Below are 57,671 nucleotides of genomic sequence, written 5' to 3'. Positions count from 1 at the left end.
GGCGTTGGGCAAAACCCTCAGTCTGCCCAAGGACCACCCGCAACAGACCACGCCTTACTGGCAGCAGTCGATTTATACCGCCGCTGTCATTGAGGGCCTGACCCGTGCGATGCCTCGCGCGCAACGCCCGGAAGCGGGCCTGACGTACCTGGCGGGTCTGCTGCATAACTTCGGTTATTTACTGCTGGCCCACGTGTTCCCGCCGCATTTCTCGCTGATCTGCCGCCAGCTCGAAGTTAACCCGCACTTGCATCACAGCTTTGTGGAGCAACATTTGCTGGGGATCAGCCGTGAGCAGATGGGCTCTTGGTTGATGCGCTACTGGGACATGCCGGATGAGTTATGCACAGCCCTGCGCTTCCAGCACGACCCAACTTATGACGGAGAGCACAGCGCCTACGCCAACCTGGTTTATCTTTCGGTACGTCTGCTACGCCAGAACGGCATCGGTTCGGGTCCCAAGGAAGATATCCCCGACGAGCTGTTCGCCCGCTTGAGCCTGAGCCGCGAAAAAGCAGAAGAGTCAGTGCGCAAGGTGCTTGAAGCCGAAGTGCTGCTACGGGAACTGGCTTCGCAGTTTTCTAGCTGATTCCTGTAGGAGCGCGCTTGCCTGCGACCGACCCGGACAGTCAGCTGACATCTTCGTCGACTGACCTGACGCTATCGCGGGCAAGCGCGCTCCTACAGTTAATATTCACCTTACACGCTCAATATTGAGTATTGCTCCAACAGGTTCTTGTCAAACTGTCTCCTCCGCCTCCCCAGGCAACTGCTCATCCAGGTGCAGCCACGGCAGGCGATTGTCCGTCCAGATATGGCGGTCCGCAGGTGCCAGCTCGGGTTGATCGAAGGTGGCGACGGTGACGTCTATCTCTTCCGGGCTGTTGCGCGAGAGCAGAGCCAGTTGCGCCCCGCAGTTATTGCAGAAGTAGCGCACACAGGTCGGGCCGGAGTCGTAGGTCGCGGGGCTGCCCTCGGTCCATTCGAACGAACTGACCGGCACTGAAATCCAGGTCATGACAATGCCGCCCGACGTGCGACGGCATATGGAACAGTGACAGTGAGCGATGTCTTGCAGTGGCGCATCGAACTGATAACGCAGGTTGCCGCAATGGCATCCGCCGGTAGTGATCTGGCCCATATCCCTTTTCCCTTGTGCTAGACGTGCTGATGGAGTTCTGACCGTTCAGGCTCGCATTCGTCATTAAAAACTAACGCTCAAAGGTTTCAGCGGCGAAAGCTGAATGAAAGCTTGGCCGATTAGGATCAGCTCACCGCCGGCAACAGACCGGTCAGCCACATGTGCGTTTCACAACGTACTAAGGCCCAGTTAACAACAACAAATGGTGACCCTGATGTGCTCTAGTGCCTTGCTGCATTCCCCGCTTTCGCCCCCACTCCCTGCGCCGCTCTTTTTGAGCTGATTAGCCTTTCGCCTTAGCCAATCGCGTACCGCCTGGAGTATTTACTATGTTGACCTTCCTCGGCTTTGCCATGGTCATTGCTTTCATGTACCTGATCATGAGCAAGCGCCTTTCCGCGCTGATTGCCCTGATTCTGGTGCCGATCCTGTTCGCCATCTTCGGCGGTTTCGCTACCGAAATCGGCCCGATGATGCTGGCTGGTATCACCAAGCTTGCGCCAACCGGCGTCATGCTGATGTTCGCCATTCTGTACTTCGCCTTGATGATCGACTCGGGTCTGTTCGACCCGGCCGTGCGTCAGATTCTGAGGTGGGTCAAAGGCGACCCGATGAAAGTATCGGTGGGCACTGCGGTGCTGGCACTGGTGGTTTCTCTGGACGGTGACGGCGCAACGACCTACATGATCTGCGTCGCAGCCATGCTGCCGCTCTACAGCCGTATCGGCATGAGCCCGCGGATCATGGCCGGCCTGATCATTCTGGCAGGCGGCATCATGAACATGACCCCATGGGGTGGGCCGACCGCCCGCGCAGCCAGTGCGCTGCATGTGGAAGCATCCGATATTTTCGTACCGATGATTCCTGCCATGTTCGCCGGTGTGGTTGCACTTCTGTTGATCGCCTACTTCTATGGCAAGCGTGAGCGCGCTCGCTTGGGCGAGCTCCATCTGCAGGGCGATGAAGCCGATCACAGCGAAATCAGTGTTTCGCAGTTTCCGGATGCCCGTCGTCCGAAGATGATCTGGTTCAACGGTGCGCTGACTCTGTTGCTGATGATCTCTCTGATCATGAGCGTGTTGCCGCTGCCAGTCCTGTTCATGATTGCGTTCAGTATCGCGATGATCATCAACTACCCGAACATGCAGGATCAGAAAGATCGTGTGGCAGCTCACGCTGGTAGCGTGCTGTCAGTGGTCGGCCTGATTTTCGCCGCAGGTATCTTTACCGGCATTCTGACCGGCACCGGCATGGTTGATGCCATGTCCAAGAGCCTGTTGGCAGTGATTCCGGACGCAATGGGCCCGTACCTTGCGGTCATTACTGCTCTGGTCAGCATGCCGTTCACCTTCTTCATGTCCAACGACGCGTTCTACTTTGGCGTGTTGCCGGTACTGACTGAAGCGGCTGCTCACTACGGTATTTCGCCGGTGGAAATGGCCCGTGCCTCCATCGTCGGTCAGCCGGTTCACTTGCTCAGCCCGCTGGTTCCTTCGACTTACCTGCTGGTAGCTCTGGCCGGTATCGAATTTGGTGATCACCAGCGCTTCACCTTGAAGTGGGCAGTTCTGGTTTGCCTGTGCATAATGGTCGCCGCTTTGCTGATGGGGATCTTTCCTTTCTACAGCAGTCTATAAAGTCGGCTCACTTGTTTTGCGGCCCATGCCCCGGTCTTCATCGTCGGGTCTGGGCCGCAAAAGTTTAAACGCTCAAAGGATTACAAAATGGAATGGCTGACCAATCCTGAAATATGGATTGCTTTCTTTACCCTGACTGCCCTGGAAATCGTCCTGGGCATCGACAACATCATCATGATCTCGATTCTGGTCAGCCGCATGCCCAAGCATATGCAGGCGCGCACCCGGATTTTCGGTCTGGCGCTGGCCATGGTCACGCGCATACTGTTGCTGCTGTCGATCACATGGGTCATGCGTCTTACCGCTGACCTGTTCGTCGTCATGGGCCAGGGGATTTCGGGTCGCGACCTGATCCTGTTCTTCGGTGGTCTGTTCCTGCTGTGGAAAAGCTCGCAAGAGATCTACCACGGTCTGGAAGGCGAAGAAGAGTCGACAGACGAGCCGGGTGGCAAAGGTGGCAAGTTCATCTACACCATCATCCAGATTGCGATCATCGACATCGTGTTCTCGCTGGACTCAGTGATCACTGCTGTCGGCATGGTGTCCCACGTGCCGGTCATGGTTGCGGCCATCGTGGTTGCCGTTCTGGTGATGATGTTGTGCGCAGGCACCATCAGCGACTTCATCGAGAAGCACCCATCGTTGAAGATGCTGGCGCTGTCGTTCCTGATCGTTGTCGGTACCGTATTGATCGCCGAAGCGTTCGACGTGCATGTGCCTAAAGGCTACGTGTACTTCGCTATGGCGTTCTCGCTTGCTGTTGAAGCGATCAACATCAAAATGCGCGTTGCGCATGCGAAGAAGAAGGCGCAAAGCGACCCTGTAAAACTGCGTAAGGACGTTCCGGGCCAGTAAGCCGGTGTGTCACTGAAAAAAGGGGCGCACTGATGCGCCCCTTTTTTTGCCTGCAATCGCAGTTCGTGCAGTGTAAATGCGGTTCTGGTGGGAGCGAATTCATTCGCGAAGGGGCGATTACAGATGATAAATATCCATCGGATGTACCGGCCTATCGCGAATGAATTCGCTCCCACAGGGATCGTGTTCTTTTTTTGCCTGCAATCGCAGTTCGTGCAGTGTAAATGCGGTTCTGGTGGAGCGAATTCATTCGCGAAGGGGCAATTACAGATGATAAATATCCATCGGATATACCGGCCTATCGCGAATGAATTCGCTCCCACAGGGATCGCGTTCTTTTTTTGCCTGCAATCGCAGTTCGTGCATTGTAAATGCGGTTCTGGTGGGAGCGAATTCATTCGCGAAGGGGCGATTACAGATGATAAATATCCATCGGATATATCGGCCTATCGCGAATGAATTCGCTCCCACAGGGATCGCGTTCTTTTTTTGCCTGCAATCGCAGTTCGTGCAGGGTAAATGCGGTTCTGGTGGGAGCGAATTCATTCGCGAAGGGGCGATTACAGATGATAAATATCCATCGGATATACCGGCCTATCGCGAATGAATTCGCTCCCACAGGGATCGTGTTTCCTTGCACGCAAATGTAGATGGCTGATTTATTACATATTTGTTTCAATGGCTGGATGCCAATCATTGTTGGCATTTAAGTCAAAGGCCGACTAAAGGTTAGTAAGGCCTGGCAAGCGCGACATTCGCTGCACCTTCAATTCATTGCCCGTATGGGCACACTTCAGGGGGCTTTCCGTATGCTGACCCTGCTCGATTTGCTTTCGGCCGTGGCCTTGCTGATCTGGGGCACTCACATTGTTCGTACCGGCATTTTGCGCGTGTACGGCGCGCAGTTGCGTCAGGTCATCAGTCAGAACATGTCCAAGCGTCCGCTGGCGTTTATCGCCGGCATTCTGGTGACCGCGGTTGTGCAGAGCAGCAACGCCACCGCCATGCTGGTGACTTCATTTGTCGGTCAGGGCCTCATGGCGCTGACGCCTGCCCTGGCAATCATGCTGGGCGCGGATGTCGGCACGGCCTTGATGTCGCGCATCCTGACGTTCGATTTATCCTGGCTGTCGCCGCTGCTGATTTTCCTGGGCGTAGTGTTCTTTCTGTCTCGCAAGCAGACCCGTCTAGGTCAGATGGGGCGCGTTGCCATTGGCCTTGGGCTGATTGTGCTGGCGCTGCAACTGATCGTCGCCGCCGCCGCCCCGATTACTCAAAACGCTGGCGTGAAAGTACTGTTTGCTTCGCTCACCGGCGATTTGTTGCTGGATGCGCTGGTGGGCGCGCTGTTCGCGATGATTTCCTACTCCAGTCTGGCCGCCGTGCTGCTGACCGCAACGCTGGCAGGCGCTGAAATCATCAGCTTGCCGGTGGCTATCGGCCTTGTGATCGGCGCCAACATCGGCAGTGGCATGCTGGCCTTCCTGAGCACCAGCATGCAGAACGTTGCCGGTCGCCAAGTGGCCTTGGGCAGCTTGCTGTACAAATTGTTTGGCCTGCTGCTGGTCATTCCGGTGCTCGACCCACTCGTACGCTGGATCGACAGCCTGGGCTTCAGCCCGCAAGACATGGTCATTGGCTTCCACCTGGTCTACAACACCGCCCGCTGTCTGATCATGCTGCCCACCGTCGGCCCGATGGCGCGGCTGTGTTCGGTCATCTTGCCGGAGCGTCCCGAGGTCAACGGGCTGGCCAAGCCGCGCCATCTGGACCTGACAGCCCTGTCTACGCCTAGCCTTGCGTTGGCGAATGCCGTGCGGGAAACCCTGCGCATGGGTGACCTGATTGAAGGCATGCTCGGCTCGATGCTGGAAGTCCTGCGCGGTACGCAAACGTCCATGACTCAGGAAATGCGTCGCCTCAACGATGACGTCGAAGCGCTGTACAGCGCGATCAAGCTTTATCTGGCGCAGATGCCCCGGGAGGACCTCGGTGAGCAGGACAATCGGCGCTGGGCGGAAATCATCGAGCTGACCATCAACCTGGAACTGGCTGCCGGATTGATCGAACGCATGCTGCGCAAAATCCAGCAGCAGAAAACCTCCCAGCGTCGCTCCTTCTCCGAGGTCGGCCTGGAAGAGCTGGCGGGCCTGCAATCGCAGTTGCTGGCCAACCTGCGTCTGGGTTTGTCGGTGTTCCTCAGCGGTGATCCGGAAAGCGCTCGCCAGTTGCTACGTGAAAAGCGCCGCTTCCGCGCTCAGGAGCGTCGCCTGGCCCATGCCCACGTCAGTCGCCTGCAACGCAAAGTGGTGCAGAGCCTTGAAACCAGTTCGCTGCACCTTGAACTGATTGCCGACATGAAACGCCTCAACTCCCTGTTTTGCAGCAGCGCCTACGCCGTGCTGGAAACCGCCGACACCGGCGCATTGTCCAGCGAAAGCGAGCCAGAGCAGCCCGCGTAAAAGTGGTGATGTGAACGTACCGGGCACATCGAAGTCTGTTAGACATACCGATCCGCAAGGAAGCAATGTTTTATGCGTTGCCTGCTGTTCGCTTGTCTGTTTCTGATCGCACTGCCTTCCTCCGCTCTCGACCGTTTTCAGGTCGAGGGCTATATGCTGCCCAACGGTTTGCAACTGCTGCTCAAGCCGGGCTATGAAAAAGGCCACGTGGCCATTCGATTGGTGGTCGGCATTGGTTTCGATGACTTCCCGTGTGAAGACAAAGAGCTGCCGCATTTGCTGGAGCATTTGCTGTTCAGCGGTATCGACGATGCGGGTGAAGGAGGGCTGGAAGAGCGCATGCAGGCGCTGGGTGGCGACTGGAATGCGTTCACCAGCAACACCGACACCACATTCGTGATCGAGGCTCCGGCGCAGAATCAGCGCAAGGTGCTGGACCTGCTGCTGGACGTGCTGACCAAGACCCACTTCGATCAGCCCGATCTGGATACCGTCAAACGTATCGTCGAGCGCGAAGATGGCGGCCATTACTCGCACCTGCAACGCTGGCTGGATCGCAAGGATCTGGGTCACAACGCCAGCAGCCAGTTGGCGGTGGAGATGGGCCTCAAGTGCGCCGAGCGCCCTCAGGTCGATCACATCACACTGGATCAGGTTCAAGAGGTGTTCAGCTCCTGGTATGCGCCGAACAACATGACGCTGATCGTGGTCGGCGATCTGGACCGGCTGTTGCCGAGCTATCTGGAGCGTACGTTCGGTGAGCTCGATGCGCTTGATCCCATCGACCATCCTCCGTTGGCCGAGCCCAATGACGCGGCTGAAAAAGACCGTACCTTGATTCGTGGAACGCTGGGCGACGCTGCGCGGCTGCATCTGATATTCAACGAGCCGCTGCTGGACGATCAGCATGATGAAACGCTGGAGCTCGTCAGCGACTACCTTGAATGGGCGCTCTACAGCGACCTGCGCCTCAAGCACGGTTTGTCTTACGGTCCGTGGGTCGACCGGGAGGTCTTCGGCGGCACGGGCTTCATGAGTCTGAATGCCGACCTTGAGCGTGACGACGTTGATCAAGCCAAGGAATACGTCCGCGCAATGCTCGACCGTCTGCAAGTGGACGGCCTGGATCCGGCGGCATTCGCCCGGATCAAACAAGCCACCATCGCCAAACAGGCCTGGGCCGTGCAGGGCAATAGCGCCCTGGCGGACTATTACTGGGGCGCGCTCAACGATTACGAGAAAGGCCGGTTTGCTGATCCGGTCAAGCGTTACAAAGCCGTCAGCCTCGACAGCGCCAATCGCGCGCTGCGCGAATTGCTCAAGCAGAAGAGTTATTGGCGCACCGAGCAGTCGTTGCTGAGTTACGACAGTGCGTTCTGGCTGACGACGGCAGTGGTGGGCTTACTGGTGTTGCTGGTGGGATGGCGCGTTAACAGCTATCGCCGTAAACGCCGATGATCATATTTGTAGGAGCTGCCGAAGGCTGCGAATGCGTTTTCCCAGAAGACCGCTTTCGCAGCCTTCGGCAGCTCCTACAGAGGGCGGCGTTTAACTCTCAATCATTCAATGAATTCACTGGCAGCGCTGTTATCCTGCTGACCCTTTTTCCACACCATCAAGTGAATCGCTGAAATGCCTCAATGGAAATCCCTGATCGTCCGCATCGTTGAACTGATGAAGCGTTATCCGGGGCTTATTGCGGCGGGTGGTTTCGTTTCGGGTATCGCCAGCTTCATTCTGGTGGACCGTCAGGAAGGCCTGGCAACCTGGATCGCCGTGGTAATGCTGCTCAGCTGGCTGTGGCTGATGGTCGAAGGCAGCGCCATGGTGCTGTTCACCAAGGTTTTCAAACGCAGAATTCCCGAAGGAATACTGCGTTACGGCACGCAGATGATTCACCAGGAAAGCCTGTTCTTCGTTCTGCCGTTCTTCTTCATTACCACTACATGGAACAGCGCCCAGGCGATTTTTACCGGGATGCTGGGTGCGGCCGGTCTTATCTCCATCATTGATCCGCTGTACTACAAATGGCTTGCCCCTCGGCGCTGGCTGTTCATGGCCTTGCACACCCTGACCCTGTTCGCTGCCTTGCTGACCGCCCTGCCGATCATCCTGCACCTGACCACCGCCGAGAGTTACAAGCTGTCGCTGGGCATCGCGATGCTGCTGTCATTCCCCAGCCTGATATCGAGTTTCCCGGTCACCAGTTGGCGGCGCGGCGTGGGCGTGGTGGTCATGATCCTGGCAATCGGCGGTGCAGGCTGGCTGCTGCGTTCATGGGTGCCGCCCGCGACGCTGTGGCTGACCGAAGTAGCGGTCAGCATCGACTTTGATAACAAGAACCGTACGCCGGGGGACAGCGTCACCCAGGTCAGCGCTAATCAGGTACGGAACAGTGGTTTGTATGCGTACACCTCGATCAATGCGCCGCGTGGTCTGGATGAGCGGATTTACCACGTGTGGCGACACAACGGCAAAGAAGTCGACCGGATTGCGCTGGATATCCATGGTGGCCGTAAAGAAGGCTACCGAGCGTGGACCCACAAGCGCAATTTCCCACAGGACGCGGTGGGCAAATGGCAGGTGAGGGTGCTGACTGAAGACGGACAGATGATCGGCGTGCTGCGTTTTGAAGTGACCGAGGCTGATCAGGCGCCTGTCACTCGACCTTCTGGCCGGATAATCCGTCTCAAGCCGGGTGGCGATGACAGCAACAGCGGGGCTGATGAGCCTGCGCCGCAGGGGTCAGAGCCCGAGGCAAAAGAGCCTGAAAAGGCTCAGCCTGAGGCGGCTGAGCCTGACGTCAAACCTGAAGCTGCCGAGCCCGCCGCTCAGTAACCCTGAGACTTACTGCGCGGTTGCGCCGAAGAACCAGTAAGTGACCATGATTGCCGCGATCACGCCGGCGAGCTCGGCCAGCAGCGCGCAGCCCACGGCGTGGCGTGCGCGCTGGATGCCAACGGCACCGAAGTACACCGCCAGCACGTAGAACGTGGTTTCGGTACTGCCCTGAATCGTCGCGGCAGCCAGCGCTGCAAAGCTGTCTACGCCTTGAGTCTGCATGGTTTCGATCAGCAGCGCCCGAGCGGCACTGCCCGAGAACGGCTTGACCATGGCAGTCGGCAACGCATCGACAAAGCGTGTGTCCACCCCCAGCCACTGAACCAGATGACGAATACCTTCCAGGCCCATATCCAGCGCGCCGGAAGCACGCAGCACGCCGACCGCACAGAGCATCGCTACCAGATAGGGCAACAGGCCTTTGGCGACGTCAAAACCTTCCTTCGCGCCTTCGACAAACGCCTCATAGACCTGCACCTTGCGTAACGCACCGATCACCAGAAACATAATGATCAGGCCGAACAGCGTCAGGTTGCCGAGGATAGAAGAGAGGCCGGCCAATGCCGCTGCTGACATGGTTGCCAGTAACGCCATAAAACCGCCGAGAAGCAGTGCGCCGGGGATCAGGTAGGCCAGCACGACCGGGTCCCACAGCCGCAGGCGCTGCATGAACGCCACCGACAACAGGCCGACGATCGTCGAGGCGCTGGTCGCCAGAAGAATTGGCAAGAACACCAGCGTCGGGTCGAGGGCGCCTTGCTGTGCGCGGTACATGAAAATCGAAACAGGCAGCAACGTCAGCGAAGACGCGTTGAGTACCAGAAACAGAATCTGCGCGTTACTGGCCGTGGTCTGGCTGGGGTTGAGCTCTTGCAGCGAGCGCATGGCCTTGAGGCCGATAGGCGTTGCCGCGTTATCCAGGCCCAATGCGTTGGCAGCGAAGTTGAGGGTGATCAGGCCAAGGGCAGGGTGGCCCGCAGGGACTTCCGGCATCAGGCGCAGAAACAGTGGGCCCAAGACTTTTGCCAGCCAGTCGACAATCCCGGCTTTCTCCGCAATCCGCAGAAAACCCAGCCACAGCGTCAGCGTGCCGAACAGCAGCACCATGACTTCAACCGACAGCTTGGCCATGGCAAAGATGCTTTCGACCATGGCCGCAAAAATGCCGGCGTTACCGCCAATCAGCCACTGGCCAAATGCGGAGATTGCCGCAATCAGAAAAAAACCGAGCCATAGAGCGTTAAGCATTCACAAGTCCCCCGCAAGATGCCGCGATGATAGCGGTGCGAGGGCAAACAACAAACCCTGGAGAGGTCAGGATAAATCTGAAAGAGCCCCACATATGTCCCTGAACCAGGCTTTCGTGCAATAAACGTGTAACCCTGTGGGAGCGAATTCATTCGCGAAAGCGGTGTGTCAGCCCCGGATATTTTTCAGGACTGCCGCCTTCGCGAATGAATTCGCTCCCACGGGAAATACCATTTCAATTCGGGTGGCGAAGAGCCGCCCCTTTTTACTCAGCGCAAAATCTTCGGCGCTTCATCCCGTGGCAGGTTGTTTTGCTGCACCGGCTGGCCGGTGTATTCCACTTCACCACGCAATTGCTCGCGCAGTTGACGGGCCACATCGACACCGATTGACCGAGACACGTCGCGCACAACGCGGGGGCGATTCAGAGAGACTTTAACGTCGCGGCTGTTGAACAGTTTGGTGTCCTGCCCTTCGCCCATGGCCGTAAACGCCGAGCTGATCTCGTAGGTACGGGTATTGATCAAACTGAAATCAGCCACCAGCGTCAGGCCAAGAATCGCCGAATAACTGTTGGTGTTCGCCAGTTCGCCGATGTCCTGCTGGAAATCGATATCCGACACGGTTCCGAACAGCACGTAATCCGCGCCCTTGAAGCTGCCGCTCTTGATACGCTTGATGACGTCATAAACGTCTTCTTTGGATTGGGCGGTGTACGGCGTGCCTTGCACCAGCTGGAACATGCCGGACTTGATGATCTCGCCCTTGATATCGCCGCTGAATTTGCGCAGCTCGCCCTGTTCGATGTAGCTGTAACGCGCTTCATATTCGTCGTAGCTGGAAGAGCCACTGGCGCTGTAGCGGTTGGCTTGCAGGTTGCTCTTGGCTGAGACGGTGTGGATATAAGCTTCCACGCGTTCCTGAAAAGCCAGGTCAGCCACAGCGATTTTCGGTGCGGCCTGAACGCCAAAGGCGCACATCAGGCCGAAGATGCCAATCCATGCACGCATTGGTTAACGCTCCGTGGTTTTGCGGATTTCTTTTTCGTCCATCCATTCAGCCAGACCGCTTTCGACGTCGATCAGTTGCAGGCTGAATTTATAGAAGACGTCCTTGTAGTCAGCGCTGCGCTTGACGATGGAGCTGATCGAGCCTTCGAGGCGGTACTTGGCAGCAACCATGTTGCCGGTTTTGCTGACCGTCGACTTCTTGTACAGACCGCTCTGGTTTTGCAGTTTGAGCTGATCAACCTGGCTCTGCATTTCAGTGTTGTCGCTGGCAAAGCGGGCGGTGCCGGACTTCATCAACTGGGTCTTGATCGACGTGGTGATTTCACGCGTATCGATGTACTCGCTGGTCTTGTTCTTTACGTCGTAAACCTGAACCACCGGACGACCCTGCAAGATCCCGGATTGAGCCAGGGAGCGGGTCATGGACTCGGCGATCATTTGCAGATCGGTGGAGCCAAATTCGTTGGTGATGGTTTCTACAGCTTTGGTATCGCCGTAACTGATGTTCTTGCTGCCCAGCGATGGCGAGTTGTTGGCGCAACCGGTAACCAGCAGGCCGAAAGCGGCGATGGAGCAAAGGCGAATAAACATGCGGTAGTTCTCTTCAACTGAACAAATGAGGGAGGGGCTCAAGGCGTTTTGACTTCGAGGCGAAAGTCAGTGGCTTTCGGCGTCGGCGCAATGGCGGGCAGGTAGGTAGTCTGGGTGCCGTACAACGTCGTACTTTTCCACACCTCTGCATCGGCTACGGGAAAGCCATCGTTACCCAGCCAGGCGAAGCGGTAATACATCTGTTTGTTGTAGCTGCTGGTGTTATTGAGTTGCACGTTAACGGTCAGAAACCCGTTTTCGCGAGCCACCCGCATAGCGCCGACTTCGATGTTCTTCATGTTACCCAGCGACATCACTTTGCTTGCAGCACTGCCGGGAGCTGGCTGTGGTGGTGTGGCGCATCCGGCGAGCAGGGTCAGCGCAATGACGCCGAGAATCTTGATACGCATCGGGTTCTCCATTCAGGGTTGTTTAGTGGTCGCGATGGCTTGTGGCGCCGACAATGGCGTTACCTGAGCCATCAGGCCATCGGTGTAAACCTGATTGCCAATTGCACGCAGTGCGACGACTTGATAGCGCTGATCGACCTTCACCTGGACGTGAGTGCCTCCCGTACTAGAAGGCAGAATCACGGTGTGCGTGCCTTGTGGCAGACGCAGGCGAGCAACTTGTGTGTTGTCCGGCAGGGTTCGCCAGGTGCGGGTATCTGCACCCTCGGTAATGGCTGAGGCGATACCCACGGCCAGACCGGCTAGGGGGTTCACATCATTGATCTGTTTTTGCGCCACGCCGCGAGTGATTGCACGAACTGTGGTACGCAGGATGATGCCTGGCATGTCGTCACGCAGGGCGCGGCGAGACATGTCTGTGGTGCTGTTGAGCTTGGTCAGATTAATCTGCTGGCCGTCGAGGCCAATCTGGGTGAAGGCTGCGGTCGTGGTATCCGGCTTGATCACCGGGAACGACAGTGGAGTAATCACTAGATTGCCACTGATGGGCAGGGGCAGCGGAATACGTACCGAATCGCGAGCGGGAGCGAAGCCGCTTTGTACGACGATTAATACTTCGCTGTAGCCATCTTTGCTTTCATTGCCATCAAGCTTGAGCAGCGCTTCATCCAGCAATGGCGTGTTGGGGCGTAGTTCTGCTGCCTTGCGATAACCCGGCGCAGCGAGGCCTTTTTCGCCCATGGCCTCATAGACAAAACCCGACAGGTAATGACTGAAAGCACTCTGATAGCTGTTCTTGAGGCCGACAACTTCAGGCGCATCAAGTGAGGATACCGGGTAGCCCTTCAAGTCCTTGAACCGGGTTTTTACGCCCTTGTTCTCGGCTTCCTCTTCGCTCTTGAGATATTCCTTGTCACGCAGTTCGGCGATCACCGCTTCACGTTCGTGAGTTTTTTTGATCTCGACGCGAGCGCCTTCGAAGTCATTCTTCGCCAGCAGGTTCAGGGCCATCTGTGTGGTCAGCATGACCTTTTCGTAGTCGTAGCCTTCGTAGCGACGCACCTTGTCGTTGATCAGAAAACTGCCGAACTGAGCGAGGTACTTATCGGTGTCGAGCTTGACCGACTCTTCCCACTGGTAAACCACGTTGTCGGCGGAACGCCACGCGGCCTGGCTGCCAGCAAGGTCGCCTTTGGCGCGCAGTAATTCGCCTTTCTCGAAATAGTAGAGCAGGTCCTTGTCGGCGCTGGTGTTGTTCTTTTCCAGTACGCCCAACGCGCCGTCAACGTTACCGCTGGCCAGTTGCAGGTTGGTTTCTTTGAGTTCGGTATCGTAGCTACGGAAGGCAGAGCAGCCTGCCAGTTGTACTGCGGCGAACAGCACGAGCGCAGTCAAGGCACGAGAAGACATGAGGCGTTCATTCCCTGAAATAGATAGCAGGGACTAAGTCATCTGCTACGCAAATCCGTTTGAGTGGGCAACCATTACCGGCTGCCCGGCGAGCCTCTTTGTGCGAGCTAATGTCACTTGCAGCCGAGGGCGCGGGAGTATAAGCCGCTTTTCGGTGCGAACAATGGCTTTTTGATGGCTCACAGGTTTTTAGGCTGATTCCTACACCTGAAGATAGAATTACCTCACGCATGCAGGTAACTACGATATGCCTTGAGGCCTGATCCAGGAGGGGGGTTATGCGATCAATGTAGCTGTGCAAATATCTCCTTTTTAGTGGTTGTTCATATCACGGAGGCCTGCATCTTGCACATTTCAACCGTCAGCACTATCGAGCTTTGCCGTTTTGAATCTGCTGATCAGCAAGGTGTGATTGACGTCATCCTGCCCATCCAGCGTGAAGAGTTCGGCATATCCCTAACCGCCGAAGACCAGCCGGATCTGCAAGCCATTCCTGACTTCTATCAGGTCGGCAAAGGCGACTTCTGGGTTGCTAAACATCAAGGCCAGGTCATCGGCACCATCGGCCTCAAAGACATCGGCGCACGGCAGACCGCCTTACGAAAAATGTTCGTGGCAGCGCCGTTTCGTGGGCTTGAGTTTGGAGTGGCGGCGCAGTTGCTCAACACGCTGCTTGAAAACGCCTGGCAACGTGGCGTGCAGGAAATCTACCTGGGCACCACCGACAAATTCCTCGCCGCGCACCGGTTTTACGAGAAGCACGGGTTTGTTGACGTGGCGAAGGAAGACCTGCCGGATAGCTTTCCGGTGATGAAGGTGGACAGCAAGTTTTATGTGTTGCGGCGTGTCTGAGTAGCTTTTGTGGGAGCCGGGCTTGCCCGCGATGAAGCTGACGCGGTGAGCCTGAAATCCGCGTCGCCTTTATCGCGGGCAAGCCCGGCTCCCACAAAGATTGCGATAACTCTTACCTACTTCTGCTCCGCATGCGCCCAACGATAATCAAGACGCGGTGCGCGGACTTTAACCTTGCGCTTGGTCTTGGTCAGTGTCGGTTCGAACACAGGCTCAGGATCACGCAGGAACGCGGTCATCACTGCGCTCAGGGCATACAGGCCGGTGAACGCCCAGACCACGCCAGCAAGGCCGAAGCTGTCCTGGAAGATCGCGACCACTGCAGGGCCGACCCAGGTCGATGCGCCTGCGCCGAGGCTGAGGACTGACAGTGCAGCGGCTTTGTTCTGTGGCGCGAGGGCTGGTGCCAGTGCCGACAGCGGTACGAAGCATGCCAGCGTCAGGCCATAGAAGGCGCCGAAGATCGAAGCGATCAGGAAGTCATTCGGGAAGGCCTGCGGCATGAAGAAGAACAGCGGCGTGCTGATCGTGCTGCCGACGGCACCCAGCCACAGGATCGTATTGCGATAGCCAATCCGGGTACTGATGATGCTGGAGGCGAGGTTGCCGATGATGTTGAACACAAACACGATGGTCAGCAGTCGCAGCCACTCTTCAAGGCTGAAGCCTACGGTGTGCATGAAGAAGCCGGGCATGATCACCAGAAAGCCGAACATCGACGAGGTGTTGATCACGCGCACCAGACCGGCAAGCGACACCTTGGGCATTTCCCACATGATGGTGATGTTCTTGGCCATCGAGACCAGCGGTTTTTCACCTTCCGGCGCCAGACGCTGCATACCGTGTGCTTCGCGCATGCCCACCAGACCAATCACGCCACCCACAACTACCAGCGCAAACGACAACCAGAAAGTCGCCATGGCACCAATCAGCGGGATGCTCACACTGGCGACCAGCGAGCCAAGAGTTGGCAGCCCGGCTGCGTAGGCAACCCAGAACCAGCCGACGGCCATGCCCATTTTGCGGGACGGCGTTGCGGCGGCGATCCAGACCAGAAAACCGTAGGCGAACAATGGGTAGCCGAAGCCACGCAGGCCGTAGGTCAGGAGGATCATCGAGTAGCTGAGTTCTTGCAGGCCGTAGATCAGGAACAGGACTTCAAAGACGCTCCAGATCAGCAAGCCAAGAATCATCACGCGCTTGGGGCCCCAGATGTTCGACAACGCGCCGGCCAGCCAGGAGGAGACACCGACGGTGACACCGTAGATGGTAAAGACCATGGCGATTTCATCGGCAGGCATGCCGCGTTCGCTAAGGAAAGGGGAGAGATAACCCAGTTCGACGCCATCGCCGATCATAAAGATAAGCAGGCCGACGAAGCCCCAGAACATTGGATAGGGGATGCCGGTTTTCTCGCAGAATCTGGCGAGTGCAGTGTTCGGAGTGGATTGATCGCTCAATTTTCCGGTCCTTTTTTTTAGGTACAGCACGGCGTTTGGTGACGCCGTATGAATGGCCTCAATGAGGTTGAAAGGCAGGGTTGCCCGACACGCTGTTGGCAAATGCGCGAACACAGAACGTGTGGACTTTCATCTGATGCAGGATCGCCGCTATACGACTTCAATGACCCATGAATCTATGTTTTTTATAGATTTTCGAGCCCGTTTGCTTTTTATTTATCCCATCTGAGGACGATGATGGCAACCGCTCTAGACCGGGCCACCTGTGGCGGGATGACGCACCAGATCGCATGTGGTCCCCAGTTTATAGGGGGAAGGGCGTTACAAAAGATGTCGGAAAAAAATGGCAAAAAAATATCAACCGAGTGGATTGCTAGCAATATTGATGGGCATAACGGCATTTCTGCCATCACGACACGCGCTTAACTCAGCGGATTGAAGCCATCACCGGCCGAGCAGAAACGCTCCCGAACCGCCTGGCTGGCGTCGCTGCCATCTCTGTCACGACGCTTGCCCCATTCGCGGCATTTTTCCCGGAAGTAAACTTTGGCGCCTTTGCGGCATTCGCGGTGTTCGATTGAGCCGCGCCGATAGTTGGCGCAGACACTGGTGCCGTCGATGCGATTGTTATTGATCGCCCATTCAGCGGCGTAGGTGCGTTTACCGTCCCATTGCCAAACGGTGGCCCGCTCGACGTTGAAGGCCGTGACGCGCTTGGTTCGGGCAGGTTGTTGCTGCTCGTTTTTGTATTTCGCCATGTAGGACGCGCTCACCATACCGCGGGCGTCTGGATTCTCGGTTGCACGGGGAAATTGACCGTAGCGGCAAGTGGCTACGGCTTCGTCGATGATGTTGTCTGGTTTTATGCAGTCGGCCAGCGGTTTGGGTTCGATCAAGGCGTCCTGCGTGTAAATCGGCGGCACCGGGTTTGAGCTGACGGGCAGCGTGGGCGCGGGGGGGTTGTGCACGGTCACACGGCTAACGGTATTGCTTAAACGATCGCTGAAATGCACCAGCAGATAGCCCGCTGCAGCGACCACTATCAGTGGCAGGAAGATGCGCCGCCAGGTTCGTGCAGGGCTGGAACGGTGGCGTCTATACGCTATGGGCGCGTCATCTGCCTGAGCATGCAAGTGCTCAAAGGGATTGAGCTTTCCCCGAGGCTGGCTCTCGCTTGGATCCATACACTCTTCCTTGATGTGGGCTGCGCATCCTTTGCGCCAAGTGAGTCGAGGGTAAACCGATTGAAAGTGTTTCGCCAGCGTTACACATGGCTCTGTGGGAGCCGGGCTTGCCCGCGATAGGTTTTTGGTGATCTACCTGAAAGGTTGCGGTGTCTGCATCGCGGGCAAGCCCAGCTCCCACAAAGTCCGGCGGTGTCGAATCACTGGTGCTTACGGCCTTTGTTCCGTGCTTTCACACGCTGCTCGCCGATTTTGACCTGCACACATGGCTCTGTGGGAGCGAGGCTTGCCCGCGATAAGGTTTTGGTGATCTACCTGAAAAGGTCGCGGTGTCTGCATCGCGGGCAAGCCCAGCTCCCACAAAATCCGACGGTGTCGAATCACTGACGCTTACCGCCTTTGTTCCGTGCTTTCACACGCTGCTCGCCGATCTTGACCAGCTCACATGGCTCTGTGGGAGCCGGGCGTGCCCGCGATAGGGTTTTGGTGATCTACCTGAAAAGGTCGCGGTGTCTGCATCGCGGGCAAGCCCAGCTCCCACAAAATCCGGCGGTGTCGAATCATTTGTGCTTAAGGCTTTTGTTCCGGGCTTTCACGCGTTGCTCTCGAATTTTGACCAGTTCCTCCCGCATTTCCCGATGCCTTTTCGAGTTGAGCATCAGCAGCCCAAGCAAAGGGAAAAGTATTCCAGTGGTGTAGGAGAACATGTGCGGCCTGTAGCCAAAGGTAAGCAGCACCGTGAGCAGGCTGATTATCAGCAATGCGACGATGATCCAGACACCCCAGGTCCTCCCCCGGATCATCATGAAATTACCGAAACACAGGACCACCGAGAGCGCGATGGCTGCCATCGCTGAGTAGCTACCCCGCTCGGAATACTCGCGAAAGTAAGTACTGCTAGCCAATGAGATGGCGACACTTATGGAAAATACCGCGAGAAAGAATGCGCCGATGAATGTTGGGAAGTATCTGGCAAGGAAGGCTTGTAAGCCGTCGGTCTGCATCATGGTGCTAGCTCCTCGTAAAGACCGACCGCGATGCTTTGAACTGTGCCGCTGCCTACCAAACCGATAGATGCTCCCAGCGCGTCTTGTATCTGAGTGCGTGTGGCATGTTGTATTTGCGTAGGAGTAAAGCGTTTCGTGAGAGCGCCGGATTGCTGCTTTAGTTTTAGCAATTTGCTTGTGAGCTCCGGGTGCTTAAGCGTGAGCAACTCCTCCGTCAAAGCTTTACGCTGCTGTCTGGACAGGCCTTTCGACGTTTCATACCAGCTACGGCCTGTGGCTGCCTTACGAGCCTGTAAAAACCTGAGTGTTGTCAGTCCTGATGCACCAACTCCTAGCAGAGAAACAGCATCCAGAACGGGGGTAACGTTACGGTACCAGTTAGCGTCGTCCATCGAGTCGTTAGCTAATGGATCGTCTGTTTCATTGTAGGTGCGCACCATTCCAATTACACATTGCCCGGTACTTGCAGTCGCAGCAGCAACCCCAATCCCCGCCACCACAATACTAGCCCCAGCCGTAAACGGCACCGCCACCGTTCCGCTGAACACCACGAGCCAGCCCAGTATTGCGCCAGCGCAGGACAGGGTGGCGCCGACCGCTTCCTTGACCACACGTGATTCGCGGGGGTTGTTTTGAACCTCGTGGGCAAACTGGGCGGGGGCGATGTATTTCTTGGCTTCGCGCAGGATGATGCGCTTGGGCTGGATGCTGCAGATGGGCGTGAATTCGCGCAGTGTGACGACGTTGAAATCAGCATCTATGTAGACCACGCCAGCACCCACGATGCCGGGGTCGGCATCAATCGCGGCGAACAGCCGGGGCAGGTTGATGCGGCTTTCGATGCGTTGGCGGGCCAGGAATTGAGAGGGGTTGTTGCTCAGTCCGGTGAGAATCTGGGTCATGTTGTTTCTTCCTTGTCATGCACGATAAACCGCCATCAGCCCCCTCATGCAGAGAGGGCCGATGGCGGTTATCGATTACAGCGACAGCCAGTCAATCAAACGTTAGGGCAAGGAACCGGAGCCCAGTCGCCTACGTCAGGGCTTTTGCACATGCCCTCAACCTGGCTTTTACCAGCGGTGGCAACCTTGTCGCTTTCAGCCTGCTTGGCTTTGGCGTCGACCAGGGTTTTCTCGGTCTTCACGGCTTCTTGTGGAACGACCGGCAGTTTGGCTTTCGCTGGCTGCTTGGTCTTTTTCTTGGTGGTCGCTGCGGCAGCTGGAGCGGCGTCGGCTGCAGCCACGGTTGCTACGTCGGTGCGCTGTACGCCGACTTGTTGCAGGTCTTTTTCGTAAGCCTGGGTGTAGTTGCTCAGGTCTTCACTGGCACGACCGTTTACGGCAGTGATCAGGTCGTTGGACTCTTTCAGGCCCGATACGATTTCCGCCAGGCGCTTACGGCCTTCGGTGTCGTTGATGGTCTTGGCTTTGCGGGCCGTCATCAGGTTGGCGAACTGCTGCTGATAGCAGGACTGCGAAGCACGAGCGTAAGCAGTGCTGCGGTCGATGTCAGCGGCGCTCTTGTTGATGTCGCCTGCGTACGAAGCGATACGCTGCTTGTCATCGGTGATCTGCTTCTGACGCTCGGTGTAGTAACCGGCTGCGCCGCCGACCAATGCCCCGCCCGCTGCGCCGATGGCGGCGTTGCGGCCACGCTTCTCGGAGTCACCGGTCAATGCGCCGGCCAGTGCGCCACCCACAGCGCCCAATGCGGCACCGGTAGCGACCGATTTGGTCATGTCCGAATCAGTGCTGCGCAGGTGTTGTACCGGCTCGTAGCATGTCGGGTAGTACTCGACCTTGGTGGTCGCGCCTACTTTGGACACTGGCGAGCTGGCGCAACCGGTAAGAATGACCGCGCCAAAACCAGCCGCGGTCATCATCAGAGCGCGACCAGTGGAACGGGTGAGCAGGGGTTTACGGGACAAAAGCATATTTGCGTTCTCTTCTTTAGTTTGGACTAGCCCGACGCGGCTTACAGCCGCCCGAGTCCCCTCTGTATTTGCAAGACTACGACGGGTCATTGCTGACCTGCCGATGCAAGCAATTCCTTCAATATCGCCGCCGGATCGGCCCGCTTTTGCTGGCGGTAGTTACCGACATGACGCACGAATAGTGTTGCCCGTGTCACCAGACTCTTGCCGATGATCGGTTTGCGATTGAGTTCTTCCTTGATGCGTTGGAATTGCGCCTGGATCACCGCATCGGTGTAGCGGGTGCCGGTGGCCAGGTTGTCGATGTAGATTGCAACGGCGCCATCCAGCGCGTTGCGCCCGTTGTCCAGCGCTGTGCCGAACAGCTTGGCGGTCGCCTCATCCTTGGCGTCCAGCGCCTGCTGCTGGCTCTTTTTCAGATTGGTCAGCCGGATGTTGTAGTTGCTGATGGTCTCGGCCACCAAGGCCGCTGACTGGATCAGGTTGCCTGCGGCCTCTTCGCGCTGTCGGGCGATCAGCGAGACGTTGCGCTTGAGCTCTTCGTTGACCAGTCCCAACTCGGCTTGCAGGCGCGGATCGGCGCTGGCGGCGATGATGCTGTCCAGACGCTTGGTCGGATCCTGAGCGTCATCAATGGCGTCGGTCAGCGAGGCCAGACGACCTTCCTTTTCCCACTGGGTGAACAGCTCTTTGTAGCGTGAGCGGGGTGCCGACAGCGCGCCGATGGCAACGCGAAAACCGGTGGTTTCATTGCTCTGTTCGGTGCCGTCGGCGGCAAACAGCGGGTACTCGCGGCGCATGCCGGTAAACAGCGTGCCTTCGCCCTCAAGGTAGTTGCCACCTTTGGCAACGAAGCCGCCGTAGGTGCCTTGGCGACGCCCGGCATGAACCAGCTGGAAAGACTCCTGAACCATTTCCGCCGCGTTGCCGATCACGTCGAACATGCCAATAGGGTTAGGCAGTTTGGTGCCAATGGGCGTCAGTCTTGCAGCCTGGCCGGTACCGCCCGCCACCTGATTGAAGACTGCCCAGTCTGCGAGCGGGCCGTCGCTTTCGCTTCCTTCAACACGACGAGGGAACAGCCGGGCTTCTAGCTCCTGCCGACTGACCGCCTGACCGCCACGCGCCGCGAACTCCCATTCCACTTCAGTGGGCAGGCGAACGAACCCAATACCACCGTCCTCGACGTCGTTGCCGCGGCCGCTGACTGGCAGCAGGTCGCGATGGTTTTTCATCAGCCAGGCGCTGTAGACCGCCGCAAAGCGTTCGGCTTCGAAGCGCGACAGTTTGACCTTCGGCAAGCGAGCGGCCATGCCTTGGGGCTCTTCGCATGCCGGGGCAGGTTCACCGCTGGCCAGCGACTGAGCCTGAGCCATGACTTGCGCGTATTGACGTGCCGTGACCTCGTACTTGCCGATGAAGTACATCATCGGCTTGAGCGGCGTGCCCTTGTCGGTTTTGGGCAGTACCGGGCCAATGGTTTTGCCCCAGTCACTGGACAAGTCCTTGAGGGTGAACTGACCGTTGATGAAGTCGCGCCGATAGCCGGAAATAAACGACTGTTTGTAGCCAGGCTCGCCTTCGCTGAACGGATAGCCGAGGCTGATTTCGCGATCATCCAGGCTGCCTTGCGCGAGGATGTAAACGTAGCGAAAGACCATTTCGCCGTCACAGGGCAGCGGCAGGCTGACGTCATCCGGCAGTGGCTTGGGGTTGTCCAGTTTGTCGGTATCGTCGGCCAGCACCTGACCGGCCATACACAGCGACACAACAGCCAAGGCCAGCGCGGCTTTGCGAAACTCAAACATCTCGAATTCCTTCTGAAGCTTCAATTCGTGCCACGCGCCAGCCGCCCATCGCCGCCGCGCTGAGGCTGGCACCGAGCACCGCGAGCAGGGCGACGAGGTAGTGAACAGGTAGCAGGTGACTGGCGTACTCGTTGGTTGCCTGCGCGAACAATCGGTTCAGTCCAGTTTCGGCCAGGCCATACACGCCGGCCGCGAGCAGGGCCGCCAGCCCGCCGCTGTAGAGAGCCTGGAGCACCACGAACAGCAGCAGCGCGCCGGTACTGAAACCGAGCAAACGCAAGACCGATAGCTCACGCCGCTTACGCTCAACGGCCGCCAGCGCCCCGGCGAAAATAGCGGCGAATGCACCGGTCACGGCCAGCCCGGCAATGATCCAGAAGGTGATGGACAGGTTGTTGCTCAGGGACCGAACCTGATCGATGGCCTGTGCCTGAGTTGAAACCAGTTGTCCGCTGTCAGCGAAATAGCGGCGCAGGGATTCGACGCCATCGAGGTCGTTTGCATACAGCCGAAACGCCGGATAGACCCGCTTTTGCACAGACGTTGTAGGGTCGCCAGCCCAGCCCAGCGCTGTGACTTCACGGCCGTCGCGGTAATCTTCGGCAGCTTCCAGCAGGCTCAGCGTTGCGAACATTGCGTCACGCTCGAAGGCTGCCAGAGGCAACACCGCCAGCACTTGCAGACGAGTGCGTTGCACCTGTGCCTGCCCGGCGACTTGCCGGGTGAAAGAGGCGTCCAGCCAATCGCCCGGTTTGCTGCCAAGTTTTTCCGCAGCGGTGTGACTGAGGACCACGCTGTTGATTTGCACTGGCAATTTCAGACCTTCCAGCAGCGGGTCACCGGCTGCCGTGGGGATCATCTCCACGTTCACTGCCGGACCTGCCGCCTGGCTGTTCAAATCTGCGGTGGCTGCGATTTGTCGGGTGCGCGGTATGGCGAATGCCACGTCAGGCCGTTGTGCCAGGAGTTCGACGAAGCCTCGGGTGAAGCGGCCGCCGCCCATGGGGATTACTTCGCGCACGCCGGGATCTTGTTCCAGACGTTGGGTCAGGCTACTGATCAGGCCGAACTTGAGACCAAACAGCACCAGCAGCGGCGCGATCACGGCCACCAATGCCAGCACGGCACAGGCCGAAAGGCGTGCATCGGCGCGGTAGTCTTGCCAAGACAGGCTGGCCACCAGAGAAGGGCGCATCAGCGGGCCTCCTCAAGGGTTGCCGTGACACCGCCGTCCGCGTCGCGTCGGCAAGCAATCCGCAGGCAACGCAGGCCGTTCGTGCGGGCCAGTGTTTCGTCGTGGGTGGCGATCACGCAGCAGGTCTGCTGATCTGCCGCGCCTCTGAGCAGAAGCTGCATGACCCTGTTGGCATTGAACGGGTCCAGTGCGGCGGTAGGCTCATCGGCCAGTACCAATTGCGGCGAGTGAGCCAGCGCACGGGCGCAACTGACTCGTTGGCGCTGGCCAACGGAAAGCGAAGGTGGCTTCTTGTGCAGTTGGTCGGCGATTTCCAGTTGCTCAGCCAGGCGCTGCACGCGGCCGTCGTCCTTCAGGCCGAGTAACTGACGGGGCAGGGTGATGTTGCCGCGCACATCGAGATAGCTCAGCAGGCCGCCGGTTTGCAGTACGTAACCCAGATGACGGCTGCGCAATTGCGCCAGGTGGTTCTGCTGCGCGCCACGCCACAGGCCACCGATGTCGAATTCGCCTTGTGACGTCGAGAAGTCAAAACGCTGGGCATGATCCGGCGACGACACCAGCGCCAGCAGATCCAGCAGCGTGCTCTTGCCACTGCCGCTTGGGCCGAGCAACGCCCATTGTTGCCCGGCAGTCAGCTCCAGGCGCGGAATCACCAGGCTGTAACGCTGGCTGCCCGAGCCTCGCGTCTTGCGCACATCTCGCAGGCTGAGCATCAGGGCAGCGTCGAAAGCGGGACGCGATACAGCGCGTCGCCCGGCTCGGCGTCGCCGAACCGGACCCAGTTGGCCAGATCATTGTGGAAGGTTTCGTAGAGACGGATTTTCGAATCCAGTTCGTCGATGAAGTCTTCCTGTTCCGCCACGCTCAACGACAGCCACAAGTCCTGAGTCATGCTCAACGCCTTGCTGCGATAAGGCAGGCCATCAAGGTATTCACCGAGGACGCCGCCTTCGGCCAGTTTTGCGCCTTTGCGCAGTGCCGAAGGATCACGACTCATGTAGGCGCTGGCGCTGGCGATTTCCTGGAAAAAGTCCTTCGGTGAGGTCTTGGTTTTGCGAGCGGCATCAACGATCAGTTTCAGGGACTGCTGCAGGTCGTTGAGTTGCAACTTGGTCAGCATGACGCAGACCTGAAACGCGGGCAGCGTCGGGTTGGTCAGGTCGCGGTCAGCGGCCCAGGCGCTGACCAGTTGCGGGGCCTGACTCGCCGATTTACGCCCAAGGAAATCCATGTGCATCGCATAACCGATGGCCGCTGACTTGTCGGCAACGCTGGGCGCAGCAGCCAGATTTGGCACAGCCTGCGGTTGGTTGCTGCGTACCTGATGCACAAGGTCGGCGAATACCGTGCCGATCTCATCGACTTGAGCGCCGAATTTGCTGACATCACCGCCCGCGACAGGGATGTAAAGATCACCGATTTTCGGGTTGGCGTCGGCGGTCAGCGTTCGATATTGCTGCTCTGCCTGCGCATGGTTTTTCTTGCCTGCGTCGGTGCGCAAGTGCAGCGCATAGATTTTGATCTGCTTGCTCAGCGCCGCCTGACGGACCTCCGCCTCGTTCATTTGCGTGCTGCTGTAAGGGTCGTTTTTGCGCAGAGAACCGGCATCACTGACCAGCAGAATCAAGCGCCCACCGTAGCCGGACCAATCCATGTCATTGACCGCTCGCATGACCCCCGCGAACGAATCTTCGTTGAAGGAATGGCTCGATACCGAGGTTGCCTTGACCTGACTGGCCAGTTGCATGAATCGCTCTGGATCGCGGCCCTGATCAAGGGTGATCAGGGTTTTACTCAAGTATTCCAGCCCGGGGGTCTTACTGACATTGTTGCGAAACCCGACCATCCCGAAGCTGACACTGTCGAGCTCGCCGCGCTGAGCGATCTTGCTCTGCAGTTCGTGCACGACATTGCGAACCTGATCGATGTAGGGCTGCATCGACACCGACGTGTCCACAACCAGCACGACTGCCGTGCGGAAGTTGTCGGTGCTGGCCTTTGGTTTAGCGTTCGCGCTATCGGCAGATTTGCGTTGCTCGCTGCCGGGGTCGATGGACGCCACATTCAACAACTGAACAGGCTGGCCGTTTTCATCGAAGGTTTCCCGGGATTCGAAAATCGGCAACAGGTAGAACTGATCCGGCGGTACTGCGCTGGCGCTGGGCTCCAGTGCCAGCACCTGTTGGCTATCGTCCGGGTCGTTTTGTGCCTTGAGCAACAGGTTTCTTGCGGCGGTGGTGTTGCTCAGCATGTTTTCCAGTTCGCCGGGCTGGCGCAGGAACATCACGGGTGAACGGCCGGAGCGCTCAGTGAATTTAAGCACCAGGCTCTGTTTCCAGTCGCTGATCTGGGCAGCAGGCAGCCAGCCCTCGCTGCGACCATCGCTGGCAGGGCCGACGCGTAGCCACTGGGTGCCATCGACGGTCTGGCGCTGATAAACGTAAAGCACAGAAAACGACGGTAATGGTTTGTTTGGCTGACCACCCGGTTCGCTCGCATAGCTTGCGCCGGGCTTGCTCAACACACGCTGAAACAGGGTTTTCTTGCCGGGCATCAGCAGTGGGCGCTGTCCGCCATCAGCGTTGGCCGCAAGGGCCGGATCCACCGCTGACGATTGACCGACAGGTGCTGTGTTTGCCGCTGAAGAGCGGGGTGTTGTCGGTGTGTTATCGGCCTGGTTCATTTCCGTTGAGCTTTGCGAACTCATCCACCAGTAACCGCCGCCTGCCAGGCCCAAGGCAGCAGCAATGGCGACACCGAGCAACGCCAGCATCGGGCCTCGACGCTGGCTGGAAGCCTCCGTCTTTTCTGCTGTCGGTTTTGCCTGTGGGGGCGGCGGCGACGGTGGCGCGCTGCGCGGAATCTCGATGGACTCCGGGGTGATTCCGGCCAGATCAAGACCTGCCTGTGGTGCAATCGGTAGTGGTTGAATGAGCGTGCTTTCAGTCGCTGCCGACGGCAGGTTATCCAGCGCTGCAATCAGTTGCTCGGCATTGGCAAAACGCTCCGCCGGGTCCTTGGCCAACAGCCGACGCAGAATGTCCTGATAGCGGTCATGATGGATTGGCAGCTCTGGCAACGGCTCGGTCAGGTGGGCCAGCGCAGTGGAGAGTGCGTCGACGCCGGTGTACGGCAGCCTGCCGACGAGGATCTCGTAAAGCACCACGCCCAGCGCATACAGGTCGGCGCGTCCATCGATGTCCTGCCCGCGAGCCTGTTCGGGGCTCATGTAGCTGGGAGTGCCCACGGTGAAACCGGCCTGAGTGAACTGCGTGCGGTCGTCCAGGGATTTGGCGATGCCGAAGTCCGACAGCACGGCTGTGCCGTCGGCACGGAACAGGATGTTGGCCGGTTTCACATCGCGATGGACCAGCCCTTGAGCGTGGGCGTAACCCAGCGCGGAGGCGATCTGGCGGATGAACAGCAAGCCCTGCTCGGGGCTCAGGCCCTCAGCGATGCGTTCCTTCAGCGTGCCATTGGGCAAGTATTCCATGGCCATGTAGTACAGCTCGTCTACATTGCCGATGTCATGGATGGTGACCGTATGCGGATGCGACAACCGCGCGAGGGTGCGTCCTTCGCGCAGGAAGCGTTCGCAGAAGCTGGGGTCGGCGGCGAGCGACGCGGCCATGATCTTCAGCGCCACCTTGCGTTGCAGTGAACGCTGGGTCGCCAAATAGACCGTGGCCATGGCGCCTTCGCCAATCTCACCTTCAATGTCAAAACCGGGTATCAGGATATCCATGGATGCTTTCTTCAGTTGGCTTTGACGACGATTGCCGTGATGTTGTCGGGTGCACCACGCGTCAACCCGAGGTGTATCAGGCTGCGCACCACCTGATACGGGTCGCTGTGGCCAAGTACGTCGCGAATTTCATGATCTTCAGCGGTCTTGTTCAGGCCGTCGCTGCACAGCAGGTAGGTATCACCGGGGACGATCTGAAGCGGCACCATGGCCAGCTCCAGTCCTTCTTCCACGCCAATGGCGCGGGTCACGATGTTGGCGCGCGGGTGCACTCTGGCCTGTGCTTCGCTGAGCAGGCCGCTGTCCTGTAAGTCCTGGACGTAACTGTGATCACGAGAGAGGCTTTCCAGTACACCGTCGCGCAAGCGATACAGGCGGCTGTCACCGGCCCACAGGCACACGCCTTCGTCCTCTCTTACGGCGAGCAACACCAGCGTGCTGCCCATCATGCTCACGCCACGGGTTTTGGTTTCTTCGCGCACCGTCGCGTTGACCTCGGCCATCCGGGACCGCAACTCGCGGGTGTACAGCGACAGATCCTGCGACACCGGAATACCCCGCAGACTGTCCACGATCAGGCTGCTGACATAGTCCCCGGCGGCGTGACCACCCATGCCGTCGGCCACAGCCCACAGACCGTTGTCGGTCGCTTCCAGAAAGGCGTCTTCATTGATCTTGCGCACCATGCCGACGTGGCTGTAGCAGGCAGATTTATAGGTAATGCGAGACATCTAGTTCGTGGCTCCTTGCCCAAGCAGAAAACTGCCGAATTGCGCGGCGGCTGGCAGCCCAGTGCAATGCAGCAGGCCCGGCGCGATCTGTTCCGAGCCCTTGCCCCACCACAGACTCGCGTGGTCGCAGGCCTTGTCCACCAGTGCCGCGCTGCGCTGAGCAGGTTCCGTCGCGGCCATTCGCTGCAGGCCGGCGAAGTTGCCCACAGGCTTTCGTGGTGTGGCAGGCAGCGCACCCAGTGCTTGCAGGTTGCTGTCGAAGGTTTCGAAGCTGGCGCCTTCGTCCAGCGTCGAGAGCAGCAATGATTCGGTCTGTTCGAACCAGTCTTCAGGGCCGGTCACCACTGCGCCAAGGCTGTAATCGCTCGCCAGAGGTTGAGCGACGGTCAGCGGAAAATAACGCCCGACCCGATCAATACTCGGCATCAGCACGCCCACCATGGCATCAGGCCCGCACACGCCGGGGGCCAGTGCGAAACGCCAGAGCGGGCTGACCAGATAAGCGTCCAGCCACTGGCTGCCCAGTTGCTGTTGGCTGGCGAGCAACCCGGCGGCGAGCCAGGCGTCCCAAGGCTTGATAAAACTCTGCGGCAGGCCACGGCTGACAAAATCGCCGCGGCTGGCCAGCTTGCCGTAAAACCCTGTCGTCATAACCGCTCCGGCAGGCTGAAGCCGCTGATGACGCGACTCTTGAATGGGTTGAAAGCACTGTTGGCGCGCAGCTCGTAGGAGATGCTCGCGCTGTCGACCCGCAGGCGCAGATTGAAACGGTCCGGCGAGCTGCCCGCCACCAGGTCCGATTGCTCCAGCAGACGGAACCAGGCCCACGGGCCGTCCAGGGTAATGGCCGAGCGGCCACTGGCCGATGGCGGCGAAATGGACATACGGACCACGCCGATGCTCCCGGCATTCGGCCACTGCATCGCCACAGGGCGGCTTGGGCCGTGGTCGTAACTGATCTGCTGGCCATCAAGGTCGAGCAGGAACTGGGTGATCGAAGCATCCATGGCCACCGGTTTCAGCTCGAAGCGCACCATCGGTTGGGTTCCACCTGAACGGAAGAACGCATCACGGATCGCCGCAGCACGCTGGAAGGTCTGCAGCACGCCTGCATTGATCCCCAGTTTCTGTGCTGCACCGGGCTGCCAGCGCCAGGTGGAAGCCGATGTATCGACGTAAGGTTGCAGGTATCTGCGGAAGTAGTTGTCCATCACTCCGCCAACCCCGAAGAACTGGCCGAAGTCATCCAGCGTGGCATCGCGATTGCTGCCGGGCGACAGGGGATAACGCCCGCTCAGGGACTGGCGATAAACGTTGACCACTTCGCTCACCCAGGCGGCGTTCAACTGGTTACGCACACCGCCCATCATCGTGTTGGTGGTGGAGCTGACCACGGATTTGACCAAGCCTTGTACCAGAGGCGGTTGGCGCTCTGCCGTCAGACTGACGCGTTGTGCTGCGGCCGTGGCCGAGTTTTTCGCCTCGCCAAGCAGCGCATCACCGCTGGCACCGACCATGGCGCTGACCTGTACATACAGCGCGTTCATGTCCGCCAACAGACCGTCAATGGCAGCCGGTTCGCCTTCGCCCTTGCTGACCAGACTGTTGAGTTCGGCAAAGTGCGCACTGACCGGGTCTTCGCTGCTGACCGGCGTTGCGGTGTTGCTGGCCGGTTGTTCCTGACCCAGCAACGAGCCGAGCTTTTGCTTGAGCTGATCGACATTGCCATCGACTTTCTTGCCTTGAGCAGCGAGCAGTTTTTCTTCCTGTTGCAGGTCTGTTTCTTTGGCGACCGCCACCAGCAGTTTCTTCAAGGGCGAAGAAGGCCCGGAGAGGACGCGCAGCACGTCCGCGGCCTGCGCCACGCTGGTGATGGGCACGAAGTCGATGTCGGCGAGCAGGGCGTCCCAGTTTCTCAGGTAGTCCTGGAAATACAGACGCCTGACGTCCGCGGCCAGACTGGCAACATTCTGTTGATCAGCCTGATCGCGGCCCAGCACCCATTGCTCTTCTGCCAGCGTGCCCGCTTGCGTCAGGCTGGTGGCCAGAAAGGCTTCCCGATAGCCCTTGGCGGTAAAAAAGCCGCTCAAAGGATCGCCTAACGGTTTGCCACTCTTGCGCGCAAACACCAGCGGCGCATCGCGACCGGCTGCCTCACTGAGGCGAAAGTCAGCGACACCTTCGGGCAGTTTGTGCCGCTTGACCCGGTCATAAACGCGTTGCGCAACGGGCAACTGTTGCAGTTGGCGGCGCAGGTCGTCGATCAGGCGCTGGTCCAGGCGTGCGTTAGGCGGGTGGCGCTCGAACAGCGCCTGCAGATGTTCACCCAATTGCTGGCGTTGTTCCGGCGGCAGGTCGCGGGGCAGGTTTTGGTCCCAGTCCAGAGCAATCCATGCCTTGATGAAGTCAGGGTCGTAATGCTCGTTGTCGGCGAGCATCAGGTAGGCCTTCAGACCTTCGTACAGGTAATCGGAACTGCCACCGCTGTGGAGTTGCTCTTCAATGCGCGTCACCAGGCGTGGTGCGAAGACCGCGATGAGGAGTTTGCGATAGACGCTGCCGGACTCTGCCTCAAGCATGTCGCCTTGATAAAGCCCCAGCCCCTCAGACCAGTCCGGTGCGTCACCTGCCAGATGCTTGACCGCATTGAGCAATGGCAATACCGCCAGCACATCGCGTTGTGCCGGGCTCAGGTTTTGTACACTTTGGCCCAAAGGCGCGACCTTCTGATCGACCTGGGCGATGTACGCCTGGTTGGCGCGATAACTGACCCACCACAATGCACTGACCGTCAGCACCACTGCGATGGTCGCTGCCAGAACCCCACGGGCAATCCATTTGCGGCGCTGTTCGACTTTCGGGTTGACGCCCACCAGTCCCCGCTCGGCAAACGCCACGGCGGTGAACAGCTTGTGGATGAAATAACTGCGCCCGGTGCCGCTCTGGCGCGCCAGATGCTGGCGGTCCAGGCTCATGCTTTGGGCCATGGCGCCGATCAGGCGGTCAATCGGGCTGCCTTCCTGAGTGCCGCTGGTGAAGTACACCCCACGCAGCAAGGCGCGGTCTTCGTAGGCGTTGGGTTTGAATACCCCGTCCAGGAAGCTTTGCAGACAATCTTTCAGCGCGCCGAATTGCTGAGGGAAGCCGTAAATCAGATCGCGGCGGGCCGGATCACGCTCTTGCTGCAAACGCTCTACCAAACGTGCGTTGATTCGTTGCTCCAGCAGGGCGAATTCACTGAGAAATTCAGCCAGCGGACCTTGCGCGTTCTTGCCGTCGTCGAGGGCAAAGGTCATCCCCCAGACCTGCTCACGCTCTTCTTTGCTCAAGGCATCGAAGAACTCCATGAAGCCGGGCACCAGATCCAGCTTTGTCAGCATCAGGTAGATCGGGAAACGCACGCCGAGCTGCGTATACAGCTCCTGAATACGGGCGCGGATTGCAACGGCATGCGCCTCACGCTCAGCATCAGTGCCGAGCAACAGGTCAGACAGACTGATGGCAATGAAAGCGCCGTCGATAGGACGCCGCGAACGCTGATTCTTCAGCAGGTCCAGAAAGCCCAGCCACGCGGCTTTATCGACCTGCGCATGGCTGTCCTGAGTGGTATAGCGCCCGGCGGTGTCGAGCAAGACGGCCTGATCGGTGAACCACCAGTCGCAGTTACGCGTCCCGCCCACACCGCGAATCGCGCCCGCACCCATCTGCGCCGCCAGCGGAAAATGCAGACCGGAATTGACCAGCGCAGTGGTCTTGCCCGAACCCGGCGGGCCGATGATCACGTACCACGGCAGTTCGTACAGATTGCGTCGCTCATCGCCGCCCAGTCGGGCTTTCTTGAGCAGTGTCAGCGCTTCGTCCATGCGTTGGCGCAAGGTGGCGAGTTCTTCTGCCGTGGCGACACTGGCCGGGTCCGGAGCCTCTTGCGCAGCCAGGCTTTGCATGACTCTGGCGGCCTGACGACGCGCCTGAACGATGCGAAATACCCGGTACGCGAGCCACGCCGCGAACAGCAGGATGATCAGCGCCCAGCGACGGCCTTCCGGCACCAGGGCTTCGAGCAACGGACCGACAAACCAGATAATCAAACTTAACGCGATCAGGCCCAGAACCGGGACGATCCAGCGAATGAAAAAACCGAAAAACGCCTTCACTCGACCCCCTCCGCCAGAACAGTGATTTCTACCCGGCGATTCTTCGCCCGGCCTTCGCTGGTGTTATTTGGTGCCAGCGGTTCGGTGTCGCTACGCCCTTCGGCGGTAAAGCGCTGCGGCTGACCGGTTTTAGCGGCGAGAATCTGCAACACCTGCTCGGCACGCGCCTGGGACAATGCCCAGTTCGACGGGAAACGCAGGGTGGCGATGGGGCGATTGTCACTATGGCCCGTGACGCGAACCTGGCCTTTGACGTTACGAATCGCGTCGGCGATGCGCAGCATCAGGGGCTGGAAATCGTCGACGATGCTGGCGCTGGCGGAAGCGAAGAGCTCGTCACCACGAATGGTTACCACCGAGCGATCCACAGCGTCTTCCACGGAGACCCGGCCTGCCTTGATCTCATCAGCGAGGAAGCCCGCCAGGCGGGGACGCTCTACCAGCTTGGGCTGCACGACAGGACGGTCAATGGCCTGCACCGGAATTTCACCCAGTGCATGGATATTCTTGAAGACCGGTTCGGCATCGGATGCCAGCTTCAGGCGCAGGCCGAAGAGCAGCAGTAACAGCAGCGCCAGGCCAATGGCTACGCCGACCCAGGGCGGCATGAATTGGGAAAGACGATCACGCGCCACGCTCAGCCCGCGCCAATGAGGCGACAGCTCGCGTTCGTATTCACCCCGTGCACTGCGGATGGCTGCACTGGTCCGCTCACGCAAAGCGTCCAGCTGACTGCGACCGTCATTCATTACCCGATAGCGGCCCTCGAAACCCAGGCACATGCACAGGTACAGCAACTCCAGCAGATACAGGCGTTCGCGCGGGCTTTGCAGGCAATGTTCCAGAAGCTGAAAGACCTTTTCACCGCCCCAGGCTTCGTTGTGCACCGTGATCAGCAGGCTTTGTTTGCCCCACTCACTGGTGCTGCCCCAAGGCGTGCTCAGCACCGCTTCGTCCAGCGCGGTACACAGCGCATAACGCGCCAGCAGCACCTCATTGCGAGCGATACCGGCTGCTTCGGCGTCCTGTTCGAACTGGCGCAGATAACCCAATAGTTGTGCGCGCAGGCTCGCCGGTGCGGGATGCGCGATGGTGCTGCGCAAGCGCGTGAGCAAAGCCAGCAATGGCCCGGCGGCGGACTCCAGCGTGTTCAGGCCTTGCGCCTTGCCGGTCAGCGCCGGGCCGGCGGGAGCAGCAGGTGGGGCCGTCGGTTGCTCCGGATTTACCGGCTGCGGCCCGCGTCCACCGGGTCGCGGCATGAACTGCGTGCGGTCATTGGGGGATTCAAACGGGTTCGAAGGATCGTCGTTCCGGGTCATCGCCATTTATCCTCGGATGGCCCAGAAAGCCAGGTTCAGCCCAGGGAAATCACCGGCTACATGGAAAGCAAAGCCACCGGAATTCATCAGCTGTTTCCAGTGTTCACTGCCACGGTCCAGTTCGTAATAGGTGGAGCCTGCGTGATACGGAATCTGGCGAGGCGCAACCGGCAATGGCAGCAGGCCGATGCCCGGCAGTTGCAGGTTGACCAGATCCCGGATGTGTTCAACCGAACCGACTTTGCTCTGTTGGGCAAAGCGGCCGCGCAAGGTTTCGCCCGGCACGTCGGCGCGGACGACAAGAATGAAGCTGGCGCTTTCGATCAGGCTGCGGTCGGCCAGCATGGCGACATGAATACCGTAGGCTTTCTCGACAATCGGAATCGGCGTGGCTTTGCTGTCGATCAACATCGACAGGGCTTCACGCAGGGCGTGCATCACCGGGGTGAAGCTCAGCGCCAGATTGTCATGCTGGTACGGCGGATACTCCGCTGGGCGACGCTCGGCCACGGAGAACGTCGCGAACTCTCCCGCCAGGCTGACCAGTTCGCTGAACAACCGCTCGGGGTGCAATGGACTCAGGTGAGCGAGGTGCTGGATCAGGGGCTGAGCCCGATTGACCAGTTGCAGCAGCATGAAGTCAGCGATCTCCGAGGCTCCGCCCGCGCCGGACGCTACCACGCGCCCGGCCAGTGCTTCGCCGCGCTGATGCAGCAGGCCCAACAGCTCGCTGCGAAACGCGCTCAAAAGGGCGCTGGCCGCGATATCCAGCACCGGCGGGATGTAAGTGTCATCCAGCACCAGCGCCCGGTCGGCACGTTTTTCCTTGATTCGCACCATGCCGATGGCTGCGTAATCACCCAAGCCATCCTGTGCGGTCAGCAAGCGCAGCGCGCGGGAGCCAATGGCTACCGGTGCGCGGTTCTCAAACGGCGCATTGTCATCGCGCACTTCGCGCACCTGGCTGATGTAGCGCGCCGCGCCGGGTTCTTCGCCTTCATCAACCGTGTCGCGAGCGCCCGCGCGACGCAGTGGCAAGGCCAGGTAAATCAGCCCGTCACGTAGATTGTCATCAATGCTCAGCGGGCTCGGTGCCAGGTCATCCTGAGGGATATTGAATGGCGTCCCGTCCGGCAACAGCCCACGGGCCGAGATGATTGCGAGTTTGCCCTGTGCAAGCAGGCCCTGATCGATCAATAACTCGGAGAACCCCCAGGCACCGGCTGACAATGGCCGACTGCGGGCATCGATGAGGTTTTCCAGGTAACGGTCATGCTGCTGGAAATGCTGTGTTCCAATGAACATGCCTTCCGACCAGACCACTCGATTGTTCCAGGACATGAGTTCTCCGATTGCCTATTGAGCGGGACGGGTTGGGATCGCGGCATCGGTGCGTATGGCTCGCACGTCGAGGCTGATCTGATATTCGCGGCGTTGGCCGGGGGCGACATCAAGCACCGCACGCCATTGCGCCTGGTCTATTTCGCGGTAACCGACGACGAGCCCGACATGACGGGTTGCAGGATCAAGCGGGCGCTGGATGCTCAATTGTTCGCCGGGCTGCAGCAGCACTTCGTCCTGATCAATCAGGTCAGGACCGAGCGTCGCAGGTGCACGCTCCACCAGGCCAAAGTAATCGGCGCGGGTGAAGTTAGCGGCGTTCTTGAGCTCAAAAATTCGCACTCGAACGGGTGCTGGCTGGCCGCTTGCGCCGGGATTGAGGCCGGCGATCGCCTGGAAATTCAACGTCAACGCGTTTGCGCCCGGCGCTGCGTCTGCAGAAGGTGGAGCGTCTTTGGCACAAGCGGCCAGCAGCATGATGAAAAGAGCTGCTACAGCACTACGAAACATCCTTTTTTCCTCGATATCCAGGGGCGTTGTCTGTTGCCGAACACGTTGTTACGGACGCCGCAACCGGGCGCTGTGCTCCTCGTAGGCGCGGCTGAACTCGCAACCGAACAGGTCTTGAAAATCATCCTCCGCCTCGCGGGAGATATTGCTGTAAAGCTCGCTGAACTGCTGCCAGTACTGAGCTTGACGCGATCCGGGCAGGAGATTTGAAAGCCCGCCGGGTTTACTCATCCGCGCTTCCAGTTCACTGGGTTCAAACCGTTTGAGCAGGTGTTTGATTGCGGCCTCGACGCCTGCCATGACGGCCAGTTGATGCGCGCGCAAATCGTCGAAACTGTCGCTGATTGCCTGGTCCGGTGGCATGAAAGCCTGATTGCCATGGCGCAGCAGGAGCAGCAGCGCTTCATCGGCATTGGGCGCGAACTTCAGCGGGTTGTTTTCCACCGGGCGGATCATGGTTTGCTGCATGCGGAACTCACCCTTGAGGCTGGTGCGCGCGCGCAGTACATCGATCAGGCCTTCAACCATCAACCGATAACTGCGGCCGATGGCTTCCATTTGCGCTTCGGCTTGAGCGTGATCGATGCGCAATTGATCCAGCCCTGCGCCGCGCAGAAAAGCTTGCAGTAATTGAGGTTGGGCGTGACTGGCGGCAGGTTCTGTAACCGGGGGGGGCGTCGGTTGCTCCTGGGCCGGGACGGGCGCAGCAACGGCCACAGGAATCGGCGCTGGCGGGATTTCTGGCACAGGTTCAGCGCTGACTGCCGCTGGCCTGGCTGGCGCAGGCATATCTGCAAACAGGTCCCAGTCTTCCGGGATTACCCCTGCCGTGGGAGCAGCGGGCGCAGGTGTTTCGAATACAGGAACGGGAGCCGCAGGCGCATGGGTGGCTGTCGGCGGCCGGAAGTCATGTCGTTCAGCTGGCACATGGTCCGGCTGAGTAACCGGCGGGACGGCAGACGGCGCCAGAAAGTCGAACAGGTCGGGCAGGGTATCGAACGAAGACGAGCCCTGAAAACCTGACGCGCTCGGCATGTCCAGCGGTGCAGCAGCGGGGACGGGCGACGACGGAGCCTGCTGGCGACCCATCAGCGCTTCAAAGCTGTTTGAGGCGTCCACGTTGCCGAGGCCGGGTTCCATCATTTGCAGATTGAAATCAATGCGTGCCTGTATTTCGTATTCGCCAATCCGGATAACTTCGCCGTCTTGTAATGGCTCACTGTTTCCACGGCGCAGCCTGATGCCTGCATTGACCAATTCAACGCCATTGGTGCTGTTATCGGTCAAATAATAACGGCCGTCTTTATATTGAATGACGCAATGTCTGGCTGAAACGAGGCGTTCAGGATCAGGTAATACCCAATCATTATCCGTGCTGCGCCCAATCGCTATCACGCCTTTGTCCATTGATTTTTCGGGACATTGGCCTGGCGTTATCTTGTGATAACTCGTAATGGTCAAACGCAGCGACATCGCGCCTCCTTGCATGCATCGCGAACAAAAAAACGGAAAGGTTGTTTCTGCGACAAAACGATTACAGTTTGATCAAAACAGCAAAAATATCCCTTTATATCGGCCATTTCGCTGAAATTCCGCGATTGTAAACACACCTTCATGGATGTCGTACAGATTGTGACCGTAGGGTTCAGTGGGATGCCAGTCCGGTCACAACTGTTTCACAAGCTTTACAGCTTACCTTGACATTGGCTGTTTCCTACACCAAAAATGCACAACTTATAAAATAATGGTGATGTCGACGTGACATCACAGATCGTACGCTTTCAGCAAAGTTCCGAAGTTACCCGGAAGAATTTATGCAAAGTGATTGCGATATTTTCGTAACTATTCCCGGACCTCGATAGGGAGATCGATTTGGTGGATGTTCCGTTGTTACTCGCCGCTGTTTCCGCGAACTCTCCGTGTGGCGAAGACCTGGAATATGACGCCGATTTTTTGCAGTTGGAGCGCGACGCACTCGGCAAACCCGAGCGCGTCATGGGCGATTCAATTCAGCCCGCCGAGCCGCCCCAATGGCGCAAGATCGAGCAGTCCAGCACCGCTCTCCTGCAGCGCAGCAAAGACTTGCGCATTACCCATTTCCTCCTGCAAAGCGCCCTTGCCCTCGACGGCATCAGCGGCCTGAGCAACGTCCTCGTTCTGACTCGCGATTTGCTCACGCAGTACTGGACCGATCTTTATCCGCAGCTCGACGCCGATGACGACAACGACCCGACCGTCAGAATCAATGCTCTGGCCGGTCTGACCTGCGACACCAATATCCAGCTGCTGCGTGAAAGCATCCTGATCCGCTCCCGGGCGTTCGGTCCGATCAGTCTTCGCGCTGCGCTGAATGCCGCTGGCCTGCAGCATTTTGGTGATGAACGCCTGACGTCCGATGAATTGGCGGGCGCACTGCAGGACGTAGACGCCGAGCAGTTGGACGGTATTCGTGCCGCGCTGGGGGCTGCTCGTGACGCCGCTGAAGCCATCGAACAGATAGTTTCCGAGCAAGTGGGGTCGGCTCAGGGTGTTGATCTTTCAGCCTTGAAACAGCCACTCAAACAGGCGCTGCAAGTGCTGGGTGAAACTGCCGTTCGCAGCGAGTTCGAGACGCCGCTCACAGAATCAAACGAACCTCGCGAACTTTTCAGTGAAACCAGCGCTCCGATTTCGGCCCGTTCTTCAGGGACGATCAGTAGTCGTGAGGACGTGTTGCGCAGTCTGGATCTGATACTCGGTTATTACGCCCGTCACGAGCCTTCGAGCCCGCTTCCGGTGTTGCTGAATCGCGCAAAGCTGTTGGTGAATGCGGACTTCGCAACCATCGTGCGCAATCTGATTCCCGACGGCATGAACCAATTTGAAAATCTGCGCGGACCCGAGGCCGACTGACTCGTAATCGAGTTGTTCTGGCCCGAGTTACGCAACACCGTTACCGGCACCGGCCGATGACGCTAACACCGTCGCATCAGCGACCAGGAGGAGCAACGTGGCGAACAGCAGTTCTCAGAAATTCATAGCGCGCAACCGCGCGCCACGGGTCCAGATCGAGTACGACGTAGAGCTTTACGGTGCCGAGAAGAAGGTCCAGCTGCCGTTCGTGATGGGCGTGATGGCCGATCTGGCGGGCAAACCTGCCGAGCCGCTGCCAGCGGTTGCCGATCGCAAGTTTCTGGAGATAGACGCTGATAACTTCGACTCGCGTCTCAAGGCGATGCAGCCACGCGTTGCGTTTCATGTGCCGAACGAACTGACCGGTGAAGGTAACCTGAGTCTGGATATCACGTTCGAAAGCATGGACGACTTCAGTCCGGCTGCCGTTGCTCGCAAGATCGATTCGCTGAACCAGTTGCTCGAAGCCCGCACCCAGCTGGCCAACCTGCTGACCTACATGGACGGCAAGACCGGCGCCGAAGAAATCATCATGAAAGCCATCAAGGATCCGGCGTTGCTCCAGGCCCTGGCCAGTGCGCCAAAGCCTCAGGACTCCGAGCCCAGTGCTTAATCAGGACAAATGATCATGACCGATTTGATGCGTGACAATCAGGCGCCACAGGGCTCCACTCAGGAAACCAGCGAGTTTGCTTCGCTGCTGATGCAAGAATTCAAACCCAAGACCGAGCGTGCTCGCGAAGCGGTTGAAACCGCCGTGCGGACCTTGGCCGAACACGCTTTGGCACAGACTGACCTCATCTCCAACGACGCGATCAAATCGATCGAGTCGATCATTGCGGCCATCGACGCAAAGCTCACCGCGCAGGTGAATCAGGTCATCCACCACCCGGAATTCCAGCAAGTGGAAAGCGCCTGGCGTGGTTTGCATTACCTGGTCAACAACACCGAAAGCGATGAGCAACTGAAGATTCGCGTGCTCAACATCTCCAAGCCGGAATTGCACAAGACCTTGAAGAAATTCAAAGGTACGGCCTGGGACCAGAGCCCGATCTTCAAGAAAATGTACGAAGAAGAATACGGCCAGTTCGGCGGCGAACCTTACGGTTGCCTGGTAGGCGATTACTACTTCGACCAGTCGCCGCCGGATGTCGAGCTGCTGGGTGAACTGTCAAAGGTCTGTGCAGCCATGCACTCGCCGTTTATTGCGGCCGCATCGCCTACCGTAATGGGCATGGGCTCGTGGCAGGAACTGTCCAACCCGCGTGACCTGACCAAAATTTTCACCACTCCGGAATACGCCGGCTGGCGCTCGCTGCGTGAGTCCGAGGACGCACGCTACATCGGCCTGACCATGCCGCGCTTCCTGGCACGTCTGCCGTACGGTGCCAAGACTGATCCGGTAGAAGCCTTCGCCTTCGAAGAAGACACCGACGGTGCCGACAGCGCCAATTACACTTGGGCGAATGCGGCCTACGCCATGGCCGTGAACATCAACCGTTCGTTCAAACACTACGGCTGGTGCTCGCGGATTCGCGGTATCGAATCCGGTGGTGAAGTGCAGAACCTGCCTGCACACACCTTCCCGACCGACGATGGCGGTGTGGACATGAAATGTCCGACTGAAATTGCCATCTCCGACCGTCGCGAAGCCGAACTGGCCAAAAACGGTTTCATGCCGCTGCTGCACAAGAAGAATACGGATTTCGCCGCGTTCATCGGCGCCCAGTCGCTGCAGAAGCCTGCCGAATACGACGATCCGGATGCGACCGCCAACGCCAATCTTGCAGCGCGTCTGCCTTACCTGTTCGCCACGTGCCGTTTCGCGCATTACTTGAAATGCATCGTGCGCGACAAAGTCGGCTCGTTCAAAGAGAAGGATGAGATGCAGCGCTGGTTGCAGGACTGGATCCTGAACTACGTCGATGGCGACCCTGCGCACTCTACCGAGACCACCAAGGCCCAGCACCCACTGGCTGCGGCCGAAGTTGTCGTGGAAGACGTAGAAGGCAATCCAGGTTACTACACCTCGAAATTCTTCCTGCGCCCGCACTACCAGCTCGAAGGTCTGACGGTATCGCTGCGTCTGGTTTCGAAGCTGCCGTCGGCAAAAAGCGCCTGATTCAGCAGTTATCGCAGGACCGGCTTTGACCGGGAGTCAGCACTGGCTGCTTCCCCCCAAAGCCGCTCCTGCGTCGTAGACCAAACGGCGCTGCCGTTTTACACAAAACCAGTGGCCATCGCCACATCAGGAGAGAACATGGCTGTCGATATTTTCATCAAGATCGGTGACATCAAGGGCGAGTCCATGGACAAGGCCCACAAGGACGAAATCGACGTGCTGAACTGGAGCTGGGGCATGTCCCAGTCCGGCAACATGCACGTCGGCAGCGGTGGCGGTGCTGGCAAGGTGAACATTCAGGACCTGTCGATCACCAAGTTCGTCGACAAGTCCACGCCAAATCTGATGATGCTGTGCAGCTCCGGTAAACACATCGACAAGGTCACGCTTACCGTGCGCAAGGCCGGTGGTGAAAGCCAGGTCGAGTACCTGATCATCAACCTCGAAGAAGTGCTGATCACCTCGCTGAGCACTGGCGGCTCGGGCAGCGATGATCGTCTGACTGAAAACGTGACCCTGAACTTCGCTCAGGTTCTGGTCGACTATCAGCCACAGAAAGCTGACGGCACCAAAGATGGCGGCGCGGTCAAATACGGCTGGAACATTCGTTCGAATACCAAGCGTTGATCGCAGGCGCCCCCGTTCAATCGGGGGCGCAACTTCACGTTCGATCTTTTGCCGGATGCCTGAATCATGGCCAAGCCTTCGTTTATCAATCTGTGGAATGGCTATCCCCCGTATCCCGGGCCAGCTGCGTGTGACGGGCCGTGGTCCAATCAGTGCGCCATTCGGATGAGTATCGCGCTGTGCGCTGAGCGAACTCTGCCGGTCAATTCGTCAACCTATACCGAGCCGCGCTGTGCTCATGGTCATGCGCGTGGGGCTGAGTCCCTGGCGAACTGGCTGTGGAAGAAGAAGCAGCTTGGGCCGCCAAAGATTTACACCAACAGCCCGGCTGACCGGCTCAGCTTGATTAACAAGACCGGGATCATTTTCTATAAAGATTTCTACTATCAGCCCAACGATCCAGACGGCAGTCCGAGCGGTGACCACATCGACTTGTGGAATCGTGGTCTAACTGCAAGCAAGGGCAGTGACTACTTCGTTCGCGCCAAGGCTGTCTGGTTTTGGGAGCTGAACTGATGCGCCTGTTCGCCGGGTTCACGTTGCTGTCTGCCAGCCTGCTCAGCCTCACTGCATGTGCAGCTCAGCCGTCTGCCACCAGTAGTAGCACGCTGACGACGGCCGAAATTGCCGGTCAGCCTGCCCATCTGAGCGACGGGCAGGGCCGTTGCGTCCTGACTCGCAAAGGAAGCGCAGCGCTAACGCTGGATATGCAGTGGCCATGTCGCTTCAGTGAAGATCGGCAACACAAAGTGCGAGTGGAGGATTTTCGCAAGGCACTGATCGTCATGGTCGAGCGTAGCGAGCCTATGCCGCCGCCAAGTACTGATTGCCTAACCGATTTACAGCCTGTTCGCTTCTACAAGGGCAAACTTGAGGCCGCGCCAGTGAGTCGGATTGCCGCTTGCGGCCCAGGCTTCTGGGATCAGAAAACCTTTACCTGGCAGTTCGACTGGTGAGCGACCTGACCCTGCGCGAGCGCCTGCAACCATCGTTGCTTGATCGCCTGACAGACCACGACCCGAGTAACCCTCAGGAAAGCGCCGACAAACGCGTGCTGTCCTTGAGTCAGCTCAAGGCTTCAGTGCTGCGCGACCTGGCGTGGTTACTCAATACCACGTCACTGCTCGATGGCGACGCGACGCTCAATACACCAGCGGGTACTTCTGTGATCAATTTTGGCTTGCCAGCTTTGGCGGGCAACAGTGCTTCGAGCATCGATATCGGCGCGCTGGAAATACTGATACATCGCGCCATTGCGACGTTTGAGCCGCGCATCTTGCGCAACACCCTGCGGGTGAGAGCGCGGGTCGGGCAGGGCGAGATGAATCACAACGCCCTGAGCTTCGAGATCGAAGGGGACTTGTGGGCCGAGCCGGTGGCCTTGCCGTTGCTGCTGCGCACCGATCTTGATCTCGAGTCAGGGCACGTCACCGTAGCGCCTGCCGAACAGCGGAGACGCTCATGAATCCGCGCCTGCTCGCCCTCTACAACCAGGAGCTGCAGCACGTACGCGAAAGCGCGGCGGAGTTTGCCAAGGAATACCCGAAAATCGCGGGTCGTCTGACGCTTTCGGGTATGGACTGTGCCGATCCCTACGTGGAACGCCTGCTGGAAGGTTTCGCCTATCTGACGGCGCGGGTGCAGCTGAAGCTCGATGCGCAATACCCGACCTTCACGCACAACCTGCTGGAGATTGCCTACCCCCATTACCTGGCACCGACACCGTCGATGACCGTGGTGCAAATGCAGGCTGATACCGACGAGGGTTCTCTGGCCAGCGGTTTTACGCTGCCGCGAAACAGTGTCCTGCGCGCGGCCCTTGGCCGTGACTCGCAAACTTCCTGCGAATACCGCACCGCTCACGCCGTCACGTTGTGGCCGTTGCAGGTCAGCCAGGCAGAGTATTTTGGCAACCCTTCGGCGGTATTGGGGCGTCTCGCGGCGAGCGAACCCAAGGCCAAGGCGGGCTTGCGCATTACCCTGCGCACCGGGGCCGAGCTGGCCTTCAATAAGCTGAGCCTGGAAAGCCTTCCGCTTTACCTCAACGGGGTCGATGAGCAGCCGTTCCGTCTTTACGAGCAACTGCTGGGCAGTGCCTGTGCGGTGTTCGCTCGTCAGCCCGGCAGCGACTGGGTCGAGCGACTGCCCGCAGATGCGCTGCGCTCCTGTGGTTTTGATGACCGTGAAGCTGCATTGCCGGTCGTGCCCCAGGCGTTTCAGGGCTATCGGCTGTTGCAGGAATACTTCGCCTTGCCGCAGCGTTTTCTGTTCGTCGAATTCGCTGAGCTGACCCGTGCCGTACAGCGTTGTGACGGACAGGAACTGGAGCTGATCATTCTTTTTGATCGCTTCGACCAGAGCCTTGAAGGCTCCGTGGGCCGCGACCAGTTTGTGCCGTTCTGCTCACCGGCCATCAATCTTTTTCCGCGTCGCGTGGACCGTATTCACCTGTCTGATCGGGTCAATGAGCACCACGTGATTGCTGACCGCACCCGGCCGATGGATTTTGAAATCCACTCCCTGACCAGCGTAACGGGCCACGGCACCGGGCCGGATCAGCCTTTTCTTCCGTTCTACGCCGTGCGCGATCCCTCGCGTTATGGCCGCGATAAAGCGTATTACACGGTACGGCGCGAGCCGCGTGTGCTGTCCAGTGAACAGCGCCGCAACGGCACCCGCTCGACGTACGTTGGCAGCGAAACGTTCGTCAGCCTGGTGGACGGTCAGCAGGCGCCTTATCGCCAGGATCTGCGGCAACTGGGCGTCAGCGCCTTGTGCACCAACCGCGACCTGCCGCTGTTCATGAGCGTGGGCAGCGGCAATACCGACTTCACGCTGGCCGACAGCGCGCCGGTGTCCGCAGTACGTTGCCTGACCGGCCCGAGCCGCCCGCGGGCCAGTCATGCCCACGACAACAAGGCCTGGCGTCTGATCAGCCAGCTATCGCTCAATTATCTTTCACTCAGTGAGCAGGGCCAGGGTGCTGCGGCGCTGCGTGAACTGCTGCGCTTGTATGGCGACAGTAACGACGCCGCACTCCAGTTGCAGATCGAAGGCCTGCGAGAGGTCAGCAGCAAAGCGGTAACCCGCCGACTGCCGATGCCCGGGCCGATCGTGTTTGGCCGTGGGCTGGAGATCACACTTGAGTTTGATGAAAATGCGTTTCGAGGCACGGGCGTATTTCTGCTCGGTGCCGTTTTCGAGCGCTTCCTGGCACGTTATGTGTCGATCAACAGCTTTACCGAAACGGTGATTCATACCACCGAACGCGGTGAGATCATGCGATGGAAAGCCAAGCCCGGACGCCGCCCAACTCTGTGAGCACGATAACGTCAATGCAGAGCGAGCCCTGGGAATACGATTTCTTCCAGGCATTGCGACGTATCGAATGCGAATCCCCGGACCTGCCCAGATTCGGCCATTCGTTGCGCCTTGCAGATGATCCATTGCGTCTGGGGCAACAGCCCGATTGCGCCTTCGCACCGTCGACACTGGCGTCTATGAGCCCGGCGGAAGACGGCAAAGCTGCGCGGCTGGAACAGTTTTTCTTTGGCCTCGGCGGCCCCAACGGTCCATTGCCGCTGCACATCACCGAATACGTGCGCGAACGTCAGCGCAATAACGGCGACAGTGCCAGCAAACGCTTTCTGGACGTGTTCCACCATCGCTTGCTAAGCCTGTTCTACCGCGCCTGGGCAGAAGCCAGCCCGACTGTCAGCCATGATCGCCCTGACGACGATTACTGGGCCGCACGCCTGGCTGCCTTGAGTGGGCGCGGTATGCCGAGCCTGCTGGAGCAGGGGCTGATTCCCGATACGGCAAAGCTGCATTACAGCGGTCATCTTTCGGCTCAGACCCGTTACCCCGATGGGTTGCGGGCGATCCTCTCCCACTATTTCGGTTTGCCGGTGGAGATCGAGGAGTACGTCGGCCAATGGCTGGAGTTGCCGGAGCGCAGTCGCGTTGGCGTGAGCGGTCATCAACTGGGCGTCGATTTTTGCCTGGGCAGTCACGTCTGGGACCGTCAGCACAAATTCCGCATTCGCCTCGGGCCGCTCAAGCTCGACGATTACATGGGCATGTTGCCCGACGGTGAACCCTTTAAGGAGCTGGTGGTCTGGGTCGCCGAATACCTCGGGCATGAGCTGGACTGGGATCTGAACCTGGTGCTTCAGCAGCCCGAGGTTCCGAAATTTCAACTCAACGGGCGCCAGCGGCTGGGGTTCAACACCTGGCTCGGTCAGCCACAAACAGACGCCAAGGACTTGATTCTGGCCCGGCACTACGCCGAGCAGGCCACGTCAGCACAACTTTCAAGGAGTAATGAACATGGGTGAAATCAGTCGCGCCGCGCTGTTTGGCAAACTCAACAGCGTCGGCTACAAGGCTATCGAGGCCGCTACGGTCTTCTGCAAGCTGCGGGGCAACCCGTATGTGGAGCTTGCCCACTGGTTTCACCAACTGCTGCAACTTCAGGACTCGGACCTGCATCGCATCATTCGTCAGTTCAATGTCGAGCCTGCGCGCCTTGCCCGTGACCTCACCGAAGCGCTGGACCGCCTGCCGCGCGGCTCGACGTCTATCACGGACCTGTCTTCGCAAGTCGAAGAGTCCGTCGAGCGTGGCTGGGTTTACGGCAGCCTGATGTTCGGTGAAAACCAGGTGCGCACCGGCTATTTGCTGCTCGGCATTCTCAAGACTCCCAGCCTGCGTAATGCCTTGCTGGGGTTGTCGTCCGAGTTCAACAAAGTCAAAGTCGAAACCTTGAGTGAGCGCTTTGACGAATACGTCGGTGATTCGCCGGAAAACGCCCTGAGCGCCAGTGACGGTTTCAATGCCGGTGCCGTGCCGGGCGAGGCGAGCGGTGCCATGGCCCCGAGCGCCATGGGTAAGCAGGAAGCGCTCAAGCGTTTTACGGTCGACCTCACCGAGCAAGCCCGCAGCGGCAAACTGGACCCCATCGTGGGGCGCGATGAGGAGATCCGCCAACTGGTCGACATCCTCATGCGCCGTCGCCAGAACAACCCGATCCTCACCGGTGAGGCGGGCGTGGGTAAAACCGCCGTGGTCGAAGGTTTCGCCTTGCGCATCGTAGCCGGGGACGTGCCGCCGTCGCTCAAGGACGTCGAGTTGCGTAGCCTGGACGTCGGCCTGCTACAGGCCGGGGCGAGCATGAAGGGTGAGTTCGAGCAACGTTTGCGTCAGGTGATCGAGGACGTTCAGGCGTCGCCCAAGCCAATCATTCTGTTTATCGACGAGGCCCACACCCTGGTGGGTGCTGGTGGTGCGGCGGGCACTGGCGATGCCGCCAACCTGCTCAAACCGGCCTTGGCCCGCGGCTCCTTGCGAACCGTCGCGGCGACGACGTGGGCCGAGTATAAAAAACACATCGAGAAAGACCCGGCACTGACCCGTCGCTTTCAGGTCGTGCAAGTTGCCGAGCCTTCGGAAGACAAGGCCCTGCTGATGATGCGTGGCGTGGCATCGACCATGGAAAAACACCATCAGGTGCAGATTCTCGACGAGGCCCTGGAGGCTTCGGTCAAGCTGTCTCACCGGTACATTCCCGCCCGTCAGTTGCCGGACAAATCCGTCAGCCTGCTGGACACCGCTTGCGCTCGCGTTGCGATCAGCCTGCATGCGGTACCGGCTGAAGTCGATGACAGCCGTCGCCGTATCGAAGCGCTGGAAACCGAGTTGCAAATCATCGCCCGCGAGCATGCCATTGGCGTGGATATTGGCGCGCGGCAGAGCAACACTTCTGAGCTGTTGAGCAGCGAGCGCGAACGTCTGCTGGCGCTTGAAGGTCGCTGGGCGGAAGAAAAAGCACTTGTGGATGAGTTGCTCGCGACCCGCGCCCAATTGCGTGAAAGCGCGGGCGTTGTCGACAGCGATGCAGGCCGCGAAGCCCAACCCGAAGCCCACGCCGGATTGCGTGAGCAACTGGTTGATCTGCAAAAGCGCCTGAGCGCATTGCAGGGCGAGACGCCGTTGATTCTGCCCACTGTCGATTATCAGGCGGTGGCTTCAGTGGTTGCCGACTGGACCGGCATTCCAGTCGGTCGTATGGCGCGCAACGAACTTGAGACCGTGCTCAACCTTGATAAGCACCTGAAGAAGCGCATCATTGGTCAGGATCACGCCCTGCAGATGATCGCCCGACGCATTCAGACCTCCCGTGCAGGGCTCGATAACCCCAGCAAGCCGGTAGGCGTGTTCATGCTGGCCGGTACATCGGGCGTCGGTAAAACAGAAACCGCGCTGGCGCTGGCTGAGGCCATGTACGGCGGCGAACAGAACGTCATCACCATCAACATGAGCGAGTTCCAGGAAGCGCACACCGTTTCGACCCTCAAGGGTGCTCCTCCCGGCTATGTCGGTTATGGCGAAGGCGGCGTGTTGACTGAGGCCGTGCGCCGCAAGCCTTACAGCGTGGTGCTGCTTGATGAAGTGGAAAAAGCCCACCCTGACGTCCATGAAATCTTCTTCCAGGTCTTCGACAAGGGCGTGATGGAGGACGGCGAGGGCCGGGTCATCGACTTCAAGAACACCCTGATTCTGCTGACCACCAATGCCGGTACCGAGCTGATTTCACACCTGTGCAAAGACGTGCAGAATCTGCCCGACCCCGAGGATATCGCCAAGGCTCTGCGTCAGCCGTTGCTGGAGATTTTCCCGCCTGCGCTGCTCGGTCGTCTGGTAACGATTCCGTACTATCCGCTTAGCGACACCATGCTCAAGTCGATTACCCGCCTGCAACTCGACCGGGTCAAAAAACGCGTTGAAAGCACCCACAAAGTCGCGTTCGATTACGATGACGCGGTGGTCGACCTGATCGTTTCGCGCTGCACCGAAACCGAAAGCGGCGGCCGGATGATTGACGCGATTCTGACCAACACCCTGCTGCCCGACATGAGCCGAGAATTCCTCACCCGCATGCTCGACGGCAAGCCCATGGCGAGCGTGAGCATCAGGGCGCTGGACGGCGAATTCGATTATCAGTTTGGCGATGCCAACTGAGCGTGCGAGCGCTAGCTAACTACTCTGGCTATTTAACGGAATAAACCATGCTGTTCACCCAACTCACACGTCTGGCACAGATCAACAGCCCGCTCGGGCCGGATGTGCTGCTGCTCAAGAACATGGGCGGCGGCGATGAGCTGGGGCGGATGTTTGATTACACCCTGCAGCTCACGTCCACAGATGGCGCCATCGACCTCAATCAGTTGCTGGGCAAACCCATGAGCCTGTCGCTGCGCCTGGACGACGGCAGCCAGCGCTACTTTCACGGGATTGTCGCGCGTTGCAGTCAGGAGGTTGGCCAAGGCCAGTTCGCCAGCTATCAGGTTACGTTGCGCCCTTGGCTGTGGCTGCTGACGCGGACGTCCGATTGCCGGATATTCCAGAACCAGACCATCCCGCAGATCATCAAGCAGGTCTTTCGCGACCTGGGCTTCTCGGATTTCGAAGACGCGCTGAGCCGCCCCTATCGGGAGTGGGAGTACTGCGTCCAGTACCGCGAAAGCAGCTTCGACTTCGTCAGTCGCCTGATGGAACAGGAAGGTATTTATTACTTCTTCCGCCATGAAAAAGACCGCCACGTGCTGGTGCTTGCCGATGCTTATGGCGCACATCAAAACGCACCGGGTTATGCCTCGGTGCCGTATTTCCCGCCTGATGGTCAGCACCGCGAACGCGACCACATTAACGACTGGCGTCTGGCCCAGGAAGTCCAGCCGGGCTCGCTGGAGCTTAACGACTACGACTTCCAGCGTCCGTCCGCCAGCATTAACGTGCGCTCGGCCATGCCCCGGCCCCACACGGCAGGCGATTACCCGCTGTACGACTACCCCGGTACTTACGTGCAAAGTCAGGACGGCGAGCATTACGCCCGCACGCGCATTGAAGCGCTGCAAAGCTTGCATGAGCGCGTCGAACTGAGCGGCAACGCCCGAGGCCTTGGCACAGGGCACCTGTTCAGCATGACCGGCTTTGGTCGCGACGATCAGAACCGCGAATACCTGATCGTCGGCGCGCGCTATTACGTCGCTCAGGAAAGCCACGAATCCGGCGCAGGCTCCGCCGGTCCACAATTCGAAAGCGCCCTGACCTGCATCGATGCCCAACAAAGCTTTCGGCCGCTGGCCAGCACCTCAAGGCCCATCGTCAAAGGCCCGCAAACCGCCATCGTCGTGGGCCCCAGCGGCGAGGAAATCTGGACTGACCAGTTTGGCCGGGTCAAGGTGCATTTCTACTGGGACCGGCACGACCAGTCCAACGAAAACAGCTCCTGCTGGATCCGCGTATCTCAAGCATGGGCGGGCAAGAACTGGGGCTCGATGCAGATTCCACGGATCGGTCAGGAAGTGATTGTGAGCTTTCTGGAAGGCGATCCGGACCGCCCGATCATCACCGGTCGCGTGTACAACGCGGAACAGACCGTGCCCTACGATTTGCCCGCCAATGCGACCCAAAGCGGCATGAAAAGCCGCTCCAGCAAGGGGGGTACGCCTGCTAACTTCAATGAAATCCGGATGGAGGACAGGAAGGGCGAGGAGCAGCTGTTTATTCACGCGGAAAAGAATCAGGACATCGAGGTCGAGAACGACGAGACCCACTGGGTGGGCCATGACCGAAGTAAAACCATTGATAACGATGAAACTGTTCACGTCAGGCATGACCGCACCGAGACGGTAGATAACAACGAAACAATCACGGTGCATGCCAATCGGAGCAAAACGGTTGATCGCAACGAGACAGTAAAAATAGGCATGAACAAGTCTGAAACCATCCTGATGGCTTCTTTGCAGAACGTCGGCCTGGGGCGCATGGAGAACGTGGGACTGGGCTATAGCCTCAATGTCGGCATGATGATGAATACGTTTGTCGGCCTTAACCAGACGACTCAAGTGGTCAAGAAAAAAACGCTATCGGTGGGTGATAGCTACAAGCTGAGCGTCGGCGGCAGCGATGATGGCTCGACTATTACGATGGATGGCAAGAGCATCAAGCTGGGCAGTAAAACCATCGAGATCACCGCTGACCAGGAAATCCGACTGACATGCGGTCAGAGCACGATCCGCATTACTCCCTCCGAAATAGAGATACTTTCACCGAATGTCGACATCAACTGCTAGCTCAATCACCACCGTGTATTCAGGCAATGCGTCGAGGCTTGACGGTGTCAGCCTGCTTTTCCAGACAAGGACATCGGCATGAGCGGTCTTCCTGTTTCTCACGTGGGCGAAAAGGTATCCGGAAATGTAATCGCTACCGGATCTCCGACGGTTCACGTCGGTAGCTCCGGCGTCGGGATGGCCGACCGGGTCTCTGCATGTGTGCCAAATGTCGGCCAGCCGGTCAACCCGATGCTGGGCTGCAAGCTGCTGCCAGAGGAGGTGGATTTTGCGTTGACCGCCCCCGACACGTTCAGCTTCGGGCGTGGCTACCTGTCCAGCAATCCTCGAGTGAGCAAGCTGGGGCAGGGGTGGTCGCTCCCAGGTGAAAGTGTCACGCTGGAGCTGGATGCCAATACCTGTGTGTTGATCGATGTCCAAGGCCGCCGCATTACTTTCCCTGCGCTGGAGCCCGGCAAAATACACTATTCGGGTAGCGAGCAACTCTGGTTGCGCCGAGGTGGCGTTTCATCGGAGCAGCCATTGTTTTCGCCCTGGAAGGGGCGTTGGTCGCCCGTCCCACCGGCGATGCAGGCCAGTGAAGCTGCCGTTCTGCTGCTGGCGGGCAACAGTTATCTCTGTTTTATGCGTCAGCCTGATGGAGTATGGCGTCTGCATTCAGCATTTGGCCGCAGCGGTTACCTCACTGAGTTTGGCTGGAGTCGCAGAGGTTTTCTCGCCAGCATCCGTGACAGCGCTGGACGTAGCTATGGCCTGGTGTATCAGCAGGTATGCGCGCCACAGGCCGGTGACGACGGAGTGCGTCTTTGCGGTGTGATTCTGGCTAATACAGACGGCCCTATTCCGGAAAGCTTCGATCCTCAGGCGCTGGGTAATGATTGGCTGGTGCGCTACGAATTCAATGAAGTGGGCGACCTGATAGCCGTGCGTGACCGTTCGGGCGAACGGGTGAGGGTGTTCGCGTGGAACAACCACATCATGACTGCACATGGCGAGCCGGGCGGTCAGGAAGTGCGTTATGAATGGGACACGCATCTGCCGTCGGGGCGAGTGGTCAAGCAAAGTGAGGCCGAGGGACTGGTTCGCGAATTCCGTTACTACGCGGATGCCACCGATGTTATCGATAGCATGGGGCGTGTTGAACGTTACGAGTTCAGCGGCAGCGATGGTGAAAGGCGCTGGACTGCACTGGTACGCGCCGATGGCAGTCGTACGGAGTTCGAATACGACCTGTTCGGTCGGCTGGTTGTTATCCGTGACCCGCTGGGCCGAGAGTCCCGTCGTCGGCTTGATGGTCAGGGGCGAGTCCTTGAAGAGGAATCGCCCGGCAAAAGTCGATACCGCAAGACGCTGGATGAAGAGACCGGTTTACTCAACGAACTTGTTGATTCCATGGGGCGCAGCTGGCGTTTTGAACGGGATACTCGCAGTAATCTGACACGCGCGACCGGTCCGGGTGGCACGACTCTCTACCGCTACGATGATTCGTCTCTGCCTGATCGCCCCACGCAAGTGATCGACAGCAAGGGGGGCGTGAAAACCTTTCAGTGGAGTCGCCTTGGCCTGCCTGTCAGTGTCACGGACTGCTCTGGCCAGACATATCGTTATGAGTACGATCTGGAGGGACGTCTCATCGCTGAAATCGATCCGGCAGGTCAGGTCTCGCGCCGTAGCTACGACCTTCTCGGCCAGGTCACTGGGCTTTCATTTCCCGATGGCGCGAGTCTTGTTTACCGCTATGACAAGCAGGGACGGCAAACCCATATGGCCGATGCCCAGGGGCATTGCACGCAATTCTTCTGGGACAGATACGGACGACTGTTGCGCGCTGTGGACTCAGCAGGGCAAGAGCTGAATTACCTTTACGATGCTGCTGGTCGGCTGTGCATGCTCACCAATCAGAATGGTGCCAAAGCGCGTTTTGCCTGGGATGAGCTGGACCGGTTGGTCGAAGAGAACGGTTTCGACGGGCGTCGTCAGCAATATCGCTACAACCTTGCTGATGAGTTGGTGGTGCGCATTGATGGCGAGCAGCGTGAGACCCATTATCAGTACAACCTCGATGGACGTGTGGTCAGCACGAACTTCCCGGCCACTGCAAACGCTGCGGCTTTCAGTGAACACTACAGCTGGTTGGCGGATGGTCGTCTGGCAAGTGTAAGAGGGCCTGACTGCGAAGTGCGTTTTGCCTATGACGATGCTGGCAATCTATGCCTTGAGAGTCAGATCCATGCCGATGGCTGGGTCTACAGCGTTCAACACCAGCACGACGAATTGGGTAAGCGTGAAAGCAGCCAGTATGGCGACGCGCCTCTGGTTAAATGGCTTACCTACGGGTCAGGTCATTTGCATGGCGTGATGGTTGAGCAGGTTGAGCTCAGCTTTGAGCGCGATGCTTTGCACCGCGAAAAACACCGGGACGCCCGACTCAAGGGCAAGCCGCAAACCTTATTTGATCAGCAGCGCGATTACGACGCGTCAGGGCGGCTTGCTCAAAGCAAGCTGACCCGGTCCGGTGCAGATGGCTGGCAGCGCAGCTATCGCTATGACTTGCTCGGACAATTAACGCAGATTGACGACAGCGTCAGTTCTGCCTTGAAGTACCAGTACGACCTGAGTGGAAGGCTGGTTTCCAGTCGCCGTGGCAATACCGTAGAGCAGCTTTACCGTTTCGATCCGGCCGGCAACAGGCTAGATACTGCTGGATTGCAGGGTGCCGAAAAGCTCTTGCAGCATGAGCATAACGAGCTCTATCGCTCGGGTTATACCGATTCCCAACGCTCGGCGCTGGCTCAAGGCGTAGATTCGTCCTGCTTGGGGAACCGTGTTGAGGTCTTCCAGGGCAGCACCTATCGTTACGATGCGTCGGGGCATCTGATTGAGCGCAAGGACTCTGACGGTCAGCGACTCTTGCTGGCCTACGATGGTGCCAACCGTTTGATCCACATGCTTCGCCAGCGTCCCGATGGGGAACATGTCGAAGCGCGCTACCGTTACGATGCGCTATCCAGACGTATCGCAAAAACTGTACGCGAAGGTGCTGAACAGCAGCGGGTTCGCTACGGCTGGGACGGCGAGCGGCAGTGTGCAGAAGCCTTCGAAAGGCTGTTGCGCACCACCGTGCATGAACCTGAAAGTTTTGTCCCCATGCTGCGCATTGAACAATCGTGCGAGCCTGACACGCCAGAGTTGCTGGAAATTCGTCGCGCCATGGCGGCAGAAGATCAGCCTTTGCCTGCGCAGTGTCATCCTGTATTGGGTGCGCCCAGCATCAGCTTTTTCCACACCGACCACATCGGTACGCCGCTGCAGTTAAGCGATCAGGATGGTCAGGTGACGTGGCAAGCTCATCCTGATACATGGCGAGGGGTGACGGAGGAAACAGGCTCTACCGACCAACCCATCCGTTTTCAGGGACAGCATCACGACGATGAAAGTGGTCTTTATTACAACCGCCATCGTTATTACTTACCTGAAATAGGACGTTACGCCAGCCAGGACCCCATCGGTTTCAGGGGTGGCCCCAATGCCTATGTCTATGCATTGAATGCTCCCTCCGTCGCCTATGACCCAAGCGGGCTGATTGTGCCGCTGATTATTTTAGCCGGTGCTTTCCTTGGCCGCGCAGCACTGGGCGCGACCATCGAAGTGGGGATGCAGGCGGGTAAGCAGTTGCTGGGTCAGGTAAAAGATAATTGGGATAATGATCGCGACCTGATGGACTTTAAGTGGGGGTGTATCGATATTAATTGGAAACATGTGGGGGCGGCAGGCGCCTTTGGTGCAGTTGCACCAGGTTTGTTCGGTTCTGCCAAAACGGTCCTCACATCGTCAAAGGCGCTCAAAACTCTGTCCGGCCAAGCTGCAAATACTGCCAATCGTGCTGCAAAACTGGCCGCCCGTAAGGCCGCGCACACCAACACTCTTAAAACCACAGTTGCTACCCAGGCGGCTTGGCAAACCGGCAAAGTGATCGTCAATTGTCCTTTGAAGGATGAAGACGAGGAGTGTCAAAACCAGTGATCAAATACTTTCTGATAATGACGGCAGTCGCCATTCCCGTTGCCTACTTTTATAACCTTCTGGAAAAGTATCTAGGCGACACATGGTTAACGGTTGGGGTGTTTGCCCTGGTACTGATTTCTTTACGAATCGGTCTCTATCTGTACCGTAGGTCCAAAGGCATTAAGGATAATTATCTGGACGAGTGACTTTCCTGGGACTTTTTCTGATGGCGTCTGACTGGAGGCGTCAAACCGGGCTCGCGTAGCTTAATGACCAGGATTTCCATGGTGAGTAACCCCCCTGAATTGCTGGCCGCGCTGGACAAGCTAATCCTGGCATTGAAAAGCACAGGCAAAATGGGGCCTGCGGACTTCTTCTCGAAGAAGTCCGTCGAGCTGCAGGCAGCAGTTACCGCCGATGCTGCGATTCAAGAACTTTCGACCTGTAGTGCAATTGCACAGTATGGTGATTTCACTTTCAGCGAAGAGCGGCTGCTGGAAGAGGTTGTGGATGCAGCGATCAGAAGTCGCAATTAGATTTGCTGAGGCTTCGCTGCTGTAGAACGTTGGCTGAGAAAATTACCGCGGCGGGCCTGAAAGGGAATGGGGCTGCTGTTGAATCACTTGCCCCGCAGATATAGATGGGGTTGCCTAAACGGAGTTTTTTGATTGATCAGCGGAGAATTGAAGGCCTTTGTTGAAAAGGCAGATGGCGATGTCATTCGTGTGAAGGTCAACGACCGCGATCTCTCTGCAGAGCTAGCTGCTGTCGGGTTCTTAGGGGCGCTTGAAGAGGGTGTCTTTGAGCGTTACGTCGCTGATGATGTAGAAAAAGCCAAGGTATTTGACTCACTTCGTTTGCTCCACATCGCTTTCTCCAACGGCAAGGAATGGTGCCCCGCAGAGGTGTTTGAATATCTGCGTGATAAGGCGTTGCTCAGTGGAGAATTTGTCAGGGTTTCGTGGACGCAACCGGGGCAGTATCGGCTTGAGTTTGTTTGATGCACGTCCTGTGAAGAGCCGATTCATCGGGCCCCAAGATCACTGAATTGAAACCCATCCTGTAGGAGCGCACGAGCACCGCGAGGCCGCGATAGCTTTTTGTCAGACCCACCGCTATCGCGGCCTCGCGTTGCTCGTGCGCTGCTACAGGTCTACCGGTTGGCGCGAGACAGCGCGGTGAGCCTGCAAAACAACAAAGCCCGCACAAGGCGGGCTCTGCAGCACTTCAGCATTTACACCAAGGTGTTCTTCTTGATGCTGCCTTCCTGAATGATCATCGCCAGGTTTTCACCTTGGCCCACCAGACACTCGATGGATTCAAGCGGGTTGCCGTCGACCACCAGCAGGTCGGCGATGGCGCCTTCGGCGATGCAGCCGAGCAGGCCTTCGCGTTGCAGGATTTTTGCTGCGACAGTGGTGGCGCTGCGCAGGGCGGCGAGGTTGCCTAGCACTTCGGCGCGGATCTGCAACTCATGGCTTTGGTATTGATGCATGTCGCCCAGCAGGTCGGAGCCATAGCCCATTTCCACGCCCGCTTCTGCGAATAGTTTCAGCGCGTTGCGACCGGCCAAACGCACGTCTTCAATCTTGGCCACGGAGTCAGGCGGCAGACCGGCTTCGGCGCCATGTTTGGCCAGCATCTCGTAGGTGACTTGGGTCGGTACAGCGAACGCGCCTTTTTCGGCCATGAGTTTCGCTGTGTCGGCGTCGACCAGATTGCCGTGTTCAATGGTGCGCACGCCGCACTCGATAGCGCGACGAATCGCCCGTGCGGTATAAGCGTGAGCCATTACGTAAGTATTGGCGGCTTCGGCCTCATCGACGATGGCGCGGATTTCCGCCTCGCTGTACTGCGTGTTGGCAATCGGGTCTGTCGGTGAGGACACGCCGCCCGAAGCCATGATCTTGATCTGGTTGGCGCCTTGTTGCAGTTCTTCACGCACGGCCAGACGCACGTTATCAACGCCGTCCACGACGCGGGCGATAGCGCCAGCGCGGAAGCAGCACGAACACGGCTCGCTCAGCAGCAGCTCCCCACGAGCCCGCATGTCACCGTGACCACCGGTTTGGGACAGCGCTTTACCGGCTGCAAAAATACGCGGCCCCGGCACGAGGCCCAGCGCGATGGAGCGAGCCAGCGCCCAGTCGGCACCGCCCGCGTCACGCACGGTAGTGAAACCGCGATTGAGCATCGCCTCAAGAATCGGCAAGGCGCGGTACATGATGATGGCGTTGGGTTGCAGCGCATTCATGCCCAGGTTGGCGTTGGAGGCCAGCACGTGAACGTGGCAGTCGATCAGGCCTGGCATCAGCGTGCGGCCGTTCAGATCGATGACTTGGGCGTCGGCTTCGGCAGCGTCATTTTGTGGGCGAACAGCGCTGATGCGTCCACCCTCGATCACAACTTCCAGACCTCCCAGCAACTCGCCTTTGTTCAGGTCGAGCAACTGGCCGTTACGCAGGATCAGACGTGCAGCGTTTTGAGTACTCATTGCAGAGCGGCTCCCTTGAAGGTGGCATTGGCGGTGGTCTTGCGGTCGCGGTACAGAAACGCGCCGCAACCGCTGACCACCGCCGCGAACATGATGTAGAAGGCCGGCGCGACGTTGCTGCCGGTGTTGGCGATCAGCCAGGTAATGGTGAACGTGGCAAAGCCGCCGAAGATCGTGACCGCAAAGTTGTAGGCCACGGACAGGCCGGTGGACAGCACGTGAGTTGGCAGCAGTTCGCTGAACGCGGCCAGAATCGAACCGATGTAACCGGCGATCAGCAGGCCCATGACCACTTCAAAGATCAGCAGCGAGGCCAGCCCCGGCATCTGGTTGATGAACAGGAACATCGGATAAGCCGCAACGAAAATCGCCGCCGCCGAACCCAGCAGCCAAGGCCTGCGACCGGTTTTGTCAGCCAGCATGCCGACAATGGGCGTCGCGACGATCAACACCGCGCCGCCCATCATCCCGGCGCTGAAACCGATGCCACTGGGCAGCCCCAGAACGCGGGTTGAATAGGACGGGATGTAGAACAGAATCGCGTAGGTGCAGACCGTCCACAGCACAACCAGCGAGAAGCTGATCAGGGTTTCCCGTGGGTAGGTGCGGAAGACTTCGCGCAGTGGCGATTCGGTGGTTTTGGACTCTTTGTAAACCGGCGTCTCGTCGATGCGGCTACGGATGTAGAAACCGACCGGACCGATCAGCGTGCCGATGATGAAAGGGATCCGCCAGCCCCAGCTTTCCAGCTGTGCTTGAGTCAGGTAGTTCGAGAGGATGGCGCCCAGTGTGGAACCCAGCAGCACGGCGACGCCGATGCTGGCCTGAATCCAGCTGGAGTAAAACGCCTTCTTGCCGTCTGGGGCGTGCTCGGTCAGGAAGGCCGTCGCGCTGCCCATTTCACCGCCCGCGGAGAAACCTTGCAGCAGCCTTGCGAGCACGATCAACACCGGCGCAATCATGCCGATCTGTGCATAACTCGGGGTGATCGCAATGATCAGCGTACCCAGCGCCATCAACAGGATGGTCAGTGAAAGGGCTGCTTTACGCCCGTGCTTGTCCCCATAAACGCCCAGCACAATGCCGCCGACCGGACGCATGAAAAAGCCTACGCCGAAAGTCGCCAATGCCAGTAGATAAGAAGTGAGTTCGCTGTCGGTGGGGAAAAACACCTTGGCGATGATGACCGAGAAGAAGCTGTAGACCGTGAAGTCGAACCATTCAAGACCGTTGCCGATCACTGTCGCGATCACGGCTTTTCGTGCTTTCTGGTTGTGGGTTGGCGTGTTTTTTATAGCGTTCACGTTGAACTCCTGCATGCAAATTACGCAGGGAGTGGTCCCGCGCACGAGTGGGGCAGAGAAGCAATCGGGTGAAACATCGTCAGGGTCTTGTGCCCTTGTAGGCCCGAGAATAACTCGCGAAATTGAATGCGGGAAAACGCTCATTGGGAAGATATGCATGCGCTGGATGCATGCAAGAGGACGTGGATCTGTAGGAGCTGTCGAGCACCGCGAGGCTGCGATATCGGTGCGTCCGACAAATCG

45 protein-coding genes (1 of these 45 running past the window's edge) are annotated in these 57,671 nt (G+C 58.6%); 21 read left to right on the top strand and 24 right to left on the bottom strand.

The window, feature by feature from the left end; translation table 11 throughout:
- Positions 1 to 589: the 3' end of an aminoacyl-tRNA deacylase and HDOD domain-containing protein gene (locus KDX30_RS16965; protein WP_231676984.1), read on the top strand. The gene continues 809 nt to the left of window position 1, outside the view; 589 of the gene's 1,398 nt are visible here — the last part of the coding sequence; its start codon lies beyond the left edge, outside the window; the stop codon is at positions 587 to 589.
- 150 nt (positions 590 to 739) lie between these two features.
- Here KDX30_RS16965 and KDX30_RS16960 read toward each other — a convergent pair whose 3' ends face one another.
- Entirely contained in the window at positions 740 to 1,141 is a 402-nt protein-coding gene (locus KDX30_RS16960) for a GFA family protein (RefSeq protein ID WP_122396632.1), read from the bottom strand.
- 329 nt (positions 1,142 to 1,470) lie between these two features.
- On the opposite strand from KDX30_RS16960, the gene KDX30_RS16955 reads away from it, so the two are divergent.
- From KDX30_RS16955 to KDX30_RS16935, 5 genes are all read left to right on the top strand, one after another.
- Positions 1,471 to 2,778 (top strand): CitMHS family transporter, encoded by a 1,308-nt coding sequence (locus KDX30_RS16955; protein WP_099270300.1) that lies wholly within the window; start codon positions 1,471 to 1,473, stop codon positions 2,776 to 2,778.
- An 87-nt stretch (positions 2,779 to 2,865) separates the two neighbouring features.
- On the top strand, positions 2,866 to 3,633 hold the full coding sequence (locus KDX30_RS16950) for a TerC family protein (protein ID WP_099270301.1): 768 nt from the start codon (positions 2,866 to 2,868) through the stop codon (positions 3,631 to 3,633).
- 809 nt (positions 3,634 to 4,442) lie between these two features.
- The gene (locus KDX30_RS16945; RefSeq protein WP_027900027.1) at positions 4,443 to 6,095 is read left to right on the top strand and encodes a Na/Pi cotransporter family protein; all 1,653 of its coding nucleotides are present in this window, start codon (positions 4,443 to 4,445) and stop codon (positions 6,093 to 6,095) included.
- 72 nt (positions 6,096 to 6,167) lie between these two features.
- Entirely contained in the window at positions 6,168 to 7,553 is a 1,386-nt protein-coding gene (locus KDX30_RS16940; RefSeq protein WP_231676983.1) for a M16 family metallopeptidase, read from the top strand.
- Between the two features lie 174 nt (positions 7,554 to 7,727).
- Positions 7,728 to 8,933 (top strand): DUF5924 family protein, encoded by a 1,206-nt coding sequence (locus KDX30_RS16935; protein WP_122705173.1) that lies wholly within the window; start codon positions 7,728 to 7,730, stop codon positions 8,931 to 8,933.
- 9 nt (positions 8,934 to 8,942) lie between these two features.
- Here the strand turns inward: KDX30_RS16935 and KDX30_RS16930 are convergent, their stop codons facing one another.
- The 5 genes from KDX30_RS16930 to KDX30_RS16910 all read right to left on the bottom strand — a co-directional run bounded on the left by KDX30_RS16930 (position 8,943) and on the right by KDX30_RS16910 (position 13,605).
- Positions 8,943 to 10,184 (bottom strand): nucleoside recognition domain-containing protein, encoded by a 1,242-nt coding sequence (locus tag KDX30_RS16930; protein WP_027900024.1) that lies wholly within the window; start codon positions 10,182 to 10,184, stop codon positions 8,943 to 8,945.
- Between the two features lie 269 nt (positions 10,185 to 10,453).
- Complete coding sequence (locus tag KDX30_RS16925; protein WP_231676982.1) at positions 10,454 to 11,194, bottom strand: penicillin-binding protein activator LpoB; 741 nt, start codon at positions 11,192 to 11,194, stop codon at positions 10,454 to 10,456.
- Positions 11,195 to 11,197: 3 nt separating this feature from the next.
- Complete coding sequence (lpoB, locus tag KDX30_RS16920; RefSeq protein ID WP_231676981.1) at positions 11,198 to 11,785, bottom strand: penicillin-binding protein activator LpoB; 588 nt, start codon at positions 11,783 to 11,785, stop codon at positions 11,198 to 11,200.
- Between the two features lie 38 nt (positions 11,786 to 11,823).
- Complete coding sequence (locus KDX30_RS16915) at positions 11,824 to 12,195, bottom strand: YcfL family protein (RefSeq protein ID WP_231676980.1); 372 nt, start codon at positions 12,193 to 12,195, stop codon at positions 11,824 to 11,826.
- A gap of 12 nt (positions 12,196 to 12,207) precedes the next feature.
- Entirely contained in the window at positions 12,208 to 13,605 is a 1,398-nt protein-coding gene (locus tag KDX30_RS16910; protein WP_122705166.1) for a COG3014 family protein, read from the bottom strand.
- Between the two features lie 351 nt (positions 13,606 to 13,956).
- Here KDX30_RS16910 and KDX30_RS16905 point away from each other — a divergent pair, with 351 nt between their 5' ends.
- A complete protein-coding gene (locus KDX30_RS16905; protein ID WP_231676988.1) occupies positions 13,957 to 14,457 on the top strand; it encodes a GNAT family N-acetyltransferase in 501 nt (166 codons plus the stop codon).
- Between the two features lie 116 nt (positions 14,458 to 14,573).
- On the opposite strand, the gene KDX30_RS16900 is transcribed toward KDX30_RS16905, so the two are convergent.
- The 16 genes from KDX30_RS16900 to tagH form a co-directional block, all read right to left on the bottom strand.
- Positions 14,574 to 15,917, bottom strand: a complete 1,344-nt coding sequence (locus KDX30_RS16900) for an MFS transporter (RefSeq protein WP_231676979.1) — start codon at positions 15,915 to 15,917, stop codon at positions 14,574 to 14,576.
- Between the two features lie 422 nt (positions 15,918 to 16,339).
- Positions 16,340 to 17,101 carry a hypothetical protein gene (locus KDX30_RS16895; protein ID WP_231676978.1) on the bottom strand — a complete coding sequence of 254 codons (762 nt, stop codon included), beginning with the start codon at positions 17,099 to 17,101 and terminating at the stop codon, positions 16,340 to 16,342.
- Between the two features lie 560 nt (positions 17,102 to 17,661).
- Complete coding sequence (locus tag KDX30_RS16890) at positions 17,662 to 18,108, bottom strand: hypothetical protein (protein WP_122396892.1); 447 nt, start codon at positions 18,106 to 18,108, stop codon at positions 17,662 to 17,664.
- Positions 18,105 to 19,010: an NAD synthetase gene (locus KDX30_RS16885; protein WP_027900019.1), complete on the bottom strand. Its 906-nt coding sequence runs from the start codon at positions 19,008 to 19,010 to the stop codon at positions 18,105 to 18,107. The genes KDX30_RS16890 and KDX30_RS16885 overlap by 4 nt, the downstream gene beginning before the upstream one ends.
- Positions 19,011 to 19,105: 95 nt before the next feature.
- Complete coding sequence (gene tagQ, locus KDX30_RS16880; RefSeq protein ID WP_099270311.1) at positions 19,106 to 20,041, bottom strand: type VI secretion system-associated lipoprotein TagQ; 936 nt, start codon at positions 20,039 to 20,041, stop codon at positions 19,106 to 19,108.
- Between the two features lie 86 nt (positions 20,042 to 20,127).
- Positions 20,128 to 21,849: a formylglycine-generating enzyme family protein gene (locus KDX30_RS16875; protein ID WP_231676977.1), complete on the bottom strand. Its 1,722-nt coding sequence runs from the start codon at positions 21,847 to 21,849 to the stop codon at positions 20,128 to 20,130.
- A complete protein-coding gene (locus tag KDX30_RS16870; RefSeq protein ID WP_231676976.1) occupies positions 21,842 to 23,044 on the bottom strand; it encodes an ABC transporter permease in 1,203 nt (400 codons plus the stop codon). The genes KDX30_RS16875 and KDX30_RS16870 overlap by 8 nt, the downstream gene beginning before the upstream one ends.
- The gene (locus KDX30_RS16865) at positions 23,044 to 23,760 is read right to left on the bottom strand and encodes an ABC transporter ATP-binding protein (protein WP_231676975.1); all 717 of its coding nucleotides are present in this window, start codon (positions 23,758 to 23,760) and stop codon (positions 23,044 to 23,046) included. The genes KDX30_RS16870 and KDX30_RS16865 overlap by 1 nt, the downstream gene beginning before the upstream one ends.
- Positions 23,760 to 26,792: a serine/threonine-protein kinase gene (locus KDX30_RS16860; RefSeq protein WP_231676974.1), complete on the bottom strand. Its 3,033-nt coding sequence runs from the start codon at positions 26,790 to 26,792 to the stop codon at positions 23,760 to 23,762. The genes KDX30_RS16865 and KDX30_RS16860 overlap by 1 nt, the downstream gene beginning before the upstream one ends.
- An 11-nt stretch (positions 26,793 to 26,803) precedes the next feature.
- Positions 26,804 to 27,523, bottom strand: coding sequence for a PP2C family protein-serine/threonine phosphatase (locus KDX30_RS16855; protein ID WP_027900013.1), 720 nt, complete (start codon positions 27,521 to 27,523; stop codon positions 26,804 to 26,806).
- Positions 27,524 to 28,174: a type VI secretion system-associated protein TagF gene (tagF, locus tag KDX30_RS16850; RefSeq protein ID WP_231676973.1), complete on the bottom strand. Its 651-nt coding sequence runs from the start codon at positions 28,172 to 28,174 to the stop codon at positions 27,524 to 27,526. It lies immediately after the preceding gene.
- Positions 28,171 to 31,677 carry a type VI secretion system membrane subunit TssM gene (tssM, locus tag KDX30_RS16845; RefSeq protein ID WP_231676972.1) on the bottom strand — a complete coding sequence of 1,169 codons (3,507 nt, stop codon included), beginning with the start codon at positions 31,675 to 31,677 and terminating at the stop codon, positions 28,171 to 28,173. Before tssM ends, tagF begins: the two co-directional genes overlap by 4 nt.
- Positions 31,674 to 32,996 (bottom strand): DotU family type VI secretion system protein, encoded by a 1,323-nt coding sequence (locus KDX30_RS16840; RefSeq protein ID WP_231676971.1) that lies wholly within the window; start codon positions 32,994 to 32,996, stop codon positions 31,674 to 31,676. Before KDX30_RS16840 ends, tssM begins: the two co-directional genes overlap by 4 nt.
- A gap of 6 nt (positions 32,997 to 33,002) precedes the next feature.
- A complete protein-coding gene (gene tssK, locus KDX30_RS16835) occupies positions 33,003 to 34,337 on the bottom strand; it encodes a type VI secretion system baseplate subunit TssK (RefSeq protein ID WP_122396883.1) in 1,335 nt (444 codons plus the stop codon).
- A gap of 15 nt (positions 34,338 to 34,352) precedes the next feature.
- Positions 34,353 to 34,847, bottom strand: a complete 495-nt coding sequence (tssJ, locus tag KDX30_RS16830) for a type VI secretion system lipoprotein TssJ (protein ID WP_099270320.1) — start codon at positions 34,845 to 34,847, stop codon at positions 34,353 to 34,355.
- A gap of 48 nt (positions 34,848 to 34,895) precedes the next feature.
- Positions 34,896 to 36,320 (bottom strand): type VI secretion system-associated FHA domain protein TagH, encoded by a 1,425-nt coding sequence (tagH, locus tag KDX30_RS16825; RefSeq protein WP_231676970.1) that lies wholly within the window; start codon positions 36,318 to 36,320, stop codon positions 34,896 to 34,898.
- 402 nt (positions 36,321 to 36,722) lie between these two features.
- On the opposite strand from tagH, the gene tssA reads away from it, so the two are divergent.
- The 14 genes from tssA to KDX30_RS16755 all read left to right on the top strand — a co-directional run bounded on the left by tssA (position 36,723) and on the right by KDX30_RS16755 (position 54,631).
- Positions 36,723 to 37,739, top strand: coding sequence for a type VI secretion system protein TssA (gene tssA / locus KDX30_RS16820; RefSeq protein WP_231676969.1), 1,017 nt, complete (start codon positions 36,723 to 36,725; stop codon positions 37,737 to 37,739).
- A 97-nt stretch (positions 37,740 to 37,836) separates the two neighbouring features.
- The gene (gene tssB / locus KDX30_RS16815) at positions 37,837 to 38,352 is read left to right on the top strand and encodes a type VI secretion system contractile sheath small subunit (RefSeq protein WP_099270322.1); all 516 of its coding nucleotides are present in this window, start codon (positions 37,837 to 37,839) and stop codon (positions 38,350 to 38,352) included.
- Between the two features lie 15 nt (positions 38,353 to 38,367).
- Positions 38,368 to 39,861, top strand: coding sequence for a type VI secretion system contractile sheath large subunit (tssC, locus tag KDX30_RS16810; protein WP_027900004.1), 1,494 nt, complete (start codon positions 38,368 to 38,370; stop codon positions 39,859 to 39,861).
- Positions 39,862 to 39,999: 138 nt separating this feature from the next.
- On the top strand, positions 40,000 to 40,488 hold the full coding sequence (locus KDX30_RS16805; RefSeq protein ID WP_027900003.1) for an Hcp family type VI secretion system effector: 489 nt from the start codon (positions 40,000 to 40,002) through the stop codon (positions 40,486 to 40,488).
- Positions 40,489 to 40,554: 66 nt separating this feature from the next.
- Positions 40,555 to 41,004 carry a type VI secretion system amidase effector protein Tae4 gene (locus KDX30_RS16800; protein ID WP_027900002.1) on the top strand — a complete coding sequence of 150 codons (450 nt, stop codon included), beginning with the start codon at positions 40,555 to 40,557 and terminating at the stop codon, positions 41,002 to 41,004.
- A complete protein-coding gene (locus tag KDX30_RS16795) occupies positions 41,004 to 41,444 on the top strand; it encodes a hypothetical protein (RefSeq protein WP_122705148.1) in 441 nt (146 codons plus the stop codon). The genes KDX30_RS16800 and KDX30_RS16795 overlap by 1 nt, the downstream gene beginning before the upstream one ends.
- Entirely contained in the window at positions 41,441 to 41,953 is a 513-nt protein-coding gene (tssE, locus tag KDX30_RS16790; protein WP_373562239.1) for a type VI secretion system baseplate subunit TssE, read from the top strand. The genes KDX30_RS16795 and tssE overlap by 4 nt, the downstream gene beginning before the upstream one ends.
- Entirely contained in the window at positions 41,950 to 43,809 is a 1,860-nt protein-coding gene (gene tssF, locus KDX30_RS16785; protein ID WP_027899999.1) for a type VI secretion system baseplate subunit TssF, read from the top strand. Before tssE ends, tssF begins: the two co-directional genes overlap by 4 nt.
- Entirely contained in the window at positions 43,773 to 44,825 is a 1,053-nt protein-coding gene (gene tssG / locus KDX30_RS16780; protein WP_231676968.1) for a type VI secretion system baseplate subunit TssG, read from the top strand. The genes tssF and tssG overlap by 37 nt, the downstream gene beginning before the upstream one ends.
- A complete protein-coding gene (gene tssH / locus KDX30_RS16775) occupies positions 44,818 to 47,508 on the top strand; it encodes a type VI secretion system ATPase TssH (RefSeq protein WP_231676967.1) in 2,691 nt (896 codons plus the stop codon). Before tssG ends, tssH begins: the two co-directional genes overlap by 8 nt.
- Before the next feature lie 47 nt (positions 47,509 to 47,555).
- Positions 47,556 to 49,625, top strand: coding sequence for a type VI secretion system Vgr family protein (gene tssI, locus KDX30_RS16770; protein WP_231676966.1), 2,070 nt, complete (start codon positions 47,556 to 47,558; stop codon positions 49,623 to 49,625).
- Between the two features lie 78 nt (positions 49,626 to 49,703).
- Entirely contained in the window at positions 49,704 to 53,648 is a 3,945-nt protein-coding gene (locus KDX30_RS16765; protein WP_231676965.1) for an RHS repeat-associated core domain-containing protein, read from the top strand.
- A gap of 251 nt (positions 53,649 to 53,899) precedes the next feature.
- Positions 53,900 to 54,166 carry a hypothetical protein gene (locus KDX30_RS16760; protein ID WP_231676964.1) on the top strand — a complete coding sequence of 89 codons (267 nt, stop codon included), beginning with the start codon at positions 53,900 to 53,902 and terminating at the stop codon, positions 54,164 to 54,166.
- 132 nt (positions 54,167 to 54,298) lie between these two features.
- A complete protein-coding gene (locus tag KDX30_RS16755; protein ID WP_231676963.1) occupies positions 54,299 to 54,631 on the top strand; it encodes a hypothetical protein in 333 nt (110 codons plus the stop codon).
- A gap of 233 nt (positions 54,632 to 54,864) precedes the next feature.
- Here KDX30_RS16755 and KDX30_RS16750 read toward each other — a convergent pair whose 3' ends face one another.
- Complete coding sequence (locus tag KDX30_RS16750) at positions 54,865 to 56,124, bottom strand: metal-dependent hydrolase family protein (RefSeq protein WP_027899990.1); 1,260 nt, start codon at positions 56,122 to 56,124, stop codon at positions 54,865 to 54,867.
- Positions 56,121 to 57,428, bottom strand: coding sequence for an MFS transporter (locus tag KDX30_RS16745; protein WP_371856675.1), 1,308 nt, complete (start codon positions 57,426 to 57,428; stop codon positions 56,121 to 56,123). Before KDX30_RS16745 ends, KDX30_RS16750 begins: the two co-directional genes overlap by 4 nt.
- Positions 57,429 to 57,671 lie beyond the last annotated feature (243 nt).

This window comes from Pseudomonas quasicaspiana (genome assembly GCF_021147825.1).
Lineage (GTDB): Bacteria > Pseudomonadota > Gammaproteobacteria > Pseudomonadales > Pseudomonadaceae > Aquipseudomonas > Aquipseudomonas quasicaspiana.
The sequence above is the reverse complement of the archived record's forward strand: the minus strand, read 5'-3'. Positions and strand labels throughout refer to the sequence as shown.

Coding starts and splice junctions, on each gene's coding strand:
- KDX30_RS16960 (WP_122396632.1), bottom strand. CDS start 1,141: ATGGGCCAGATCACTACCGGCGGATGCCATTGCGGCAACCTGCGTTAT.
- KDX30_RS16955 (WP_099270300.1), top strand. CDS start 1,471: ATGTTGACCTTCCTCGGCTTTGCCATGGTCATTGCTTTCATGTACCTG.
- KDX30_RS16950 (WP_099270301.1), top strand. CDS start 2,866: ATGGAATGGCTGACCAATCCTGAAATATGGATTGCTTTCTTTACCCTG.
- KDX30_RS16945 (WP_027900027.1), top strand. CDS start 4,443: ATGCTGACCCTGCTCGATTTGCTTTCGGCCGTGGCCTTGCTGATCTGG.
- KDX30_RS16940 (WP_231676983.1), top strand. CDS start 6,168: ATGCGTTGCCTGCTGTTCGCTTGTCTGTTTCTGATCGCACTGCCTTCC.
- KDX30_RS16935 (WP_122705173.1), top strand. CDS start 7,728: ATGCCTCAATGGAAATCCCTGATCGTCCGCATCGTTGAACTGATGAAG.
- KDX30_RS16930 (WP_027900024.1), bottom strand. CDS start 10,184: ATGCTTAACGCTCTATGGCTCGGTTTTTTTCTGATTGCGGCAATCTCC.
- KDX30_RS16925 (WP_231676982.1), bottom strand. CDS start 11,194: ATGCGTGCATGGATTGGCATCTTCGGCCTGATGTGCGCCTTTGGCGTT.
- lpoB (WP_231676981.1), bottom strand. CDS start 11,785: ATGTTTATTCGCCTTTGCTCCATCGCCGCTTTCGGCCTGCTGGTTACC.
- KDX30_RS16915 (WP_231676980.1), bottom strand. CDS start 12,195: ATGCGTATCAAGATTCTCGGCGTCATTGCGCTGACCCTGCTCGCCGGA.
- KDX30_RS16910 (WP_122705166.1), bottom strand. CDS start 13,605: ATGTCTTCTCGTGCCTTGACTGCGCTCGTGCTGTTCGCCGCAGTACAA.
- KDX30_RS16895 (WP_231676978.1), bottom strand. CDS start 17,101: ATGGATCCAAGCGAGAGCCAGCCTCGGGGAAAGCTCAATCCCTTTGAG.
- KDX30_RS16890 (WP_122396892.1), bottom strand. CDS start 18,108: ATGATGCAGACCGACGGCTTACAAGCCTTCCTTGCCAGATACTTCCCA.
- KDX30_RS16885 (WP_027900019.1), bottom strand. CDS start 19,010: ATGACCCAGATTCTCACCGGACTGAGCAACAACCCCTCTCAATTCCTG.
- tagQ (WP_099270311.1), bottom strand. CDS start 20,041: ATGCTTTTGTCCCGTAAACCCCTGCTCACCCGTTCCACTGGTCGCGCT.
- KDX30_RS16875 (WP_231676977.1), bottom strand. CDS start 21,849: ATGTTTGAGTTTCGCAAAGCCGCGCTGGCCTTGGCTGTTGTGTCGCTG.
- KDX30_RS16870 (WP_231676976.1), bottom strand. CDS start 23,044: ATGCGCCCTTCTCTGGTGGCCAGCCTGTCTTGGCAAGACTACCGCGCC.
- KDX30_RS16865 (WP_231676975.1), bottom strand. CDS start 23,760: ATGCTCAGCCTGCGAGATGTGCGCAAGACGCGAGGCTCGGGCAGCCAG.
- KDX30_RS16860 (WP_231676974.1), bottom strand. CDS start 26,792: ATGGATATCCTGATACCCGGTTTTGACATTGAAGGTGAGATTGGCGAA.
- KDX30_RS16855 (WP_027900013.1), bottom strand. CDS start 27,523: ATGTCTCGCATTACCTATAAATCTGCCTGCTACAGCCACGTCGGCATG.
- tagF (WP_231676973.1), bottom strand. CDS start 28,174: ATGACGACAGGGTTTTACGGCAAGCTGGCCAGCCGCGGCGATTTTGTC.
- KDX30_RS16840 (WP_231676971.1), bottom strand. CDS start 32,996: ATGACCCGGAACGACGATCCTTCGAACCCGTTTGAATCCCCCAATGAC.
- tssK (WP_122396883.1), bottom strand. CDS start 34,337: ATGTCCTGGAACAATCGAGTGGTCTGGTCGGAAGGCATGTTCATTGGA.
- tssJ (WP_099270320.1), bottom strand. CDS start 34,847: ATGTTTCGTAGTGCTGTAGCAGCTCTTTTCATCATGCTGCTGGCCGCT.
- tagH (WP_231676970.1), bottom strand. CDS start 36,320: ATGTCGCTGCGTTTGACCATTACGAGTTATCACAAGATAACGCCAGGC.
- tssC (WP_027900004.1), top strand. CDS start 38,368: ATGACCGATTTGATGCGTGACAATCAGGCGCCACAGGGCTCCACTCAG.
- KDX30_RS16805 (WP_027900003.1), top strand. CDS start 40,000: ATGGCTGTCGATATTTTCATCAAGATCGGTGACATCAAGGGCGAGTCC.
- KDX30_RS16800 (WP_027900002.1), top strand. CDS start 40,555: ATGGCCAAGCCTTCGTTTATCAATCTGTGGAATGGCTATCCCCCGTAT.
- KDX30_RS16795 (WP_122705148.1), top strand. CDS start 41,004: ATGCGCCTGTTCGCCGGGTTCACGTTGCTGTCTGCCAGCCTGCTCAGC.
- tssF (WP_027899999.1), top strand. CDS start 41,950: ATGAATCCGCGCCTGCTCGCCCTCTACAACCAGGAGCTGCAGCACGTA.
- tssG (WP_231676968.1), top strand. CDS start 43,773: ATGGAAAGCCAAGCCCGGACGCCGCCCAACTCTGTGAGCACGATAACG.
- tssH (WP_231676967.1), top strand. CDS start 44,818: ATGGGTGAAATCAGTCGCGCCGCGCTGTTTGGCAAACTCAACAGCGTC.
- tssI (WP_231676966.1), top strand. CDS start 47,556: ATGCTGTTCACCCAACTCACACGTCTGGCACAGATCAACAGCCCGCTC.
- KDX30_RS16765 (WP_231676965.1), top strand. CDS start 49,704: ATGAGCGGTCTTCCTGTTTCTCACGTGGGCGAAAAGGTATCCGGAAAT.
- KDX30_RS16760 (WP_231676964.1), top strand. CDS start 53,900: ATGACCAGGATTTCCATGGTGAGTAACCCCCCTGAATTGCTGGCCGCG.
- KDX30_RS16750 (WP_027899990.1), bottom strand. CDS start 56,124: ATGAGTACTCAAAACGCTGCACGTCTGATCCTGCGTAACGGCCAGTTG.